60 protein-coding genes (2 of these 60 cut by a window edge) are annotated in these 57,671 nt (G+C 37.3%); 22 read left to right on the top strand and 38 right to left on the bottom strand.

What is annotated here, in order from left to right; genetic code table 11:
* The 9 genes from HA632_RS13075 to HA632_RS13035 all read right to left on the bottom strand — a co-directional run.
* A protein-coding gene (locus HA632_RS13075; RefSeq protein ID WP_176307639.1) for a hypothetical protein crosses the window boundary here: on the bottom strand, positions 1-113 show its 5' portion. The gene continues 55 nt to the left of window position 1, outside the view; the window shows 113 of its 168 coding nt (coding positions 1-113); the start codon lies at positions 111-113; its stop codon lies off the left edge, out of view.
* Positions 114-216: 103 nt separating this feature from the next.
* The gene (locus HA632_RS13070; RefSeq protein ID WP_176307638.1) at positions 217-990 is read right to left on the bottom strand and encodes a sulfite exporter TauE/SafE family protein; all 774 of its coding nucleotides are present in this window, start codon (positions 988-990) and stop codon (positions 217-219) included.
* Positions 991-996: 6 nt separating this feature from the next.
* On the bottom strand, positions 997-1,629 hold the full coding sequence (locus tag HA632_RS13065) for a hemolysin III family protein (RefSeq protein ID WP_176307637.1): 633 nt from the start codon (positions 1,627-1,629) through the stop codon (positions 997-999).
* Positions 1,630-1,754: 125 nt separating this feature from the next.
* A complete protein-coding gene (locus HA632_RS13060; RefSeq protein ID WP_176307636.1) occupies positions 1,755-2,783 on the bottom strand; it encodes an alpha/beta hydrolase in 1,029 nt (342 codons plus the stop codon).
* An 11-nt stretch (positions 2,784-2,794) separates the two neighbouring features.
* Positions 2,795-3,424 (bottom strand): Pr6Pr family membrane protein, encoded by a 630-nt coding sequence (locus HA632_RS13055; RefSeq protein WP_176307635.1) that lies wholly within the window; start codon positions 3,422-3,424, stop codon positions 2,795-2,797.
* 6 nt (positions 3,425-3,430) lie between these two features.
* Positions 3,431-3,889, bottom strand: coding sequence for a hypothetical protein (locus HA632_RS13050; protein ID WP_176307634.1), 459 nt, complete (start codon positions 3,887-3,889; stop codon positions 3,431-3,433).
* 5 nt (positions 3,890-3,894) lie between these two features.
* Positions 3,895-4,350 carry an META domain-containing protein gene (locus HA632_RS13045; RefSeq protein WP_176307633.1) on the bottom strand — a complete coding sequence of 152 codons (456 nt, stop codon included), beginning with the start codon at positions 4,348-4,350 and terminating at the stop codon, positions 3,895-3,897.
* Positions 4,351-4,390: 40 nt separating this feature from the next.
* The gene (locus HA632_RS13040; protein WP_176307632.1) at positions 4,391-5,368 is read right to left on the bottom strand and encodes a YitT family protein; all 978 of its coding nucleotides are present in this window, start codon (positions 5,366-5,368) and stop codon (positions 4,391-4,393) included.
* A 91-nt stretch (positions 5,369-5,459) separates the two neighbouring features.
* Positions 5,460-5,915 carry a hypothetical protein gene (locus HA632_RS13035; RefSeq protein WP_176307631.1) on the bottom strand — a complete coding sequence of 152 codons (456 nt, stop codon included), beginning with the start codon at positions 5,913-5,915 and terminating at the stop codon, positions 5,460-5,462.
* Between the two features lie 224 nt (positions 5,916-6,139).
* On the opposite strand from HA632_RS13035, the gene yaaA reads away from it, so the two are divergent.
* Positions 6,140-6,898 carry a peroxide stress protein YaaA gene (gene yaaA, locus HA632_RS13030; protein ID WP_176307630.1) on the top strand — a complete coding sequence of 253 codons (759 nt, stop codon included), beginning with the start codon at positions 6,140-6,142 and terminating at the stop codon, positions 6,896-6,898.
* A gap of 228 nt (positions 6,899-7,126) precedes the next feature.
* Here yaaA and HA632_RS13025 read toward each other — a convergent pair whose 3' ends face one another.
* From HA632_RS13025 to HA632_RS12985, 9 genes are all read right to left on the bottom strand, one after another.
* A complete protein-coding gene (locus HA632_RS13025) occupies positions 7,127-7,525 on the bottom strand; it encodes a hypothetical protein (RefSeq protein WP_176307629.1) in 399 nt (132 codons plus the stop codon).
* Positions 7,526-7,614: 89 nt separating this feature from the next.
* Positions 7,615-8,733 carry a leucine-rich repeat domain-containing protein gene (locus HA632_RS13020; protein ID WP_176307628.1) on the bottom strand — a complete coding sequence of 373 codons (1,119 nt, stop codon included), beginning with the start codon at positions 8,731-8,733 and terminating at the stop codon, positions 7,615-7,617.
* A gap of 174 nt (positions 8,734-8,907) precedes the next feature.
* Positions 8,908-9,294: an energy transducer TonB gene (locus tag HA632_RS13015; protein ID WP_176307627.1), complete on the bottom strand. Its 387-nt coding sequence runs from the start codon at positions 9,292-9,294 to the stop codon at positions 8,908-8,910.
* A gap of 172 nt (positions 9,295-9,466) precedes the next feature.
* Positions 9,467-9,772 carry a hypothetical protein gene (locus HA632_RS13010; protein ID WP_171222318.1) on the bottom strand — a complete coding sequence of 102 codons (306 nt, stop codon included), beginning with the start codon at positions 9,770-9,772 and terminating at the stop codon, positions 9,467-9,469.
* A gap of 354 nt (positions 9,773-10,126) precedes the next feature.
* Positions 10,127-10,474 carry a hypothetical protein gene (locus tag HA632_RS13005; RefSeq protein ID WP_176307626.1) on the bottom strand — a complete coding sequence of 116 codons (348 nt, stop codon included), beginning with the start codon at positions 10,472-10,474 and terminating at the stop codon, positions 10,127-10,129.
* A 549-nt stretch (positions 10,475-11,023) separates the two neighbouring features.
* A complete protein-coding gene (locus HA632_RS13000) occupies positions 11,024-11,593 on the bottom strand; it encodes an aminodeoxychorismate/anthranilate synthase component II (RefSeq protein WP_176307625.1) in 570 nt (189 codons plus the stop codon).
* A gap of 128 nt (positions 11,594-11,721) precedes the next feature.
* Positions 11,722-12,288 carry a YceI family protein gene (locus HA632_RS12995; RefSeq protein ID WP_176307624.1) on the bottom strand — a complete coding sequence of 189 codons (567 nt, stop codon included), beginning with the start codon at positions 12,286-12,288 and terminating at the stop codon, positions 11,722-11,724.
* Between the two features lie 23 nt (positions 12,289-12,311).
* Positions 12,312-12,944, bottom strand: coding sequence for an NAD(P)H-dependent oxidoreductase (locus HA632_RS12990; protein WP_176307623.1), 633 nt, complete (start codon positions 12,942-12,944; stop codon positions 12,312-12,314).
* A gap of 9 nt (positions 12,945-12,953) precedes the next feature.
* The gene (locus HA632_RS12985) at positions 12,954-13,412 is read right to left on the bottom strand and encodes a MarR family winged helix-turn-helix transcriptional regulator (RefSeq protein ID WP_176307622.1); all 459 of its coding nucleotides are present in this window, start codon (positions 13,410-13,412) and stop codon (positions 12,954-12,956) included.
* Positions 13,413-13,579: 167 nt separating this feature from the next.
* On the opposite strand from HA632_RS12985, the gene HA632_RS12980 reads away from it, so the two are divergent.
* From HA632_RS12980 to HA632_RS12970, 3 genes are read left to right on the top strand one after another with little or no spacing between them, the layout of a single operon-like run.
* Positions 13,580-13,900, top strand: a complete 321-nt coding sequence (locus HA632_RS12980; RefSeq protein ID WP_176307621.1) for a rhodanese-like domain-containing protein — start codon at positions 13,580-13,582, stop codon at positions 13,898-13,900.
* 10 nt (positions 13,901-13,910) lie between these two features.
* Positions 13,911-15,215 carry an NAD(P)/FAD-dependent oxidoreductase gene (locus tag HA632_RS12975; protein WP_176307620.1) on the top strand — a complete coding sequence of 435 codons (1,305 nt, stop codon included), beginning with the start codon at positions 13,911-13,913 and terminating at the stop codon, positions 15,213-15,215.
* Between the two features lie 3 nt (positions 15,216-15,218).
* Complete coding sequence (locus HA632_RS12970) at positions 15,219-15,878, top strand: M15 family metallopeptidase (protein ID WP_176307619.1); 660 nt, start codon at positions 15,219-15,221, stop codon at positions 15,876-15,878.
* On the opposite strand, the gene HA632_RS12965 is transcribed toward HA632_RS12970, so the two are convergent.
* From HA632_RS12965 to tsaD, 7 genes are all read right to left on the bottom strand, one after another.
* Entirely contained in the window at positions 15,875-16,444 is a 570-nt protein-coding gene (locus HA632_RS12965; protein ID WP_176307618.1) for a hypothetical protein, read from the bottom strand. The genes HA632_RS12970 and HA632_RS12965 overlap by 4 nt on opposite strands.
* Positions 16,445-16,448: 4 nt before the next feature.
* Positions 16,449-17,627, bottom strand: a complete 1,179-nt coding sequence (locus tag HA632_RS12960) for a class I SAM-dependent methyltransferase (RefSeq protein ID WP_176307617.1) — start codon at positions 17,625-17,627, stop codon at positions 16,449-16,451.
* A gap of 1 nt (position 17,628) precedes the next feature.
* Positions 17,629-18,720, bottom strand: a complete 1,092-nt coding sequence (locus tag HA632_RS12955) for an AI-2E family transporter (RefSeq protein WP_176307616.1) — start codon at positions 18,718-18,720, stop codon at positions 17,629-17,631.
* An 86-nt stretch (positions 18,721-18,806) separates the two neighbouring features.
* Positions 18,807-19,760: a zinc metalloprotease gene (locus HA632_RS12950; RefSeq protein ID WP_176307615.1), complete on the bottom strand. Its 954-nt coding sequence runs from the start codon at positions 19,758-19,760 to the stop codon at positions 18,807-18,809.
* 164 nt (positions 19,761-19,924) lie between these two features.
* Positions 19,925-20,563: a DUF4159 domain-containing protein gene (locus HA632_RS12945; protein WP_176307614.1), complete on the bottom strand. Its 639-nt coding sequence runs from the start codon at positions 20,561-20,563 to the stop codon at positions 19,925-19,927.
* Between the two features lie 9 nt (positions 20,564-20,572).
* Complete coding sequence (locus HA632_RS12940; RefSeq protein WP_176307613.1) at positions 20,573-21,280, bottom strand: 16S rRNA (uracil(1498)-N(3))-methyltransferase; 708 nt, start codon at positions 21,278-21,280, stop codon at positions 20,573-20,575.
* Between the two features lie 3 nt (positions 21,281-21,283).
* Positions 21,284-22,306 (bottom strand): tRNA (adenosine(37)-N6)-threonylcarbamoyltransferase complex transferase subunit TsaD, encoded by a 1,023-nt coding sequence (gene tsaD, locus HA632_RS12935; RefSeq protein WP_176307612.1) that lies wholly within the window; start codon positions 22,304-22,306, stop codon positions 21,284-21,286.
* Positions 22,307-22,405: 99 nt separating this feature from the next.
* On the opposite strand from tsaD, the gene HA632_RS12930 reads away from it, so the two are divergent.
* The 4 genes from HA632_RS12930 (at position 22,406) to HA632_RS12915 (ending at position 30,130) form a co-directional block, all read left to right on the top strand.
* A complete protein-coding gene (locus HA632_RS12930) occupies positions 22,406-26,935 on the top strand; it encodes a translocation/assembly module TamB domain-containing protein (RefSeq protein ID WP_228778788.1) in 4,530 nt (1,509 codons plus the stop codon).
* Positions 26,936-27,078: 143 nt separating this feature from the next.
* A complete protein-coding gene (gene pfkA / locus HA632_RS12925) occupies positions 27,079-28,065 on the top strand; it encodes a 6-phosphofructokinase (protein ID WP_176307611.1) in 987 nt (328 codons plus the stop codon).
* 56 nt (positions 28,066-28,121) lie between these two features.
* Positions 28,122-29,129: a type I glyceraldehyde-3-phosphate dehydrogenase gene (gene gap / locus HA632_RS12920; protein WP_176307610.1), complete on the top strand. Its 1,008-nt coding sequence runs from the start codon at positions 28,122-28,124 to the stop codon at positions 29,127-29,129.
* A 149-nt stretch (positions 29,130-29,278) separates the two neighbouring features.
* The gene (locus HA632_RS12915) at positions 29,279-30,130 is read left to right on the top strand and encodes a BadF/BadG/BcrA/BcrD ATPase family protein (RefSeq protein ID WP_176307609.1); all 852 of its coding nucleotides are present in this window, start codon (positions 29,279-29,281) and stop codon (positions 30,128-30,130) included.
* Between the two features lie 60 nt (positions 30,131-30,190).
* Here HA632_RS12915 and HA632_RS12910 read toward each other — a convergent pair whose 3' ends face one another.
* From HA632_RS12910 to HA632_RS12900, 3 genes are all read right to left on the bottom strand, one after another.
* Positions 30,191-30,613 (bottom strand): DUF1801 domain-containing protein, encoded by a 423-nt coding sequence (locus HA632_RS12910; RefSeq protein WP_176307608.1) that lies wholly within the window; start codon positions 30,611-30,613, stop codon positions 30,191-30,193.
* A 127-nt stretch (positions 30,614-30,740) separates the two neighbouring features.
* Positions 30,741-31,121 carry a RidA family protein gene (locus tag HA632_RS12905; protein ID WP_176307607.1) on the bottom strand — a complete coding sequence of 127 codons (381 nt, stop codon included), beginning with the start codon at positions 31,119-31,121 and terminating at the stop codon, positions 30,741-30,743.
* 46 nt (positions 31,122-31,167) lie between these two features.
* Entirely contained in the window at positions 31,168-33,834 is a 2,667-nt protein-coding gene (locus HA632_RS12900; RefSeq protein ID WP_228778787.1) for a putative LPS assembly protein LptD, read from the bottom strand.
* A gap of 134 nt (positions 33,835-33,968) precedes the next feature.
* Between HA632_RS12900 and HA632_RS12895 the strand changes: the two genes are divergently transcribed.
* From HA632_RS12895 to HA632_RS12850, 10 genes are all read left to right on the top strand, one after another.
* Entirely contained in the window at positions 33,969-35,105 is a 1,137-nt protein-coding gene (locus tag HA632_RS12895; protein ID WP_176307605.1) for an N-acetylmuramoyl-L-alanine amidase, read from the top strand.
* A 37-nt stretch (positions 35,106-35,142) separates the two neighbouring features.
* Entirely contained in the window at positions 35,143-36,306 is a 1,164-nt protein-coding gene (locus HA632_RS12890; RefSeq protein WP_176307604.1) for an N-acetylmuramoyl-L-alanine amidase, read from the top strand.
* A gap of 87 nt (positions 36,307-36,393) precedes the next feature.
* A complete protein-coding gene (locus HA632_RS12885; RefSeq protein ID WP_176307603.1) occupies positions 36,394-37,350 on the top strand; it encodes an MlaD family protein in 957 nt (318 codons plus the stop codon).
* Between the two features lie 11 nt (positions 37,351-37,361).
* Positions 37,362-38,669, top strand: a complete 1,308-nt coding sequence (locus HA632_RS12880; protein WP_176307602.1) for a (Fe-S)-binding protein — start codon at positions 37,362-37,364, stop codon at positions 38,667-38,669.
* An 82-nt stretch (positions 38,670-38,751) separates the two neighbouring features.
* The gene (locus tag HA632_RS12875; RefSeq protein ID WP_176307601.1) at positions 38,752-39,198 is read left to right on the top strand and encodes a phosphoheptose isomerase; all 447 of its coding nucleotides are present in this window, start codon (positions 38,752-38,754) and stop codon (positions 39,196-39,198) included.
* Between the two features lie 79 nt (positions 39,199-39,277).
* The gene (locus tag HA632_RS12870; RefSeq protein ID WP_176307600.1) at positions 39,278-40,069 is read left to right on the top strand and encodes a (Fe-S)-binding protein; all 792 of its coding nucleotides are present in this window, start codon (positions 39,278-39,280) and stop codon (positions 40,067-40,069) included.
* 19 nt (positions 40,070-40,088) lie between these two features.
* Entirely contained in the window at positions 40,089-40,571 is a 483-nt protein-coding gene (locus tag HA632_RS12865; RefSeq protein WP_176307599.1) for an ABC transporter ATPase, read from the top strand.
* 12 nt (positions 40,572-40,583) lie between these two features.
* Entirely contained in the window at positions 40,584-43,586 is a 3,003-nt protein-coding gene (locus tag HA632_RS12860) for a glycoside hydrolase family 3 N-terminal domain-containing protein (protein ID WP_176307598.1), read from the top strand.
* A 66-nt stretch (positions 43,587-43,652) separates the two neighbouring features.
* Complete coding sequence (gene bshA, locus HA632_RS12855; protein WP_176307597.1) at positions 43,653-44,786, top strand: N-acetyl-alpha-D-glucosaminyl L-malate synthase BshA; 1,134 nt, start codon at positions 43,653-43,655, stop codon at positions 44,784-44,786.
* Complete coding sequence (locus HA632_RS12850; protein ID WP_176307596.1) at positions 44,783-45,208, top strand: hypothetical protein; 426 nt, start codon at positions 44,783-44,785, stop codon at positions 45,206-45,208. The genes bshA and HA632_RS12850 overlap by 4 nt, the downstream gene beginning before the upstream one ends.
* A 48-nt stretch (positions 45,209-45,256) precedes the next feature.
* Here the strand turns inward: HA632_RS12850 and HA632_RS12845 are convergent, their stop codons facing one another.
* Positions 45,257-45,745 carry a hypothetical protein gene (locus HA632_RS12845; protein ID WP_176307595.1) on the bottom strand — a complete coding sequence of 163 codons (489 nt, stop codon included), beginning with the start codon at positions 45,743-45,745 and terminating at the stop codon, positions 45,257-45,259.
* 305 nt (positions 45,746-46,050) lie between these two features.
* On the opposite strand from HA632_RS12845, the gene aroC reads away from it, so the two are divergent.
* The 3 genes from aroC (at position 46,051) to HA632_RS12830 (ending at position 49,936) form a co-directional block, all read left to right on the top strand.
* Complete coding sequence (gene aroC, locus HA632_RS12840; RefSeq protein WP_176307594.1) at positions 46,051-47,112, top strand: chorismate synthase; 1,062 nt, start codon at positions 46,051-46,053, stop codon at positions 47,110-47,112.
* Between the two features lie 3 nt (positions 47,113-47,115).
* Positions 47,116-48,372 carry a dicarboxylate/amino acid:cation symporter gene (locus HA632_RS12835; RefSeq protein ID WP_176307593.1) on the top strand — a complete coding sequence of 419 codons (1,257 nt, stop codon included), beginning with the start codon at positions 47,116-47,118 and terminating at the stop codon, positions 48,370-48,372.
* Between the two features lie 64 nt (positions 48,373-48,436).
* Positions 48,437-49,936 (top strand): T9SS type A sorting domain-containing protein, encoded by a 1,500-nt coding sequence (locus HA632_RS12830; RefSeq protein WP_176307592.1) that lies wholly within the window; start codon positions 48,437-48,439, stop codon positions 49,934-49,936.
* 37 nt (positions 49,937-49,973) lie between these two features.
* Here the strand turns inward: HA632_RS12830 and HA632_RS12825 are convergent, their stop codons facing one another.
* From HA632_RS12825 to HA632_RS12815, 3 genes are all read right to left on the bottom strand, one after another.
* Entirely contained in the window at positions 49,974-50,111 is a 138-nt protein-coding gene (locus HA632_RS12825) for a hypothetical protein (RefSeq protein WP_176307591.1), read from the bottom strand.
* Between the two features lie 61 nt (positions 50,112-50,172).
* Positions 50,173-50,595 (bottom strand): thiol-disulfide oxidoreductase DCC family protein, encoded by a 423-nt coding sequence (locus HA632_RS12820; protein ID WP_176307590.1) that lies wholly within the window; start codon positions 50,593-50,595, stop codon positions 50,173-50,175.
* Positions 50,596-50,621: 26 nt separating this feature from the next.
* The gene (locus HA632_RS12815) at positions 50,622-52,790 is read right to left on the bottom strand and encodes a DNA mismatch repair protein MutS (RefSeq protein ID WP_176307589.1); all 2,169 of its coding nucleotides are present in this window, start codon (positions 52,788-52,790) and stop codon (positions 50,622-50,624) included.
* 84 nt (positions 52,791-52,874) lie between these two features.
* On the opposite strand from HA632_RS12815, the gene HA632_RS12810 reads away from it, so the two are divergent.
* Positions 52,875-53,540, top strand: a complete 666-nt coding sequence (locus tag HA632_RS12810; protein ID WP_176307588.1) for a uracil-DNA glycosylase — start codon at positions 52,875-52,877, stop codon at positions 53,538-53,540.
* A gap of 1 nt (position 53,541) precedes the next feature.
* On the opposite strand, the gene HA632_RS12805 is transcribed toward HA632_RS12810, so the two are convergent.
* The 6 genes from HA632_RS12805 to HA632_RS12780 form a co-directional block, all read right to left on the bottom strand.
* The gene (locus HA632_RS12805) at positions 53,542-54,132 is read right to left on the bottom strand and encodes a hypothetical protein (RefSeq protein WP_176307587.1); all 591 of its coding nucleotides are present in this window, start codon (positions 54,130-54,132) and stop codon (positions 53,542-53,544) included.
* Positions 54,133-54,142: 10 nt separating this feature from the next.
* Positions 54,143-54,712 carry a DUF3575 domain-containing protein gene (locus HA632_RS12800; protein ID WP_176307586.1) on the bottom strand — a complete coding sequence of 190 codons (570 nt, stop codon included), beginning with the start codon at positions 54,710-54,712 and terminating at the stop codon, positions 54,143-54,145.
* Positions 54,713-54,778: 66 nt separating this feature from the next.
* Entirely contained in the window at positions 54,779-55,711 is a 933-nt protein-coding gene (locus tag HA632_RS12795; RefSeq protein ID WP_176307585.1) for a transglutaminase, read from the bottom strand.
* 16 nt (positions 55,712-55,727) lie between these two features.
* Positions 55,728-56,579 carry a substrate-binding domain-containing protein gene (locus HA632_RS12790; protein ID WP_176307584.1) on the bottom strand — a complete coding sequence of 284 codons (852 nt, stop codon included), beginning with the start codon at positions 56,577-56,579 and terminating at the stop codon, positions 55,728-55,730.
* Between the two features lie 87 nt (positions 56,580-56,666).
* Positions 56,667-57,203 carry a GNAT family N-acetyltransferase gene (locus HA632_RS12785; RefSeq protein ID WP_176307583.1) on the bottom strand — a complete coding sequence of 179 codons (537 nt, stop codon included), beginning with the start codon at positions 57,201-57,203 and terminating at the stop codon, positions 56,667-56,669.
* Positions 57,204-57,322: 119 nt separating this feature from the next.
* Positions 57,323-57,671 carry the 3' portion of a nucleoside phosphorylase gene (locus tag HA632_RS12780; protein ID WP_176307582.1) on the bottom strand. Its footprint extends 518 nt past the window's final position, so the window shows 349 of its 867 coding nt (coding positions 519-867); its start codon lies off the right edge, out of view; it ends in the stop codon at positions 57,323-57,325.

The raw sequence follows: 57,671 nt of genomic DNA, 5'->3' as shown, positions 1-57,671 counted from the left end.
TTGAAATACTTCACAACCTTATCTTGGTCTTTTTGATTTTTATAAATCAAATAAGCCACCAAAGCAATGGCGATAACGGCCACTACAGCGATTATTTTCCAATTGATTTCCATGATTTTTGTCTTTTACATAAAGTTAAAAAAAAATGGCGCAAAAAACCCATTTTACGGATTATCAAATTGTTAATTATTAGGTGTTTAGAGAAGGGATATTTAATTAAATTAACCCTGAACCTAATCCCAATGAAATGAGTATTAGCAATATGGCTACGGTCACTTTTACAAAATGCAATGTCACCTTTTTCAATAATTTGTTTCCAATATAAGCACCCACTATGGCTGATAAAGTGGCACATACCACCAGGGTCAAGTTATCGGTCAATCCGGCTTTGTCAAAACGTGTTGTATAAACACTCAGGCGAGTAATATCAACAAAAGTAGAAACTACTACGGTTGTAGCAATAAAAGATTCTTTAGACAATCCGGCTTTGATTAAGAAAGCACTTCTGAGCGCACCTTGAACGCCTGCCAACCCACCAAAAAAGCCACTTAAGATTCCGCCAAGCGGTAATTTTTCTTGGCCAAATTCCAATTTGCTGAAATAAGGAATGAGATCAATACAAGCAAAAATAATGAGCAAAACAGCCACAATAAACTTCACCGGAAAGACTTCAAGGGTTTTGTCAAAAAGGGTATAGGTGAAAAGCGGTTCGATATCGGAGATGTTCAACAACAACCACGAACCCAAAGCCGCGGCAATGATAGCCGGAAATCCGAAACGAAAAACGACTTTGCGGTCAGCTTTTTTACCTACCAAAAAAAGTTTAAACAAATTATTGCAAAAATGAACCACACCTGTCAATCCGATAGCAATATTCACTGGAAAGAAAATCATAAACACCGGGGTTAAAATTGTGCCTAAGCCAAATCCGGAAAAAAAGGTCAAAATAGCGACAAGAAAAGCAACGACTGAGATGATAAAAATTTCCATGGTAAATCAAAGACTTTGGTAAATGGCCGTAAAATGAAGTATTGTTCCCAATAAAACAAAGACATGCCAAATGGTATGATAGTAATATTTATAACTTTTGACGTAAAAATAAACCCCAATAGTGTAACTCAATCCGCCGGCCAATATCCACCAAAAAACTGCCAGCGGAACAGTATCTATTAATGGTTTTATGACAAATACAATCATCCATCCCATAATCAAATAAAGAACTACAGAGAACCACTCAAACTTGTTGATAAAAAATATTTTGAAAAACATCCCCAAGAAAACCACTGTCCACATCGTGGTAAGAAAGACAAAAGCAGTTTCCGATGGCAGGTATTTAATCATCAAAGGCGTGTAAGTACCGGCGATGAGAAAATAAATACTGATGTGGTCAGCTATTTTGAGTAAGTTCTTCGATTTTTCCTTTTGCACAAAATGATAAAAAGTAGAACAACTGTACACTAAAAACATCCCAACCGCAAAAGCCGCCACCGAGTAAAAAGTGGTTAAGTCGTTGTTGTCATAAGTGATAGCCAAAACAATTGGCATTGCGATAATACAAAACAGTACACCCAAACCATGCGAAAGAGCATTGGCCAGTTCTTCATTACGCGTTTGTTCACGGTGTTTCATTAGTTTTGTAATGGATAGCGTAAAAATAGTGAAAAGCAAGCTAGAATTTTATAGCTTGTAATAATTTGTATTTATTCTCCAACTCATCCGAAAAGTAAAAAAAAAGGATTTAGATTTGAATAAAGTTAAAAATTCGGAGTTGTATTCTCCGGAATTGTAATTTTTGATTTGACAAAAATCATTGATTTATCCAGGGCTAATTTAGCAGCCTCGGTTTCAAAATTGAATTGGTATTCATGGGCTAATTTCGGAGCAAAACCTTTGGGATAAAACAGTCGGTCAACATGAACGCCCAGGCTGTCCAGTTTATCGGCTAAAGCCACGGAATGGGGTTCAAGAGGATCATCGTTACCAACAGAAATGAAGGTAGCCGGAAAATTTTTGGTTACGAAATTCAAAACAGAAGCGGTTTTAAAGTAGTCATTGTTTACAAAATTTCGATCACCGCTATACGACCATAAAACCGTTCGCATAAAAGCACCAAAGTCACCCTTGATGTTGATTTTGTCTGTTTCATACGGTCCGCAATACAAGATCATGCCTTTGATTTGACGAGGTAGAATTTTGGGTTTTACTTTAGTGGCTTTGGCATAATCAGGAGAAGTGACTATGGCTGCCAATTGTGCCGAGATATGCGAACCACCGGAATCACCGGCCAAAAAGAGTTGATACGCATCCATAGGAAATAGGTTAGCGTTTTTGGTTAAAAACTGTAAAGCTGTATTGAGTTGACGTACAGGTGTTGGATAAACCGACTCAGGTGCAACTGAATAATCAATGGCTACAACCATATAGCCATAAGAAGCTAAGATTTTGCAATAATTGGCCACATGGTCTTTGCTGCCTGAAATCAAACCGCCACCGTGTGTCCAAACAATTACAGGCAATTTAGTAGTGGCTGAATTAATAGTATCGGGATAATACAAATCTAGTTTGGCATCTTTATCCGATGCATCGTAAGTGATATTCAATTTTGATGCTATTCCTTTAGGAACATATTTTTCTAAAGCTTTATTGGACTCCATTCCTCCTTTGTTAAAAGCCGAGCGAATCAATAGGGCAGAAGGATAAGGGGAAACTTTAAAAGCAATATAGCCTATTAGGGTTATGCCCAAAAGCACAATAATAGTTCTGAGGAGCATTTTTCTTAGCATACCATTACTGTTTATCGGTTTTTAATTGATTTTCCAAATCCGACCAAGACAACAGCGCCTAAGCCAAATGCCAAAAATAAAAGCCCGCTGATGGTCAGTACTTTTTCGAAACCCAATTCGTTTACATCTACAAAGGGATAAGGATAAAATCCAGACAGATGGCCTCTAAAAAGAATAAAAATCAAGTATATCAAAGGATAAAGCAACCACGATGGAATTGTTTTCCATGAAATCTCTTTTTTCTTTTCGAATAAAATCCAAAAAACAAAAACATACACCGGAATGACGCTATGAAGCAATTCGTCAACCATTCTTTGCATACCGGTTGGTTCCCAAAGGTCACGCAACAAAAATTGATAGACAATACCAACAGTAGCAATATAAAGTGTTGTAGCGGTTAAGAAACCCGGTTTTTCAAATCGAGTGAAAAGGGAAAGAGGTTTTTTGTACCATAAAACCGAAAAATACAAGGCGACCAAGCAATTGGTTACTATGGTGAAATAACTAAAAAAGCGAATGGTCGTTTCAGTAAGCGATTCAATTCGGTTTTGCATCATTAATACAAATTGTACCACGACGGCAAACCAGCCTAACGCGCCGCCAATGAATACGAGTTTATCTTTTAAATTATTGGAGATCATCGGCGATTATTTGGGACAATTTATTTTACTCAAAGGCATGCTTGAGGAAAATTTCAGTGCCGAAATGTCTTTGAATTCTGTGCCGTCTTCGTTCATTTCGCCATAACCTTCTATGAGCTGCCCGTCTTTGAGTGCAAAAGCAACTTGGCGTGTGCTTTCTGTTCCTTCCGATAAAAAGGTATAATCGAGCAAAAGAATGTTTTTTTCCCATTTGCCTTTTAACAAACCCGCGTTTTTGTCTTTTTCGGCCAAATTATATACCATGGCGCCCAAAACATCTTCTCCTGTAGTTTCTATTTGCATTGAAATGGAGGTTCCGTCTTTTTCATACGAATAACATTCTTTGATTACTTCGTTACTTTTTTCTTTATCACTTGCCGATTTGCCGAAAACAACAACGTCAACTTTTTTACAAGCAGTTAATAATAAGACAATTGAAAATGAAACTATAATTTGTTTTTTCATGATACTTATTGTTGAGGTTTGGTCATCATTTTGAAACGCATGATTGGGATGTCATCGGTTAGCAATAACAATTTACCTTCACTGTTAAAGGCAAATCGGTTGACTTTATCCAACATTTTCAAAAAAGTTTCTTCACCACCGCCTTCACAAAAGGCCATGGTTTTAATGACGTCGCCAAATTGAAGGTGGTTTTCCTTTTTGGTATATTTTCCGCTGTAAGTATTGCAACTGGTGTTTCCGTTAAATTGGCTTCCGACTTCTTTAAACATGATATAAGGTTTCTTTTCGGGATACAATCCGTCAAAAGCAATTCGTGGTCCCGAAATGTATTCGAGTTCCCATGTATAGTCGTAAAAAGCGGTTTTGCTGTCAGTCAGCTTAACTTCACTAGTCTTAGTAGCGCAACAAGCTGAGACTAAAATGGAAAGCAGTGAGAACAATAAAAGAGTGTACTTTTTCATGGGAAACATTGTTAAAACACTCAAATTTAGTGAAAAAGAATCAATGTTTCAAGGGTCTTTTTTTAATCATGCCGCCCTTGGTGTCTTTGACGCTGTTCATCACTACAAAAGCGGTTGGCTCAATTTTTTCGATTTCTGTATTGAGTTTGTTGAGTTCCAATCTGGTGATGACGGTGTAAATAATGTCGACTTCTTTGGATTCTCCTCGTTTGCCAAAACCGCGTTTTCCACTGTAAACCGTGACACCACGTCCCATCACTTCAACAATCATTTTCCCGATTTCATGGCTTTTGGAAGAGACAATAGTTACGCCGATATATTCGTCGATGCCTTCCACCAAAAAGTCGAGCGTTCTGGAAGCTGCTAAATAAGTAATCATAGAGTATAAAGCGACTTCAATGCCTAAAAAGTAAGCTGCTGCCGAGAAGATAATCACATTAATTACCACAATAATATCTCCTATAGTCGTCCCTAGTTTTCGACTGAGAAAAATGGCCAATACTTCAGTTCCGTCAATTACAGCACCGCCTCGCACAGAAAGTCCGATTCCGGCACCAAGAAAGAAACCACCAAATACAGCCACCAGTAAATTGTCATTGGTTACATTGGGGAAAGTTACTGTTGCCAAGCAAATGGCTAATCCTGAAATGGCCAAAGCAGTTTTGATGGCGAAAGCTTTACTCATCACATGATACCCCATCACAATAAATGGTAGGTTAATCAGAATGATCAGGAAGTATAAAGGAATACCGGTTAGGAAAGAGATTAAAAGTGAAATTCCCGTAGCGCCGCCGTCAATAAAATGATTGGTCAAAAGAAATCCTTTAAAACCAAATGAAGCTGAAAAAATACCAAGTGTAATTAAAAAGAAATCTTTACTGTTGCGCTTGGCCAAAATGACAAATTCACGATAACCTTTGGCGAGTTCATATTTTGAATAAGTTCTTTCTTTTCCTGGTTTTTTTCTTGGTTTTTTAAGAATGGTATTGATGATGATTTTTTGCCAAAATGAATTCATACAATTGTTGTTTAAGGGCTTATAGCTTCTTTTTTATCGCTTGGTCAATATACAACAATTTGCTGAAACTCCAATGTTTTTAAATTGGTCTTTACATTGGCTTTGGCTCAATTTCTTTAGTGGATATGGCAGAAACTTTATTCTCAGCATTTACTGTTACAAATAATTCTCGCTTAAAATATTTCTTTTCGTAGTTGATGTTATAATGAAAAACGTGCTCATCGGTAATTTTGTTATAGGTAATATCGATTAAGTTCAATCCCATGAACCTGCCGTTTCTTTGGTTGATTTTTTTACAAACCATAGAGATTTTTTCTTTGGTGGCATTTTGGCGCACTTTTTCGGTGGCTTCGACACTGCTGAATGCTTTGAATCGGGAAGTGTTGCAGGTTTCCAAAAGTCTTTGGCCTAAATCATCGGCTCTGTTTTTTTTAACCAAAGCGACTTCTTCAGGTTTTACTACCGATATGGTTTTGTCAACGGCCGGGTTTTTACTTTTACAGGAAACTATCAGCAGCGCACTGCAAAACAAAATAATGATTCTCATAAAACAGGATTTAAGGATTATAAACAGTTACAAAATTATGATGATGAGGCAGTTGTGGTGTTATAAAATTTTGTGGAATAGTTATAAGATTTGATAATTATTGAGTCAGAATTTGAAATTTGACACATCGATTTTACCAATCGATGTATCGAAACAAATCATTTTCTCGTAGATGATTTTTCAATATCGAATTTGTATTTTTGAACCACTATAAAACCCAAAGCATGAAAATCGTAATATCACCCGCCAAGTCACTGAATTTTGAAAAAGAGTTGCCTACACTTATTTGTACAGAACCACAGTTTTTAAAACAAGCCGAAACCATTCAGAAAACATTGAAAAAGAAAAAGCCCAAACAACTTTCGGCTTTGATGGACATTTCGGAGAAATTGGCGGAACTCAATTGGCAACGCAATCAGGAATGGCAAACGCCGTTTACAATCGAAAATGCACGTCCGGCAGTTTTTACTTTTGATGGTGATGTTTATACCGGTTTGGATGTTTACAGTTTGCCCGAAGATAAATTAGCCGTTTTGCAGGACAAAGTCCGAATTTTGTCAGGATTGTACGGTTTGCTCAAACCGTTGGATTTAATGCAGGCCTATCGATTGGAAATGGGGACTTCAATGCCAATTGGTAAAAACAAAAATCTCTATGAGTTTTGGAAGAAGACCATAACAAAAGCGCTGAACAGTGAATTGCAAAAAGGGGAACTGTTTGTCAACTTGGCCAGTAATGAATACTTCAGTTCGGTTGACACTAAAGCTTTAAAAGTGCCGGTCATCACACCGGAATTCAAAGATTACAAAGACGGCAAGCTCAAGATGATTAGCTTTTTTGCTAAAAAGGCGAGAGGCATGATGGTGCGCTATATCTTAGATACCAATGCAGAAACCATTGACGATTTAAAAGGATTCAACTACGAGGGGTATGCCTTTGATGGGAATTTGAGTAAAGGTAATACGTTGGTGTTTACCAGGTGAGTTGTGGAGTTTTTGGCCACGGATAACACAGATTAGACTGATTTTCACGGATTGAAAAGTGGAGCTGTTGGGTTATGTGTCCCCTCCGTTGTCGGGATGACAAAGTTTGTGAGTAAGTTTGTCATACTGACGAAGGAAGTATCACATATTACTAATTCATTTATTACCAACTTCATAGGTACTACAAGTACGGCTTTGATTGGGCTTTGATTGCACATTGATTGGGCTTTACAACTTTCGCTCAAAATACAAATGCGCATACTCTAGTTTAAGAATCACGGAGTTTTCGGAAGTGAACTCTATAGTGGCGTCTTCGTCAACGGAGTATTCTTCTTGTACATCTCTTTGTTGGGTGATTGTTTTGCCATCCTCAGAGACTTGGTATTGTCCGGTTATGGGTTCCGTGTTATTGGCCATAGTAGAGGTGTATTTGCCGTTAGCCTCAAAGCATACGGTAATACTATCCGCCGGTGGCATGGATTCTTTGGGAATGTTAGCCGAGGCGGGAGCCACCATTTTTTTAAACACCCAACAGCCTTGTATTTTTTGGGCGTTTTCTTTTTGGGCCATTGTAGTTGTAGTGGTGAAAACAATGAATAGGAGAAGGAGGGATTTGAGTTGGTTCATGGTGGTGGTGTTTTGATGTTTTGGGTTTAAGTGTAAAATGGTTTAGAGACCTAAGTAATACTGTTGTTACAAACTGGTGTTAGCAACCGTTAATAGAAATCAACTTTTGCGTTTGGCACCAATTTTCTTATTCTTTCTTTTTCCGCTTTGTTAAATAAATTAAACGTAAGCCAAAACGTTTTTACTTGTTGCAAATTTTCAAAACCGTTAGGCATTGTTTGTTTTTCCATTCTATACATGCCGACTCTTTCTAAACTTGGTATTTGCGATAAAATTTTAAAAGTTTCTTCCCAATTAAAATTGTGTAATCCGCCCAAACCAACTTGTTCCAGATGTTTTAACTGGATGATTTCTTTTGGGATTGATTTTATAGGATTCTCACTAAAATTTAAGCGCTTTATATTTTTTAGATTTTTAAGTTTTGAAGGAATTGAGGTGAATAGATTTTTCTCTAAATCTAAATTTTCAAGATTTTGAATTTTAAATATCACTTTATTAGTTTTGGCAGAAAGGTTATTGCTGCGTAGCGACAAAATTTTGAGAGATTTTAGTTTTGAAATTTCTTCCGGAATTGTGCTTAAATTATTATTGTCAAGATTTAATTCTTCTAAATTTTTAAAATCGCTAATTCCATTTGGAATATACTCAATGTCATTATACCAGATAATAATTTTTCTTAAGTTTTGAAGATTATTAAGTGAAATAGGGAAGACTTTAAATTTATTATAACACAATCTAATATCAGCCAATTTTTTTAAATCTTCAGGTTTAAAATCTAAGGATTGGATTTTGTTTTCGAACAAATCTAAATATGTTAGATTATCCAACTTTCTAATACCATTTGGCAATGATTCTATTTCATTTCCTGGCAAAATTAACTGAGTTAAACTTTTTAATTCACCTATATTATCCGGTAGCACTTTTATTTTACAATCCTCAAGTTCAACTTTATCCAAGTATTGAAGTTGTTTAAGAATTTCAAATGTTTGGTAAAAATCCAAATTTGGATTTTTACTTAAATCTATTCCACGTAGATTTTTGAAATTTAGAATTTGCTCAGGCAATTCATGTAAATCTTTTTCTGAAAGATCTAGTTGTACAACAGTAAGAGGATTTTGCATCAATTTATCCAAAACGTCTAATTCTCTTGAGTCAATTTGACTAAAAGCGTTGAAACAAATAAAAAAGAGTATTAAAATTGATTTCATTTTCGTTTTCTAGACAATGTTCTGGATTAATAGTGCATAGGGTATTGCGGCTTGTGATAGTGGCGAAGCCAGCGAACAGATTATTTTCTGTTAAAGATAAAATATTTTCATAAAGAGAAAACATCAAGGTAACAAAGCAATCCATCCATTATTGCAAACCGATGTTAGTAGCCGTTAATCTCCTTGTTGAATTTTTAATGGAAAAGTATAAAGACATCTGACGGCTTTCCCGTTTTTTTCTGCGGGCGACCATTTCGGGGAAAGCTTAAATACTCTTATTGCTTCGTCTCCACTTCCAAATTCAAAATCACTTATAGTTTTAAAATTTGAAAGTGAACCATCTTTTTCGATAACAAATTCAGTAATAATTTTTCCTTGATATTTTCGTTTGCTTTGAACTACAAATTTACTTGCCACAAATTTGTAAAAGTTAGCTATTCCGCCAGAAAATTCAGGTAACTTATCTACTTCAGAAGTTTTATAAATAGAATCATTTTCCACTTCTTGGGCAAATCCAGAAAGTGATGTTATAAGTATAATAGCAAAAAATATTTTTCTCATCTTGTATTGTTTACGCTTCGGTTTAATGGCTACTAACGTGCCGCGGCTTGTGACAGTTGCAAAAATTATTCACAAACCTTTCCAAATATAAAACTCCTTTTTGAATTTTCGAAGAAAATTCGGGAGAAACCCAAGCCTTGCAATTGTCACAAACTGCTGTTAGCAGTAGTTGCTAAATCATCCACGTCCACACTTTTATAAACAGTAAGTTGATTCCAATAAAACTCAAAACAACCGATAAAATTGAAAAGTAAAAGTCTTCTCTTTTTCTGATTGACAATATTCCAAATATGAAACTCACAATTAAAGCTAATCCGAGATACAATTTCACGTCCAATCGGGTAAGTTCTGTAATTCCGAAAAGGGCTCTGTTTTTACCTCTTGATTCATTAAAGATTTGGGCAATTCTGTAATTCTGATAAATTATACCGATTATAGATACTAAACTAATGAATATCGAAATGTGATATTTTTTCATTGATAAGTGGTTGTTTTTACCTTAAAGTTGTGGCAATTACCGCTAACTAATCGATAAGCATGATCTAAATCAAACCTATTCTACTCATTAGTTCCTTATCTCCCAAACTTACAAAATCTTTCCTCGCCTTACCATCCCCATCAATAGGGATTTTACCTCAAGTTATCAACATAAAATACTTACAAAAGGGAGTTTAAGGTCCTTCGACAAGCTCAGGATGACAAAAGGGATTGGAGACTCGAACTGATTAGAATAGTTATGATAATTAGAGCACAGATTGAAAATCTAAGCCGTTAGGTTTCGCCTTTGACTCAAATTTAGGCAAAGGAAGTACACTTGTTTTTATCAAATAGTTTAAGCGTAAAGATATTCCTGGTATTCCCGGATGGTTTCATAGGTGGCTTTCTTTTGGTCACGCGCCAATTCACGCATGGCCTCTACTCCTTTTTTGGCACATCGCTTTACTTTGTATAAACGGGAAGAGAAGGAGTGAAGTTTCTCCAAGTCTTGCGGCGAAAGTTTGGTTTCCAATTCACTTACAAAATCATTAAACTCTTTCAAGACTACTTTGTTCTCTTCATAATCTGTTTTTAAGTCATCAAGAAGCTCATTGATCTCTTTGCTGATGTCGTTGCTGATGTCTTCACTTTTTTTGCAAAGTTCGGCAATTACCTTTTTCTCGTGATTGTTAAAAAGTCCCATGATAGTTTAATTTAAGTTAGTTGTTTTGACAGTGTTAAATCAAATTTAGGAAATTGTTTCTAAAAAAGACACAAATTGTTAATAACTAAGTGTTTAGCTTTGAAAAAACATCAAAAAACACCTTTGTATTAGCTGTTATAGGTAAAATCTATATTGAATATTCAAAAAATTGTTTTTCAGATATTTGCGTTTGTTTATTTAATGTAAAATCTAAATAAAACAAAAGCAACGATGCTTTTCCTGTTTTGTATAAATTTTCTAAAATATTATGCAAGATTACTTTCGATTTTTCCATTCGGCTTTAATTTAATAAAGCCAATAAAGGTTAAATGTGATGCTAAGGATGTTTTTCAAAAAAGTGCGATCCAAACATTTTTTTGCTGTAAACAAGGCATTGTCAATAGTGTTAATTATTAAATTAAGGTTAAGCTATATAAATCGCTATATGATAATGATTTAAATTTTTTAATAATAGTAAGATGTAACTGTGATTTTTGATTTTGCTCTATGATAAGTAGAGGCAATTACGGCCTGCATCTTCGAGAGGGTTTAATTAGTAAGCCAATTTTTTAAAATGGTTTTTCCAAATGGAGTGAGGATACTTTCGGGGTGAAATTGAACGCCTTTAACATCGTAAATTTTATGCCTTAGAGACATGATTTCTCCGTTTTCATCAATAGAAGTTGTTTCTAAAATATCCGGAAAATCTAAAGCATTGACCACCCAAGAATGGTATCGTCCAACTTCAAACTCTGATGGGATTTCATCAAAAAGCGACTCATTATCTACACTAATTTTTACTTTAGTTGAAACACCATGATATACTTTATATAAGTTAGTTAGGCTTCCACCAAAAACTTCTCCGATGGCTTGTTGGCCCAAACAAATACCTAAAATACTTTTATGGTCGGCGTATTTGATAATAACCTGTTTTAACAAACCGGCTTCGTTCGGAATGCCTGGTCCAGGTGACAAAAGGATTTTTTCAAAAGATTCGAGCTCGTCTAATTCCAATTCGTCATTGCGAAAAACAGTTACTTGTCCGCCTAGATCCTCCAAATAGTGGACCAAGTTATAGGTAAAACTGTCGTAATTGTCGATGACGGCGATTTTTTTCATGTGGTAAAGTTAACAGATTCTTGGTCTTAGTTTAAAAATCAGTTTTGAAATTTTTTATCAATCGAATATAATAAAAAAGCCTCGAAATTTATTTCGAGGCTTTCCGTTTCATAACAATAATTCCCTGATTAGAACTGTAATTTTACAGCCAATTCGAAATCGTCATAGATAGCTTTGTCTCCAATGCTTTCGAAGAAGCTTTTTGAGTTGTATTTGATACCATATTTGGTTCTGTCTACTTTGAAATTAGTAGTGGCAGTGTTTCCTTTTACAGTCAAGTCAAAAGATACCGGATTGGTAATTCCTTTGATGGTTAAATCTGCGGTAACACCATAAACACCATTTCCTTTATCGGCAATTTTAGTGAATTTTAAAGTAGCGGTTTTAAATTTGTCAGTACCGAAGAAGTCATCCGCTTTTAAGTGACCGTCTAGTTTTTCTTTCCATTCTCCTGATAAATCGGTAGCGGTTAATGAAGTCATATCAACCGTAAAGTTACCACCGGTTACTTTTTTTCCTTTGAATACTAAAGCTCCGTCTTTGAAGTTAACCGTTCCGCTGTGTTCTCCGGTTACTTTTTTACCAACCCAATTGATAGTGCTTTTTGAAGCATCAATTTTTTTGGTTTGAGCAGTAGCTACGGTTGTTCCTAAAGCTACGAATAAGGCAATTGCAATTGTTTTTAAATTTTTCATTGTAAATTAATTTTAGTTATAGATTATAAATTGATAAATAATTCTTCGTTTGATTTACGCACTTTAGCGTAGTTTTGAGTGTCATCTTCAGTATGACGATAGCCGATAGTGGCAACTAAAGAGGCATTTAATCCTAAGGCTTCCAATCCTAAAATTTCATTGAACTTGTCGGCTTCGAAACCTTCCATAGGCGTAACATCGATTCCTAATTCAGCAGCGGCATTCAGTAGATTAGTCAAAGCAATGTAGGTTTGTTTAGAAGTCCATACATTTCTGTTTTCCGCAGGAAGTGATGAAATTTTCGATTTCATAAAATCACTATAGCCTTTTAATGCATCAGTAGGCAAACCTCTGGTCACAGCAATATTGTTGATGTGTGCGTCAATTTGGGTATCACCGAAATCAGTAATGTTGGCAAAAACCAATAAGTGTGAAGCGTCTACAATCTGAGATTGTCCCCAAGCCACAGGTTGTAATTTTGCTCTTATTTCCGGGTTTTCTACAAAAATAACTTTGTAGGGTTGTAATCCATAAGAAGAGGCGCTCAAACGAACGGCTTCTTTTAAGATATTTAAATCTTCTTGAGATACTTTTTTAGTAGCATCGAATTTTTTGGTGGCATAACGCCAATTGGCATTTTTTATAAAGTTACTCATAGCAGTTGTTTAATTTATTTTTCTGTATTTTTCAAGCAATACATTCAATTGTTCCAATTCAGTCTGGCTGAGGTTGGCCGCGAAAATTTTCTCGTGTTGGTCTACTTTCGGGTCTAATTCAGTCAAAACATCAAGCCCTTTTTGGGTAATTAAGACTTCAATTTTTCTACGGTTGTCCGGGCAAACTTCTCGGGTGACAAAGTCTTTTAGTAATAGTTTGTCAATCAATCGGGTAGTGTTGCTGTTTTTGGCAATCATGCGTTCTTGTATTACGCACATGTTTGCCGGATTTCCTTTTTGTCCTCGCAAAATCCTCAAAACATTATATTGTTCTCCCGACAAATCGTAAGGCTTGAGTATTTCATTGAATTTGTCGCTGATTACGTTTTGGGTATACATGATGTTGAGGATAACTTTTTTGGAGTCATCTATCGCTACTGTCGATTTTATGATTTCTTCGATTCTCATAATTACAATTACAATATTTGTAGGTACAAATTTAAAGTATTTTATAGTTGTATATACAAATGTTCTGTTATTTTTTTGTTAAATTTATATTTGGCTCAAGCGTTAATTAAATGTTGTAATTTAGAAATTACCCTTTGGAATTTATTATTTTTGAAAAAAATAACATCATGGATTTATCACAACAAGACTGGAAAGCGCAATTAGACAGAGATCAGAACGCTGTAATTTTAGACGTGAGAACGGCTGATGAATGCAGCGAAGGTTTTATCCCTAAAGCAATTAACATTGACATATACAAAGGTCAAGGATTTATTTATGCGGTAGATGAATTAGATAAATCTAAAAACTATTATGTGTATTGCAAAGCCGGAGCCAGAAGTGCGCAAGCTTGTCAGATTATGAAGCAAATGGGTTTTGAAAATACCTATAATCTTGAAGGTGGTTTTATGAATTGGAAAGGCGATGTCGCTTTTTCTTCTGAAGGTTAATTTTTAACAAATGAACATTCCAACTTCAAACAAACCCCGTGTTGTCATCATTGGCGGCGGCTTTGCAGGTATTGCACTGGCCAAAAAATTACGCAACAAAAACGTTCAAGTCGTTTTATTAGACAAACACAATTACCACACTTTCCAGCCTTTATTATACCAAGTAGCTACAGGCGGGCTGGAGGCAGGATCGATTGCTTATCCTATTCGGAAAGTGATTCAGGAGTATGATGATTTTTACTTTCGCCTGACTTCTGTTAAGGAAATAGATACCAAAGAGCAAAAAGTTATTTCAGAAATAGGCGATTTGCACTACGATTATTTAGTCATAGCCACCGGTTCTAAAACCAATTATTTTGGCAACAAAGAAATCGAACGCAATTCGATGTCAATGAAGACCATTCCGCAATCCTTGAACATTCGCAGTTTGATTTTGGAGAATTTTGAACAAGCGGTTTTGTTAAAGGATGAAACGGAGAGAAACCTGTTAATCAATTTTGTATTAGTTGGTGCCGGACCAACAGGTGTGGAGTTGGCCGGAGCTTTGGCTGAAATGAAAAAAGCCATCCTTCAAAAAGACTATCCCGATTTGGACATTTCCAAAATGGAAATCAACTTGATTCAAAGTAACGATAGGGTTCTGAACACCATGAGTGAAAAATCTTCTGCAGAAGCCGAGAAGTTCTTAGTTGATTTGGGTGTAAAAGTCTGGAAAAACATTCGAGTAACTAATTACGACGGACGAACCATTACCACCAACACCGATTTAACTTTTGAAACGGCAACCGTAATTTGGACAGCCGGAGTTCAAGGTGCCGCCATTCGCGGTTTGGATGCCAAATCTTTGGTGGAAAGGGTAGAGCGCATTCGGGTCAACGAATTCAATCAAGTGAAGGGATATGATAATATTTTTGCCATAGGCGATATCGCTTCGATGGAAAGCCCAAAATTCCCACAAGGTCATCCTATGATGGCGCAACCTGCGATGCAACAAGGAAAACTTTTGGGAGACAATTTGGTACAATTAATCAGCGGCAGAATCATGACGCCTTTTGAATACAACGACAAGGGCTCGATGGCTACAATCGGCAGAAACTTAGCCGTAGTCGATTTGCCTAAATACCATTTCAGCGGTGTTTTTGCTTGGTTTGTATGGATGTTTGTGCACTTGTTTTCGTTAATTGGGTTCAAAAACAAAGCGGTGGTGTTTACCAATTGGGTTTACAACTACATTCGCTTTGACCGAGAAGGAAGACTGATTGTACGTCCGTATAAGAAAAGAAGTTTTACCACGTTTACCAGTGATGAGATATAAACGATGAAAAAAATCTCCTTTTTATTGCTGGTTTTCCTAACACTTTCTTGTAAGTCGACTTATCTCGATACCAAGAAATCACCGGTTTTGCTGGATATCAATAAAGAAACCGATGACAACGCTTTTGTCAACCTGAAAAACTACAGCAACGATTTTGTTTTTGATATGAAATATGCCACAACAGACAATTTTTTAAATGAGAAAGTCTATCCGTGCGACGAATGTTTTTTGCGGGTAAAAACCGTTAAGTCCTTACTGGAAGCCAACAAAGCTTTTTTAGACAAAGGCTACAAGATCAAATTATATGATTGTTATCGTCCGATTGCGATTCAAAAGCAAATGTGGAAAATTGTTCCTAATCCGACTTATGTTGCCAATCCGAAGAAAGGTTCTATTCACAACAAAGGCGGAGCGGTTGACATTACCTTGGTAGATTCGGAAGGAAATGAATTAAATATGGGAACTAAATTTGATTTTTTTGGAGAAGAAGCAAGTCATAATTACTCCAATCATTCAGAAGAAATCCTGGCCAACCGAAAGTTGTTAAAGGAAATCATGCTCCAACACAACTTCAAATCCTTTGATTCTGAGTGGTGGCATTACAATTTGAAAAACAGTGCAGCCGATAAGGTGTCGAATCAAAAATGGCGCTGTGAAGACTAATTTTCAATACACTTCAAATAGTCGATAAAGTAAGTTTCGGGTTCGTAAACTTTCTTGTCCAATTCAGAGACAAAAGCGGTCCTAAAAGGATAATCTATTACTTCTCCGGCAAATTTGATTCTCATAAAAGTCACCGGAGAAACTCTTAAGTCTTCAAAATTCTCTTTTGAAAAAACAAAAGTTGCCGATGTAAGGCGGTTGTTGCCATTGTTTTCATCACGAAGTAAATTGCCACAGTTTTCGGTTCCGGTATTATACAAGGTCACAATTTTACCATTGTTCAACTGCAAATAAATTTTTGAGTTAGCATCATAACAAAGGGCTTTGATGAAATCCTGGCTGCGCTGTAAAATTTGGGTTTCCAATCCTAAAACCCCATTACTACTTGATAAAGTAAAGAAAATATCAGTAGAGTTGCCGGCAAAACTTCTTTCAAAAACGATGTATTGTTTGGTCGATTTATAAGTTCCCAAACTGTCTTTAATATCGTTGTCAATTTCACAAGGTTTTTGGGCAAAAGCAGTCAAATTAAGGAACAGAAATAAAACAAATAACAGATTTTTCATAGGTTTATGGTAATTTGCTGCAAAGTAAAACTATTTTATTATTATTTGCATCAGTTGTAAAAAAACAATACAAATTTCCACCGTCTTTGATTTTCCACTTTTTGCGAATGCTATCTACCGAATCGGGAAAGTTTCTAGTAGTAAGATTGGCCTTTTGGTTTTCGAGCAAAGGTTTCATCTCGTTTTTGTTGTAACCAATGTAGTGCTGAATTTCGAAACGACGTCCGGGAAAGTCAATCAACGTGTCCGAAGTATACAAATGGGAATGTTGGTGTAATTTGTTTAATTCAAACCGACACGAAACCACGTCAAACCCGCCCGATTTCATGATGGCAGCATTGGGTTCGTATAAATATTTTTGGGGCAAACCAAAGCTTGCCTGATGATCAGCATTGAGTTCAAAACGGAATTCCTCTGTTTTGGTTTTTAATAAATTGGCTGTAACGATTTGGGTTGAACCTTCATAATTTTTCTCCAAAATCCAGAGCAGTTCTTTGACTTCATTTTCCAAAGCAACAATGTGAATGGCTTTCACATTTTTCAGTTCCGACAAACCGGCGGTAATGTCTAATAATGGCGCGGTTTTTATCATGATATTGGGCGCGAAGTCAAAATAAAAATCGAGATTTTCCGGCACATTCGGAAGACAATCTTTGAGCATGAATACTTTGCCTTTGGCTTCATTTCTTCTAGACGGGTCGATGTAAATCCAATCGAGTTTTGGATTTTGGATTTTTAGAATATCATAACTATCGCCCGAAAAACATTGGATATTAGATGCTTTGAGTTGCTCAAAATTATGGTGTACAATTGTTGAAAGTTCTTGATTGATTTCACAATGAATGACTTGATTTAACTTTTTGGCAAAATAATAATCATCTACCCCAAAACCACCGCTCAAGTCCATCAAACTTTTCCCTGAAACCCATTGTGATTTGTATTCTGCAGTTCTTTCGGAAGAGGTTTGCTCTACTGAAATTTTAGAAGGATAAATGATGTTTTCGGCAGAAAACCAAGTCGGTAACTTGGTCTTTGCTTTTTGTTTGGCCGCAATTTGATTGAGAATAGCTGTGTAATCGCTATTGGGGAATTTGTTTTTTTGCAAGGCCAATTGATTGACATCAGTTTCAATATGGCTGCTAATAAAATCTTGAATTGCTTCGGCCAATATGGATTGATCCATACTAAATGTTTTTGGTTAACAGCTTGATGACTTTATTCTCAGGGAAGAACTCTTTGCCAAAAACCTTAAGAATCGTGTAAAAAGGAATAGCGATAATCATCCCAACTATGCCAAAAAGGAATCCGGTAATCAACACCACCAGAAAAATTTCCAGAGGATGCGAGCTCACGCTTTTGGAGAAAATCAATGGCGAAGATACATTGTTGTCGATTAACTGTACAATCCAAAAACCAATCATGACATAAATGGTTACGGGTAAAATTTGGGTTTGAAAATCACCGCCTAAGTTGCCCAACATGGTTAAAATGGCCGCAACCACAGAAGCAATCAGCGGTCCGATATAGGGAACAATGTTGAGCACCGCACACAAAAAAGCGATGAGTATGGCATTTTCTACACCAAAAATAAGCAGTACAATCAAGTACAAAATGAATACAATTAACAATTGGAGTAATAACCCGATAAAATAGCGTGACAACAAATGGTTGATTTTGTGCAATGAGTGTAAGATTTTGTCTTCCTGAGCATCGGGGATCAAGTTTTTGGCACTGACGATAAATACCAATCGGTCTTTGAGAAAGAAGAAGGTAATGAATAGGACAGAAGCCAACCCAATTCCAAAGCTGCTTATGGTAAGGATGACACTATTGAACAATTCCGGGATAAAACTAAAGTTTATTTTGGAACTGATATTGGCTTCTTTAAAAAGCCGAGAGGAATCTATGCCGTGACCGTCTAAAAATGCGGCTATTTTGTTAATCAATTCTAACGTACTCTTCTCAATTTCTGTGGTGTTTAAAAGCGATAAGTTTTCCCCTTGCGCCATGATTAAAGGAATAAACATCGATAGTAAACCAAAAATCAGCAACAAGAAAATAGTCAATGTCGCCGTGGTAGCAGCGATATGATTGAATTTGAGTTTTCTTTTAAAAAAATCGAGAATCGGATTTCCAATCAAGGTCAAAATGAAAGCAACCACTATGTAAATTATGACAGCTTGTATTTGATACAAAAAGTATAAAGCTAAGGCTGCTAATACAATAATTCCAACTCCTTTGACTATTCCAAGAGCAATTGTTTTTGAAGTCACCATGGTTTTAATTTTGACTAAAAGTAAAAAAAAACTCGTCTAGTTAATCATTACCAGACGAGTTTTTCCAAATTTATATTCAATAATTATTATGGCTGTGCGAAAGAGAATCTTGGACCTCCCGAAAGGAAGATGGCATCCATTCTTGATTTTTGCCCCAAAGTAAACATGTACATTCCTCTGTCATCTGTATAATCCATATAGTTCATGGTCATTTCTACAGGTGTACCTGAACAAGTACTGTAATGAGGATAAGTTGGAACACCATAGTTTGCAGTATTGTGTGTTGGAGTGTCAGCCACTTGGTCAGTACCACAAGTAGTATCTCCCCAAATGTGACGTAGGTTCATCCAGTGACCTACTTCGTGAGTAGCCGTTCTTCCTAAATTATAAGGATAGGCCGGACCTGAATTACTGGTTACACCAAAATATCTTGAGTCAACCACAACTCCATCAGTAGCAGAAGAACCACCCGGGAATTGGGCATAACCTAAAATACCGCCACCAATGGTACAAACCCATAGGTTTAATTTAGTGGTTGGAGAGGTTGGGTCTAATCCACCTTGTTTCGTTTTTTTCATAGCATCTCTGGTTCCCCAAGATGATTTGGTAGTTGATTTTCTGATTACTTGGTCTAAAACGAAAGTAATACCAACGTTAGCTTTAACACCTGAAAACAAAGCAGGAACTTGGTTATAGTCAGCGTTTTGGGCATTGAAATCAGCATTCAATACATCAATTTGGGATTGGATTTGCGTTAGAGAAATATTTTCTGCAGCAGTTCTGTAAAGTACATTGACTACTACCGGAATTTCGATACGACCATTTACCAATCGATTTTGAAGCATCGCATTTTCCGTAAATGCTTCAATTTGATTCATTCTGTCGGCTAATCCCGGGTTTTCTTTTAATTGTCTTTCCAAAACTTCATGCGATACACATGATCTTTTTGATATTCTAGCTTCGGAATTGGTTGTTTTATCATCCTCTTGACAAGAAAACAACATAAGCATTGCTGCTAACGATAAACAGATTTTTTTCATTATTATTTAAAATTTTGGTTAATTAGTTACTGCAATTTTAAAGAATAAGAATTTAATATGAAAAAAAAGCAATATAAGTTTTCAACAAATCGATGAACGGTATGTAATTTTAGGTTTTTCGGGTAAATGGTATTGTTTTGGAAAGAAATAAACTACATTTATTTTTAGTTGTTGAAGATGTAGTTTAAGATGTTAGCGCCCATTTTAAAGGCTTTTTCTCGAACTTCTTTAGGGTTATTGTGTACTTCAGGATCTTCCCATCCATCGCCTAAATCACACTCATAGGTGTACAATAAAACCAATCGATTGTCAATAAAAATGCCAAAGGCTTGTGGTCTTTTGTTATCATGTTCATGAATTTTAGGCAATCCGGAGGCAAAAACATTCGGCTTTTGAAAAATTGGGTGGTTGGCCGGAATTTCAACCAAGTCATTATTGGGAAATATTCTTTTAATTTCTCTTCGAATGTATTGGTCCATTCCATAGTTGTCATCGGCATGCAAAAATCCGCCCGAAAGCAGATAATTTCTCAAATTCACAATTTCAGCATCGCTAAAAACCACGTTGCCGTGTCCGGTCATATGCACAAACGGATAGCCGAAAATATCAGGACTTCCGGGTTCAACCGTAGCCGGTTTGGCTTTGATGTTTGTATTGATGTTTTGATTGGCGTATTTTATCAAGTTCGGCAATGAAGTCGGATTCGCATACCAATCGCCACCGCCATTGTATTTGAGCAAGGCTATTTCTTGAGAGTAGCCAATAGACGATATCAATAAAAACAGAAAAAACACTTTTTTCATAAACAGCTGTTAGGATTCATTTTTAAACACTACCGAATGACAAGCCACTATTGCAGCAGTTTCCGTTCGCAAACGCGTTTGTCCCAAAGATACAGGAATATAGCTCTGCTCGAGCGCCAATTGGATTTCTTTAACAGAAAAATCGCCTTCCGGACCGATTAAAATGGTTACATCTTCGTTGTTTTTCAATTCGTTTTTCAAGGATTTTTTATCGGTTTCCTCGCAATGGGCAATGAATTTTTGACCGCGACTTTCTTTTTTGACAAAGTCTTTGAAAGCAATGGGTTCATTTAATTTGGGCAAATAAAAATGCAAAGATTGCTTCATAGCGCTTTCCAAAATCTTTTGAAATCTATCGATTTTGATTACTTTTCGTTCCGAATGTTCGCAAATAATTGGCGTGATTTCTTGTATGCCGATTTCGGCGGCTTTTTCTAAAAACCATTCGTAGCGTTCGTTCATTTTGGTTGGCGCAACGGCCAAATGCAAATGAAATTTCGGCTTTTCTTGTTGTTCAAACGAATTGATTTTTACTGTACATTTATTGTCCGAAGCTACAGTGATTTCGGTTTTGAACAGAACCCCCAATCCATTAGTAACAAACAATACATCGCCTTCTTTTTTGCGCAACACTTTGATGATATGCTTGCTTTCTTCTTTGTCAAAAACAAAAGAATTAGCCGTTTCAGTAATCGATGGATTGTAGAATAATTGCATAGTTTAGAATTCAATTCGCGCTTTAGAAACGACAGAGGAATCGGTGAATTTGTCGTGTAAATATTTTTGGTAACCAACGATGCCAATCATCGCGGCATTATCGGTTGTGTATTCAAATTTAGGGATATAAGTTTTCCAACCGTATTTTCCTTCGGCTGCTTTCAAAGTCGTTCGGATTCCGGAGTTTGCCGAAACACCACCGCCAATCGCTATTTGCTTGATTCCGGTTTCGGCTACCGCCAATTTTAATTTTTCCATTAAAATTTCGATAATCACATTTTGAACCGAAGCACAAATGTCTTGTTTGTTTTCCTCAATAAAATTGGGATTGGCCAAGACATTTTTCTGAACAAAATACAGAATTTGCGTTTTCAAACCGGAGAAACTAAAATCTAAGCCATCCACTTTAGGTTTGGTAAACGGGAATTTTTTCGGATTGCCTTCTTTGGCAAATTGGTCTATCAATGGACCGCCAGGATAAGGCAAGCCTAAAATCTTAGCCGTTTTATCAAAAGCTTCACCAACAGCATCATCAGTAGTTTCGCCTATAATTTCCAAGTCGAAATAGTCTTTTACCTTTACAATCTGAGTATGTCCGCCCGAAATGGTCAAAGCCAAAAACGGAAATGTAGGTTTGTCAAAACCTTCTTCGTCAATAAAATGCGCCAAAATATGGGCATGCATGTGATTTACGGCGATTAACGGAATGTTTAAAGCCATCGATAAGGATTTGGCAAAAGACGAACCCACTAAAAGAGAACCCATTAATCCAGGACCTTGCGTAAAGGCTATGGCTGAGAGTTGTTCTTTACTGATTCCGGCTTTTTTAAGCGCAACATCAATTACAGGTACAATATTTTGCTGGTGCGCACGCGAAGCCAATTCCGGAACAACGCCTCCATACTCTTCATGAATGCTTTGTCGGGCAACGACATTGGATAATACTTTGTCATTGCGCAAAACAGCTGCTGCTGTATCGTCGCATGAACTTTCAATAGCCAGAATAAAAACTTCTTCGGTATGCATAAAAGGCACAAATTTTGATTTATATTTGACAAGCCTACAAAAAAATCAAAAGTAAAGATTTTTTGCAAAGGTAATTTTCTTTCCTAAGTCAAACACCATTTGGAAAAAAATAAAAAAAATAGCAAGTTAAAGAAAGTCAGAAAGATTGTAATACGTACCATTGTTACGCTGTTATTGCTATTTCTTTTAACTGCTATTGCCCTTTCCTTACCGGTAGTTCAGACCAAGATTGCCCATTATGCCACGGACAAACTCAATGAAGATTTCGGAACCAATATCAACATTGACGAAGTGGCGATTACTTTTTTTGGTGGCGTCAAGTTAAAAACCGTTTTGGTTCTAGACCATCACAACGATACTTTGATTTTTTCCAAAAGAATCAAAACCAGCATACTCGATTTCAAGAATCTTGTTGACGGCAAACTGAAGTTTGGCGATTTGCGCTTTGATGATTTGACCTTAAATATTGTCAATTACAAAAAGGAAAAAGACACGAATTTAGATTTATTCGTCGCCGCTTTTGATGACGGAAAACCCGGTACAGGCAAGTTTTTGATGACTTCAGCTAATGTTTACGTGAAGAATTCACACTTCACCATGATGGATTATAATCGAGCCAATCCCAAAGATGTTGATTTTAGTCAATTGAATGCCCATCTAAAAAAGTTTCAAATTAAAGGACCAAATGTAACCGCCCAAATAGCCGAAATGTCTTTTAAAGACCACAGAGGTTTATGGGTCAGAAACCTGAGTTCTGATTTTGGATACACCAAGAAAAACATCAGCTTGGAAAATCTGACGCTTAAAACCGATGAATCCTATTTGGAAGGTAAAGTAATCCTCAATTACAGTAGAGAAAATAAGGATTTCAGTGATTTTAATAATAAAGTAGTGTTTGATGTAACGTTGGATAAAGCAACGCTTTCCACTAATGATATTCGATATTTTTACGCTGAATTGGGCAAGAATAAAAAGTTCTATTTGCAAACCAAGGTCAAAGGAACGCTCAACGATTTTTATGCTACCAATTTATACCTCAAAGACGATAAGAATTCCATCATCAAAGGCGATGTAAATTTTAAAAACCTCTTTCCCAGAAGTCCGGGCGCTTTTTACATGAAAGGTGACTTTGATAAAATTACTTCCAATTATACTGATTTGACTAATCTTTTGCCCAACATACTTGGGAAAAAGTTGCCAACGTCGTTGCAAAAATTAGGACAGTTTTTCTTTGTGGGTGAAGCTGAAGTAACACAAAAGTACATCAATGCCGATTTTGTGATGAATACCGCTTTGGGCATAGTTGAATCTAATTTGCACATGACTGATATCGACAATATTGACAATGCCAAATACAATGGTTACGTCATTTTGGACAATTTTGATGTGGGTAGTATTATCAATGATAAATCCATCGGCAAAGTAAGTCTTGATTTGGATGTTGACGGAAAAGGATTCACACAAAAATACCTGAATACTTCTTTTGTTGGTGATGTTTTTCAAGTGCATTACAATGGGTATAACTACAGCAAGATTATTGTAGACGGTTCTTTTAAACAGCCTATTTTTAAAGGAAAAGTAATTGCCAATGACCCCAGTTTATTTATGGATTTCAATGGAACTGTAGATTTGTCTAAAGCGGAGAATGTGTATGATTTTCATGCCAAAATTGACTATGCAAACTTGGTCAAGCTAAATTTTATCACAGATTCTATCTCAGTTTTCAAAGGCGATATTTTGGTCAAAGCTACCGGGAATTCAATGGACAATCTTAAAGGAAATTTGTTGTTGACCAATTCGTCTTATCAGAACAAAAAAGATATTTATTTTGTAGATTATCTTGAAATGAATTCGACCTTTGACAGCGATGGAGAGCGAACCATAACCATCAATTCTCCTGATGCGATTGAAGGTTCGGTTGTGGGGAAATACCAATTCAATCAAGTACAAAAAATGGCCGAAAATGCCTTGGGCACTTTCTATTCTAATTACAGGTCAAACAAAGTGTTGCCTAATCAATACTTGAAATTCAATTTCGCCATCAACAGTAAGATTATTGAGATTTTCAATCCTGATATTACCATTGCACCCAACACGCAACTCAAAGGAAATATCTCTTCCGATTCAAGGAAATTTGTATTGAATTTAAATTCACCTAAAATTTCGGCTTACAACAATACCTTTGACAATATCTTGGTCCAAGTGGACAACCAAAACCCTTTGTACAACGCCTATGTGCAGATGGATTCCATCAAAACAAAGCACTACAAAATCAGAGACTTTAGTATGATAAATACTTTTTCTAAAGACACCTTGCGTTTCAGAACTGAGTTTAGAGGAGGCAAAAAAGGGCTTGATTTTTATAATTTGAACCTTTACCATACCATTAATAAAGACAACAATAATGTGGTTGGTTTTGACAAATCAGAACTGCAATTCAAAGATTATTTGTGGTATTTGAATGAAAAAGAAAATCCGGAAAGCAATAAAATTGTTTTTGATAAAAAATTGAAAAACTTCTCCTTTGAAGATTTGGTGTTGTCTCATGAAAATCAGAATATCAACTTTATCGGACTCATCAAAGAAAGTCAAACCAAAGATTTGCAGCTCACTTTTGACAATGTCAATTTGAACAAAGTCACACCCGATGTAGAGAAATTCAGGTTTGACGGAAACCTTAACGGGAAAATCAACTTCAAACAAAGCAGTACCGTTTTTCAACCTACATCAACATTAAAAATCGACAGTTTGTCGGTCAACGCCATTCCTTTAGGAAACTTAAATCTCGATATTGAAGGCGATGAAACCTTGAGAAAATTCCACATTGCCTCTAATTTGGAAAATGAAAACGTTGATTCCTTCACGGCCGATGGTGATATTGAAATTGTAGACAACCAAACTTTTTTGGATGTAGACTTGAGTTTCGACAAATTTAATTTGGGCATTTTGAGTAAAATCGGTGGAGATGTTATTACTAATATTCGCGGTTTTGCTTCCGGGAATGCCCGAATTGACGGAAACATCAATAGCTTGGATTACAATGGTCGATTGTACATCAATGAAGCCGGATTGAGGATTCCGTATCTCAATACCGATTATCAATTTGTAAAAAATTCAATCGTTGATGTCACAGAAAATAAATTCATCATCAGGGAAACAACCATAACTGATACCGCTTTTGATACTAAAGGAACTTTGAGTGGTTTTATAAAACACAAACAATTTGGAGACTGGCAATTGGATTTAGCCATCAGCTCCAATAGGCTTTTGGCATTGAATACTAAAGATTCTGAAGATGCAGCTTATTACGGCAAAGCATTTATGGATGGTTCGGCTTCCATTAAAGGACCTACAGACGGTTTGATGATCAGTGTAAATGCTGAATCAGCCAAAGGAACCGATATAAAAATTCCAATCAACGAAGCCGAATCGGTAGAAGAAAACAGTTTTATCCATTTCATTACCCCGGCCGAGAAAAATATAAACGGTAAAGATAAAATAGCTCAGAACAAAAAGTACAACGGCCTCGAATTGGATTTTAATTTTGAGATCAATAAGAATGCTGATATCGAGGTTATCCTCGACAGAGATTCAGGTCACGGGATGAAAGGAAAAGGATACGGAACATTACTTTTCAGAATCAATACACTAGGAAAGTTTGAAATGTTTGGAGATTTTATCGCCTTGGAAGGTACTTACAATTTTAAGTATGGCGGATTGATTGACAAAAAATTTGATGTAAAAAAAGGCGGTTCAATCAATTGGCAAGGCGATCCAATGGCTGCCACACTCAATTTAGAAGCGGTTTACGAAACTACTGCTAATCCGGCAGTTTTAATTGACAATCCTTCGTTTAATAAAAAAGTAGATGTAGAAGTTATTATAGGAGTAAAAGGTAGTTTGGCCAATCCTGACCCGGATTTTAATATCAATTTCCCAACAGTTGGGAGTTCCCTAAAATCAGAGATTCAATACCAATTAGATGATAAAGACAAACGTCAAACCCAAGCTTTGTATCTTTTGTCAACCGGTAGTTTTTTGAGCCAGGATGGCGTGAATCAGAACCAATTGTCAAACAATCTTTTTGAAAAGGCCAGTAGTTTGTTTAATGATATTTTTAAAGGAGAAAACGATAAATTACAGCTTGGGATTGATTACGTCACAGCCGATAAGACACCCGAATTACAAACAGATGGTAGGATTGGAGTTACCGTTTCATCTAAAATTAATGAGCGTATCACTGTGAACGGAAAAGTAGGAGTGCCGGTAGGAGGAATTTCGGAAACCGCTATTGTAGGAGACGTTGAAGTTCAATATAGGGTAAATGAAGACGGAACGCTCAACTTAAGAGTGTTCAACAAAGAAAATGATATCACTTATATCGGACAAGGAATCGGATATACCCAAGGAATCGGAATGTCTTACGAGGTCGATTTTGATACCATGAAAGAATTAATCAATAAGATTTTCAAAAATGCTAAAATTGACCGAATCAAAACAGTCAATCATGCTGATCAAGATTCAGATTTTCCGGATGGTATTCGTATGAAATCAAAATCAGATCCAAAACAGGAGCAGAAAACGCAACAGCCCAAACCAAATCAGGAAGGCGTTCCTACCGAGGATTAGCCACTTCATTGCCTTTTCTTTTTAACACACACCAAAAACTTATCAACGAAAACGATTGAATTTCACTTATTTTATTAATATATTAATAATATGAGCAAAAAACTACTTCGTCTTTGCTAATTTTACATTTTAATACGATAAAAATGTCTAAAAGTATAAAAAAGATTGGAGTATTGACCTCAGGTGGTGATTCACCCGGAATGAATGCTGCCATTCGTTCTGTTGTCAGAACATGTGCCTATCACAATATAGAGTGTATAGGGATTTACAGAGGTTATCAAGGAATGATTGAAGGCGATTTTAAAGAAATGGGACCGCGTAGTGTGAACAACATTGTAAATAAAGGCGGAACTATATTAAAATCAGCGCGTTCTAAAGAATTCATGACCGTGGAAGGCCGACAAAAAGCCCATCAAAATTTGGTAAACGCAGGCGTTGATGCTCTAGTAGTTATTGGCGGTGACGGTTCTTTTACCGGTGCGGAAGTATTTAACAACGAGTTCGACTTTCCGGTGATGGGAATTCCGGGGACGATTGATAACGATATTTTTGGTACCAGTCATACTTTGGGCTATGATACCGCTTTGAACACCGTTGTAGAATGTATCGATAAAATCAGAGATACCGCAAGTTCACACAATCGTTTGTTCTTTGTGGAGGTAATGGGAAGAGATGCCGGACACATTGCTTTGAATGCCGGAATTGGTGCCGGAGCTGAAGAAATTCTGATTCCTGAAGAAGATTTAGGTTTAGACAGACTACTGGAATCGCTGCAAAAAAGTAAAGCTTCCGGAAAATCATCCAGCATAGTCGTAGTGGCAGAAGGCGAAAAAATGGGAAAAAATGTTTTCCAACTCAAAGATTATATCGAAGAACATTTACCGGAATACGACATCAGAGTGTCTGTTTTAGGTCATATGCAACGTGGCGGTTCACCTTCTTGTTTTGACCGTGTATTGGCATCGAGATTGGGCGTAAAAGCGGTAGAATCTTTAATAGAAGGCAAAACCAATTTTATGGTAGGTGTATTGGCCGATAAAATAGAACTAACGCCTTTGGAACAAGCCATCAAAGGGCATTCTGAAATCGATGTAGAGCTTTTAAGAGTGTCTGATATTATGTCGACTTAAAGGTGAAAGCACAAATATAAAATCACAATTAAATAATAAATAGAAAATAAAATAAAATGTCAAAAGTAAAATTAGGAATTAACGGTTTCGGGAGAATTGGAAGAATTGTTTTTAGAGAAACCTTTAACAGAGATAATGTAGAAGTAGTAGCCATAAACGATTTATTAGATGTTGACCATTTGGCTTATTTATTAAAATATGATTCAGTTCACGGTCGTTTTAACGGAAAAGTGGAAGTAAAAGACGGCAAATTATACGTAAACGACAAATTCATCAGAGTAACTGCCGAGAGAGATCCAAAATTGGTTAAATGGGATGACAAAGATGTTGACGTTGATGTAGTAGCCGAATGTACCGGTTTCTTTACGACAATCGATACAGCCAAAGCACACATCGATGGTGGTGCCAAAAAAGTAATCATTTCAGCGCCTTCTGCTGATGCACCAATGTTTGTAATGGGAGTTAACCATACCGAAGCTAAAGCTACGGATACTGTAGTTTCTAATGCTTCTTGTACCACCAACTGTTTGGCGCCATTGGCCAAAGTAATCAATGACAACTTCGGCATTGTTGAAGGTTTGATGACTACTGTTCATGCCACTACTTCAACGCAAATGACAGCTGACGGGCCTTCAAGAAAAGACTGGAGAGGCGGACGTGCAGCCAGTGTTAACATTATTCCTTCTTCTACCGGTGCTGCCAAAGCCGTAGGAAAAGTAATCCCGAGTTTGAACGGCAAATTAACCGGAATGTCTTTCCGTGTGCCAACCGTTGACGTTTCTGTAGTGGATTTAACCGTAAAAGTAGCCAAAGAAACTTCTTATGAAGAAATTATGGCAGTTTTGAAAAAAGCTTCTGAAAACGAACTAAAAGGAATTCTCGGATTTACCGAAGATGACGTAGTGTCTCAAGATTTCGTAGGCGATTCAAGAACTTCTGTTATTGATGCTAAAGCCGGAATTGGTTTGAACTCAACCTTCTTCAAATTGGTTTCTTGGTACGATAACGAATACGGTTATTCAAGTAAATTGATTGATTTATCAGTGCATATTGCCGGCTTATAATAATAAATAACAAATTCCCGTTATCTTTGCGATGACGGGATTTTTTATACCCAACAAACAACCAAACCGAAATAATAAAGAGGATTAAGTTTTATCATTTGAACTGCTGTTCAAATTCGTAATTCCTAATTCGTAATTCCTAATTGATTATGAAATTATTAGTTGACAGTGGTTCTACCAAAGCCGATTGGATTGCAATTGATGACAACGGAAAAGTGCTTTTTACCACTCAAACCTTGGGCCTCAACCCCGAAGTGTTAGACAAAGAAGAAGTGATTGCGCGTCTGGATGACAAATTTGACATAGAACACAATAAAGATAAAGCAACACACTTGTACTTCTATGGTGCCGGTTGCGGTACTGACCGTATGAAAAACTTCTTGACCAAAGTGTTTGAAGAATATTTTACCAATGCTGTGGTTTCGGTACATGAAGATACTTATGCGGCGGTTTATGCCACGACTCCCAAAGACGAGCAAGCTATTGTTTGTATCCTTGGCACAGGTTCTAATTGTAGTTTCTTTGATGGTAAAGTATTGCATCAAAAAGTACAATCTTTAGGTTATATTGCCATGGATGACGGTTCAGGGAATCGCTTTGGAAGGCATTTGATTCGCGGATATTATTTTAACAGTATGCCCAAAGAATTGGCCAAAGAGTTTGAAGAAGAATACAATGTAGATGCCGATTATATCAAAGCCAATTTGTATAAAGAAGCCAACCCAAATGCTTACTTGGCGACTTTTGCCAAGTTTATCATCAAACACAAAGACAATCCTTTTTGTAAAAAGATTATCAAAAAAGAATTGAAAGCTTTTGCCAAAAATTACATCATGCAATACGATAATTGCAGAGAAGTGCCGGTGCATTTTGTGGGTTCTATTGCGTTTTATTTGAAAGACGAATTAGAGCAGATTTTAGCCAAATACGATATTAAAATAGGCAACGTACTCCGAAGACCAATCGACGGACTGATTGCGTACCACATTTTAAATAAATAATAAAAAAAACCTAACAGCAATGTTAGGTTTTTTTGACTGTATTAAAAGTTTTAATAGCCTTTAAGTCGTCGTAAAACCGAATCTTAATGCAGCTTCCAGAACCTCAAGGTTTATGTCTTGTATTGTTTTAAACTTAATGCAATAGCCGGTCACGCTGGCCTTGCCTATTTTTTCACCATAGGTTTGGACCAAATAAGTTTTGTCATTAATACCTATGAGATATAATGAAATTCCGGTTTTGTTGGCACTTAGACCAATTTGATAAAATTCTCTCGTTTTACCGTCAGCATATTTTATGGTGTAAAGACCATAACCTATGTTGGGGTTGGCAATCACTTTTTGGCTACTGTTTTTACCATCCAAAAACCATAATTTACAAGTTGGATTGATACCCAAAATGATTTGGTGCAACCTTTCCATATCCTTTTTTTTGGGTTCAGGTTGACTGTTTATGTAGGCTTCAATTTGAGTTGGTATGTTCATCTGAAACTATAACAGGGTTAGTCATTATTAACGAGTAAATGTAAATAAAAAATCCCTCATCGTTTTCACAACAAAGGATTGGTTTTTTAGAACACTATATTGATCATTCAAAACGGAAGAATGAACACTATTTTACTGCCGTCATTGAAATCTCGACATTCACATTCTTAGGCAAACAAGCTACTTGAACGGTTTCTCTGGCCGGAGCTGTAGCTTCGTCAAAATAACTGCCGTAAACGGTATTGATTCGGGAAAAGTCACCCATGTTCATGATGAAAATGGTTGTTTTAACTACGTTATCAAAAGTCATATCAGCGGCTTCAAGAACTGCTTTCATATTTTCCATGACTTGTTTGGTTTCGGTTTCGATATCGTCTAAAACCAATTCCATGGTAACGGGATTCAAAGCAATTTGTCCCGAAGTGTAAAGAGTATTGTCCACCAATACCGCTTGGTTGTATGGACCAATCGGCGCCGGCGCTTTGTCTGTAAAAATTATTTTTTTCATCAGTGTTTTTATTTTCTTTTTTCTTTGCTCTTTCTTCTCTTTTCTATTATCTCAAAGTTCTGTCCGGAAGCGAACGTTTATCCCACTTGATATCGCTTAACACACCCGATTTGATTCCGATAAAGAAACCCCAATAGGCATTGTCGCCAAACGGCACCCAGTTGAAATCCATACGCCAGCTCAACAAATCGCGTTCAAAACGGAATTGCGTAAACGTAACGCCTTTTTGTACAAAGTCATAACCGGTCGAAACACCTATTTTCCATTTGGGTGTCAAATCAGTGTTCATTGAAATCATAACCGAATTGCCGGTGATTTCCTGCTCTCGTCGATTGTTGGAATAGGTGAGTGAATAAGCCAAAGTCATGTCCCAGGGCAATTCGTATTTAAAGAATTCTGATACCGGTTTTGCTTCCTCATCGTTTTGGTCAAACTGACTCTGTCGGCGGTCACTCAAATCGGTATTGGTTCCAAATAAATCATCTTCACGACCACCATTTCGCTTGCCTTGTTCGTTTTTCTTATCGGCACCACTGCCGTCTTTACTCGAAAATGAATAATTGAGCGTCATGTTGGCACTGGTCATTCTGAACAAGCTTCCGCCATTGTCAATGTTCCAAGTATTGATTCTTTGCCCCGAGTTATTAATGGCATAAGGGTCAAGTGTCGCTGCAAAATTGATGTTCATTTTTTGCTTTAACAGTTGTGTTCCGCCGCTCACACGCATCGGTGCCCATCTCAAGGAATCGGCGGTAATATCGTAGCTGGTGGAAAAATTCAAATTGTTCAAGAGCATCACTTTTTTAGGCTCTGTTTTGGTTGAATCCTTTTCGGTTACTTTGGCTTCAAAAGTGTTACTCAAACTGAAACCAACGTTATTGGACATCGTTTTGCCGGGTGCGCCGAAAATTCCGCCTTCGAAACGCGTGTAATCTTTGAGCATAGTACCACTGCCATCGGGGTCATAAGTGTCGTAGTATTTTTCAAAACTCGGCGTATAGCTATAGGTAATGTTTGGTCTCACCACGTGTCGAATGGCCTGAATTTTTTTCTTTTCGCCAAAATTAAAAGTACCATAAATGGTAGTTCCCAAACCGGCAGAAAACGAATAGGTTCTGAAAGCATCAAATCCGGCTACTTCATTGTTAACCACTTGATTGGTTGTAGCTTGGTATTCTTTTGTGATGGTTTTAAAATACCAAACTTCATTATAATTCACCGAAGTAGAAGCACTAAAGTATTTGAAAACTTTAAAGTTAGTACTCAACGGAATGCTATGCTGGAAACCCAATTTGGCATCGCGGAACATTTCCGATTTGAAGAAAAGAGAATCGGTGGTTGCAATTCGGTTTTCACCTCTTAAGTTGTATTGTAAATTGATGTTTTTAAAGAAACCTTTCTTAATCCCGTCTTTGGGCGCAAAAGGAAAAATTCTGTCCACGCTCATTTGCAAAGTAGGCAAGGTCATGTTGATTTGTTCGGTATTGGTGTTTTGCGAGTGAGTTGCAGCCAATGACAAATTCACCTGAGGAACCGAATTGAACGTCTTTGAGTAAGATATGGAAGAACTTAAGGTGTTGTTCAAAGTCGAACCCACATTCACCTGATTCAACGATTGACGGAAGAATTTACTACTTCCTAAGTTGACCGAAGCAGAGAACCTTGAATTCGGGTTGGATTTTCCGTCTTTAGAATGTGTCCATTGGATATTGTAATTGTTGGCTCTGCTGTAATCGGGATAACCTCTTTCACTTTGAATAAGATTTTCAAAACGGACGTTTACATTCCCTAAGAACTTATAGCGCTTGGCATAGGAAGATTCAAATCGGATTCCGTAACTACCATTAGTATAATAATCGCCCAAGACTGCTAAATCATAGTTATCGCTCAAAGCAAAATAATAACCACCGTTTTGCAACGAAAAACCACGGGTATTACTGTCGTTGTATGTTGGGATAATCAAACCCGAACGCGCTTTGTCCGTCATCGGGAAAAAGGCAAAAGGCAAAGCGATAGGCGTAGGTACATCGGCTATGACCATATTCGTTAAACCTACCACAACTTTTTTTCCGGGAACCAGTTTGACGCGGTTGGTTTGAAAATAGTACTCCGGATTTTCAATGTCTTTGGAAGTGGTGAAACGCGCGCCTTTCATAAAATAAACGGAGTCATTTTCCTTCTTGGTGATGGCTGCCTTGATGTTCATTTCTCCTTGTTGGCTTCTCGAATTCCAAACCAAAGCTTTTTTGGTTTTAAAATTAAAGCGAATCGAATCCGGTTCGACTACATTTGAGCCTTGTTTGAAAACCGGTCTTTGGGAGTATTTTCCGGTGGAATCCTTAATTCTTCCGGCGTAAACTTCGTCTTTTTGGTAGTCAATAACAATGATACCCGACTTCAATTCGATATCCTGATAGTACACTTCTGCCTGATTGTAGAGCGTAATGAGTTTTTTCTTTTGGTCTAATTTTTCGTAGTCAACCGCTTTTCTTTTGATTTTTCCGTCTAAAAATGATTTCTTGGGCTTTAGACTGTCTTTTTGGCTAGAGTCAATGACTTTTGTAAGATCAGTTAACTCAACTTTAGTGCTATCTGCTTGGTTTTTAGCAGGGATAGGATTGCTTTTTGGAGGTAAGTCTTGTGAATATGTTTTTGTGATTCCTAATGTTAGGAAAATTGTTAAAAAAACGATATTAAATAAGTTTCTTTGCAAAGGTTTAATGCTATTTTTGTAGAAATATGGCTTGGTTTTTGACGTGGCAAACTTAAACAATATTTTCGGTCAAAAATAGGTAAATATTACATTTATGATTGCTGTGTTTTAATTAAAATTAACTTTTGAAGTCGATGGGTTTTCAAAAAAATATAAAATCGTATTTATCGTTACTGTTACTCCTGAGTGTTTTGACTGTTTTTGGGCAGGGCAAAACCAATAAGTTTGTAGTGGTATTAGATGCAGGTCATGGCGGAAAAGATCCCGGTAATTCTTATCACGGCTTTGTTGAGAAAGAAATCGCTTTGAAGACAACCTTAATAGTAGGTGAAATACTCGAAAAGGAGAAAGATTTTGAAGTGGTTTATACCCGCAAAAACGATACTTTTATTGAATTGGTCAACCGTCCGAAAGTAGCCAATAAAATCAATGCCCATTTGTTTGTCTCTATTCACTGTAATTCGGTCTCCAATCAAACGCCTTCGGGAACAGAAACTTTTGTGATGGGATTGTCGCGAAGTGATATGAACTTGGAAGTAGCCAAAAGTGAGAACTCCGTAATTTTATTGGAAGACAATTACAATAAGACATACAAAGGCTTCGACCCTACTAAACCCGAAAGTTTAATTGGTCGAGTAATGATTCAAGAAGAGAATTTAAATAGTAGTATTAGTTTGGCTTCAGCCATACAGGATAATTTTACCCACAATTTAAACCGAAAAACAAGAGGTGTAAAGCAACAACCGTTATGGGTTTTAGACGCCGCAGTAATGCCCGGAGTATTAATTGAACTGGGCTTTTTATCCAACAAAGAAGAAGGAGAATTTTTAAATTCAGAAGAAGGGCAGAACAAAATGGCCAAGCAAATAGCCAAGGCGATTTTAAAATACAAAAGAGAATATTTTGACGGCGCCATGGTTAAGGAAGAAACTGAGTCTCCCGAAGATACTATTAAACGAGCGGAAAAATCATTGGTACAAACCCCGGTAATTTCAAAACCGGAAGAAACCCAAATGACTCCTGTCGTTGAAGGTTCTTACAAAGTACAATTGTTTGCCAGTTCAAAGAAAAGAGAGCTGACTTCACCCGATTTTAAAGGCTTAAAAATGATAACTTATACTTTTGAAAATAATTTATACAAGTATTTCTATGGTAATACCACAGATTTAGAAGGTGCCAAAAGAATGAATGAAGAGGCCAAAAGACATGGGTTTAAAGACGCCTTTATTGTCACAACTATGGGAGGAAAAACCTCTGCCGTAAAAATTTAAAAAAATTATAATACATATTTTGAAATTGATAAAACAAATGAAAGGAATTGCGTTCGTAGGTACGATTTTATTATTTATTTCTAATTTGACTTTTGCCCAATCGGGTCAAAAGTTTAAAGTAGCACTCGATGCCGGTCACGGAGACCATGATTATGGTGCGGTTTACAATGGTCACATCGAAAAGAAAATAGCTTTAGCCGTAGTGCTCAAAGTGGGTAAAATTTTAGAAAGCAAATCGGGTATAGAAGTAATCTACACCAGAAAAAATGACACTTTTGTTGATTTAATTGAACGAGCCAATATTGCCAACAGAGCCGATGCCAATATATTTGTTTCTATTCACTGTAATGCCAATAAAAATTCGGCAGCTTGTGGTTCAGAGACTTATGTGATGGGTATGTCTAAAAATGCTTCCAATTTAGAAGCTGCTAAAAAAGAGAATGAAGTAATCACGATGGAGAAAGATTACCAACAGAAATACAAAGGTTACGACCCAAAATCGCCCGAGAGTATTATTGGTTTAACCATGATGCAAGAAGAGTATTTGGAAAGCAGCATTGCCTTGGCCGGTAAAATTCAGAACCATTTTATTGATGATTTAAAAGTAAAAAGTCGTGGCGTGAAACAAGCACCATTTATGGTTTTGCACAAAGCGTACATGCCGAGAGTTTTAATAGAAATGGGGTTTATATCCAATCCGGAAGAAGGCGCAAGACTTGATTCTGAAGAAGGACAACAAGGAGTTGCAGAAGCTATTGCAGAAGCTATTCTCAGTTATAAGAAAGAATTTTACGGTTCAGGAGATACAGATGATGTCAAGCCTTCTCAAAGAGTTGAATCCATAAAAGTAGTTGATTCGCAAGCTACAAAACCGGTGGTGAAAAGTCCGGAGGTAAAAAAACCGGATTCTAAAACAGAACCAAAATCGGAAACGGTTGTGAGTTCAGGAGTGGCTACATTCAAAGTACAGCTTTCTGCCAGTGGCAAGAAATTAGAGCTTACACCAAGTAATTTTAAAGGATTAAACAATATTTCCATGTCGAGCGAAGGTACACTCTATAAATATATGTACGGGGAAACCTCCAGCTATGACGAAGCTAAAAGATTATTAGCAGAAGCCAAAGCCAAAGGATTTTCATCCGCGTTTGTCATTGCCTTTAAAAACGGTAAAAAAGTTTCGGTTCAAGAAGCATTAAAGTAATAATTACAAGGAGTTTTAGTATTTTATTTTAACTTTGCCACTCGAGACCGAAGGTCGAACAGTTTGTAAAAAAAAAAACAATCAGCTTTGAAAATTACCAGAGAAATTAAGACTGCAATTTTAGTGATTGCTTCTATTTTATTGTTCATTTGGGGTTATAGTTTCCTAAAGGGAAGAGACTTATTGTCGAGCTACAATAAATACTATGTCAAATACAGCAATGTAGACGGACTGGCTTCGTCTTCGCCGGTAACCATTAACGGGTTAGTGGTGGGAAAAGTAAATTCTATAGAGTTGCAAAAAGACTGGACTTCATTGGTCGAATTGCAAATCAATGGCGATTATAAAATCCCCAAAAACAGTGTGGCCGAATTGTATTCTCCCGGACCCATCGGTGGAAAGCAGATTGCTATTCTGCCTAATAATGAAACCCAGGAAATAGCCGCTTCAGGAGATTTTTTCACTTCTGCTAACAAATTAGGACTAACCGAAGAAGTATCCAACCAAATCAAACCTATCAAAGAAAAATTGGATAAAGTTTTGGAGAACGCCAACACCATGTTGGTCAATGTCAACCAAGTGTTAGACGAAAAAACCAAACAAAACCTCAGAGGCAGTTTAGAAAATTTAAATGCCACTTTAGCCGAATTTAAAGAAGCTTCAGTAAGCGTTAACCAATTACTTGCTGACAACAAAAACAAGATTTCTTCGACGATGACGAATTTCGATAAGGCATCAGGTAATTTAAAGACCATGTCTGATTCTTTGGCCAAAGCCAATATCGGACAAACCGTTAAAAATTTGGAAAAAACTTTAGCCAGTGTAGACAAGCTTATGGCCGATATGCAAGCCGGAAAAGGGACTTTAGGTAAATTGGCCAAGGACGATGCTTTATACAACAACTTCGCCAAGTCTTCTAAAGAATTGGAATTGTTGTTGCAAGATTTGCGCCTAAATCCAACACGTTATGTAAATGTTTCGCTTTTCGGAAAGAAAAGCAAACCCTATAAAGCACCTGTAAACGATACCATTAATAAAAAGTAAACTTCTAAACCATGATGTATATTGACAACATACTTTTTGCGATTATTCTCCTTGCAGGTATTGGTTTTTTTGCCAAAAACGTAAAGAAACTCTCGCGCAACATCAAATTGGGGCAAGAGGTTAATCGAACCGACAATCCTTCTGCTCGCTGGAAAAACATGGCAATGATTGCTTTGGGACAATCTAAAATGGTGAAACGTCCAATTGCCGGATTTTTACACATTATTGTTTATGTTGGATTCGTAATCATCAACTTAGAAGTTTTAGAAATCATCATTGACGGATTATTCGGAACACACCGAATCTTCTCGTTTTTAGGCGGATTCTATGGCGTTTTAATCGGTTCGTTTGAAGTTTTAGCGGTATTGGTTTTAGTAGCGGTTATCGCGTTTTGGATACGAAGAAACATAATCAAACTAAAAAGATTCGCGAGTTCCGATTTAAAAGGTGCACCAAAGAAAGATGCCGATACCATTTTGTATTTCGAAATCGTATTGATGTCGTTGTTCTTAATCATGAATGCTTTTGATTTGAAGTTTCAGGATATGAATTCGGGAAATATTATTTCGCAATTTTTAGTGCCATCACCGGATAGTTTTTCGTTGGAAGCGGTTATCATTATTGAAAGAGCCGCTTGGTGGTTCCACATTATCGGAATCTTGATTTTCTTGAACTATCTATATTATTCTAAACATTTACACATTCTTTTAGCATTCCCGAATACATATTTCGCCGATTTAAATGCCAAAGGCAAATTCGATAATTTAGAAAGTGTTACCAAAGAAGTAAAACTGATGATGGATCCAAACGCCGATCCGTTTGCGGCCCAACCGGTGGATGAAAATGCGGTTCCAAGTAAGTTTGGTGCTTCGGATGTGCAGGATTTGAATTGGGTGCAATTGCTCAATGCTTATACTTGTACGGAATGCGGTCGTTGTACATCATCATGTCCGGCGAACCAAACCGGCAAAAAATTATCTCCAAGAAAAATCATGATGGATACGCGTGATCGATTGGAAGAAGTAGGCAAAAATATCGATGCTAACAAAGGTGTTTTTGTTCCTGATAATAAGTCGTTGTTAAACGATTACATCACTCCCGAAGAACTTTGGGCTTGTACTTCTTGTAATGCTTGCGTGGAAGAATGTCCGGTCAACATCAGTCCGTTATCAATCATCATGGACATGAGAAGATACTTGGTAATGGAGCAAAGTGCGGCACCGCAATCCTTAAATGCCATGATGACCAATATCGAAAACAATGGCGCGCCATGGCAATACAACCAAATGGACCGATTGAACTGGAAAGACGAAAATTAACTATATATAATTGATAAATTCTCATAATTGTGAGGCTTGGGAATTTGTTGAATGAATTTGAAACACTATAAAAAGTAACAAAATGAAAGCGGAAGACATCGAAAAAAACCTGCAAAGCATCACCGAAAACGGACAACATTTAAGTCCGATTTTACCCGAAGGAATTAAGAATTACCTAATCGACATTGACGGAACAATTTGTGATGATATTCCCAATGAAGAGCCTGAAAGAATGTTAACAGCAGAAGTTTATCCGGATGCATTAATTACCTTAAATAAATGGTATGATGAAGGGCATATTATATTCTTTTTCACTTCAAGAACCGAAGCGCACAGAGAATATACCGAACGTTGGTTAAAGCAACACGGATTCAAATACCACGGAATGGTCATGGGAAAACCCCGTGGCGGCAACTACCACTGGATTGACAATCACTTGGTAAAGGCGACCCGTTACAGAGGAAAGTTCACCGATTTGGTAGACAAAGAAGTAACTATTCAAGTGTTTGACGACGAGCACCATGAATAGGTGATTCGTGGTTTTGGTTATTCGTTTATTCGGATGGACAAATAACCGTATTACCAAATAAACAAATAAACATAAAAAAATGTCAGAAGTATTAAACGTGCCAACCATGGCAGAAATGATGGCCCAAGGCAAACAACCCGAAGTATTATTTTGGGTAGGTTGTGCCGGCAGTTTTGATGACAGAGCCAAAAAAATCACCAAAGCATTTGTGCGTATTTTAAATCGTGCCAATGTGGAATTTGCCGTTTTAGGAACAGAAGAAAGCTGCACCGGCGATCCGGCGAAACGTGCAGGGAATGAGTTTTTGTTCCAAATGCAAGCCATGATGAACATCGAGGTTTTGAACGCTTATGAAGCCAAAAAAATCGTAACCGCTTGTCCGCATTGTTTTAATACTTTAAAAAATGAATATCCTGAATTGGGCGGAACTTATGAAGTAGTTCACCATACGGAGTTTTTAAAATCGCTGTTAGATTCAGGACGTTTAACCATTGAAGGCGGACAGTTTAAAGGCAAAAGAATAACTTTCCATGATCCTTGTTATTTAGGTCGTGCCAATAATATTTATGAAGCGCCAAGAGATTTAATCCAAAAACTGGATGCCGAATTGGTAGAAATGAAACGTTCTCGTGCCAATGGTTTGTGTTGTGGTGCCGGCGGTGCTCAAATGTTCAAGGATGCCGAACCCGGAAACAAAGAAGTAAACATCGAAAGAACTGAAGACGCTTTGGAAACCAAACCCGAAATCATTGCAGCCGGTTGTCCGTTCTGTAATACCATGATGACTGATGGTGTGAAAGCCAAAGAACAAGAAGCTAATGTTAAAGTAATGGACGTAGCGGAATTAATCGCCAATGCCCAAGATTTATAATTTATAATCCGTAATTTCTATGTACGTTCCCTTTGAAAATTTACCCGAAGAATCCCGAATTTGGATTTACCAATCCAATCGCAAATTTTCAGACGATGAAATGACTGAAATCGAGAATGACTTAAAAACATTTATCGAAAACTGGTCAGCTCACGGAACCGGTTTGGAGGCCTCGTATTTGCTAAAATACAATCGATTTATTATACTCGCCGTCAATCAGGAAGTGCAACAGGCAACGGGTTGTTCTATTGATTCCTCAGTATCTTTTATCCAAAGTTTGGAACAAAAATACCAAGTGGATTTATTAGACAAAATGAATGTCACTTTCAAAAACGGTGAACATATTGCGCACAAAACCTTAATCGATTTTAAGCGTATGGCCAAAGAAAAAGCAGTCACTGCCAATACCATCGTGTTTAATAATTTGGTCAATACTATCGAAGAATTCAACGACAATTGGGAAGTTCCCGCAGGCGAAAGCTGGCACAGTCGTTTCTTTTAATCTCCATTTTTGATGAAGCAGTTTTTGTTCAGAATAGGTTTATTCACAGCGCTGTTGTTTTTGGTAACGAATTGTTCGAGTACTAAAGACAAAAAGAGCGTGGTAAACTTGAGCAAAGTCGGCATTGAAGATGAAGAAATCTATATTCCGCACATCAAATCCGAACGAAAAAACTTTTTCCCCGAAACGGAAGCCGAAACCCGCTGGGTTGATAGCATTTACAACCAAATGACTTTTAATGAAAAAGTAGGACAACTGTTTATGGTGGCTGCTTATTCTAACAAAAATGCAGCCCATGTAGCTGAAATTGAAAAGTTGGTTAGTGAATACAAAATCGGTGGGTTGATTTTCTTTCAAGGCGGACCTAAAAGACAATCGCGTTTGACCAATAAATACCAAGCTTTGTCCAAAGTACCATTGTTCATCGGGATTGATGCCGAATGGGGAATGAGCATGCGTTTGGATTCTACGTTTCGCTACCCGTTTAACATGACGCTTGGCGCTATTCGCGATTTGAAATTGGTCGAAAAAGTGGGTGTGGCCATGGCCAATGAAAGCAAAAGAATGGGTGTGCACTTCAACTTTGCTCCGGTTTTAGACATCAATACCAATCCGAAAAACCCCATTATCGGGTATCGTTCTTTTGGAGAAAATAAAGTCAATGTAACCGAACACGCCATAGCTTTGATGAAAGGCGCACAAGGGCAAGGCATTTTCTCTACCGGAAAACACTTTCCGGGTCACGGTGATACTTCTACCGATTCACACCATGCTTTGCCGGTGGTCAATGCATCATTGGAACACATTGAAAAAGTAGAATTGTATCCCTACAAAAGAATGTTTGACGAAGGTTTGGTTTCTGTAATGGTGGCGCATTTGAATGTACCGAGTTTGGAACCGAGAGAAGGTTATCCTACGTCTATTTCGCAACCGGTTGTAACCAATTTGTTAAAAAATGACCTCGGTTTTGACGGGTTGATATTTACCGATGCTTTGAATATGAAAGGTGCCAGTAATTTCAAAAAGCCCGGAGATATTGATTTAGAAGCATTTTTAGCCGGAAATGACATTTTGCTTTTTGCTGAGAATGTACCTTTAGCCGTAGAGAAAATCTGTGTGGCTTATCAGGAAGGACAAATTTCAGAAAGCCGTTTGGCCGAATCAGTTAAGAAGATTTTGCGTTACAAATTCAAAGCCGGTTTGAATAGATATAAACCGGTGGAAGAGATTAATTTGTTCCATGATTTGAACCCGAAATCCAATCTGAGTTTGCAATATGAATTGTATGAAAATGCGATTACGGTAGTTAAAAATCAGGACAATATTTTACCGATTAAAAACTTGAACCAAAAAATTGCTTACGTAAAATTAGGAGATGACAGCTACAATTCTTTTGTAAATACGCTTAAAAAATACACTGAAGTCACCGAAGTTTCTGAAACCAATTTAGATACTTTAATGACCAAATTAGCCGACTACGAAACTGTGATTATCGGTTACCACAAATCAGATAAATCTTGGTGGAAATCACCCGAATTGACAGCTTCAGAACTCCAATTGATTGACTCGATTGCGGTTAAAAAGAAAGTCATCATCGATTGTTTTGCCAAGCCTTATTCTTTGTCTAAGATTGCCAATTTTGAAGCGATTGAGGGCGTGATAGTCTCTTATCAAAACGGCGATGTGGCTCAGGAAGTTTCAGCCGAATTGATTTTCGGCGCAGTGGCTTCCAAAGGAAAACTTCCGGTTTCTATCAATGGTTCTTATACTGCAGGTGATGGTTTGTTTACCGAAAAACTGAATCGTTTGGGTTTTACCACTCCGGAAAATGTTGGAATGAGTTCGGAAAAATTAAACCACATCGAAAAGCTGGCCTATAAAGCTATTGATGGCAAAATGGCACCGGGCATGCAGATTCTGGTCGCCCGAAAAGGGAAAGTCATTTATCAAAAGTCATTTGGAAAACAAACCTATGATGGTGAAGTAAGAATCAAGAATTCCGATTTGTATGATGTGGCCTCTTTGACTAAAATGGTTGCCACCTTACCCAATGTAATGCAGTTGTATGACACCCAAAAGGTCGCTTTGGATACTAATTTGGGCGAAATGTTGCCAGTGTTTAAAGGTTCTAATAAACAACCCATTACTTTCAAAGAATTGTTATCTCACTACGGTAGAATGCAAGCTTGGATTCCGTTTTATAAAGCCACCGTTGATTCGGCCAAAAAGCCCAAGGAGAAATATTATAGAAAAGTATATACCGAAGGTTTTACCAAAAGAGTATCTGACAGTTTGTACCTGCGCGATGATTACCATGACACCATCATGAAGCAAATCATCAACAGTCCGCTCATTGACAAAAAAGAATACAAGTACAGTGATTTTACCTTTATTATCCTCAAACAATATTTGGAAAAAGCTACGGGAAAATCATTGGACCAACTCACTTATGACAATTTCTACAAGACGCTTGGCATGAACAATACCTTGTACAATCCTCTGACGAAGTTTGACAAAAGCGTTATTGTACCGACTGAGATAGATACTTATTTCCGACATGACACGATTCAAGGATACGTACACGATATGGAAGCTGCTATGGAAGGTGGAATTGCCGGTCATGCAGGTATTTTTTCCAATGCTTTGGATGTGGCCAAAATGATGCAATTGTACCTTCAAAAAGGAAATTATGGTGGCGTGCAGTATTTTTCACCAGAGACCTTTAATATTTTCAATACTTGCTGGTTTTGTCCACAAGGAAACCGTCGTGGTTTAGGTTTTGACAAACCGCAAATTACTGGTGCTGGCCCAACTTGCGGTTGTGTATCAATGTCAAGTTTTGGGCATACCGGATTTACGGGAACCATTGCTTGGGCTGATCCGGAGACCGAGATTGTTTATGTGTTTTTATCCAACAGAACTTTCCCTGATTCTAATTTGCCCAATACCTTATCGAAAGAAAACATCCGCGAAGACATTCAGAAAGCGATTCAGGAAGCGATTATAGAGAAATAATCTTTAACTCTTTTTTACCATTTTCACCAGCTATTTTACTTAATTTCGTAGTACGAAAAACTAAACATGAAAATAGCAATAGTTTGTTATCCTACGTTCGGCGGAAGTGGTGTAGTGGCCACAGAACTGGGACTCGAATTGGCCCATCGTGGTCACGAAATCCATTTTATTACCTATCGGCAACCGGTGCGTTTGGCACTTTTAAATCCCAATGTACATTACCACGAAGTAAATGTTCCCGAATATCCATTGTTTCATTACCAACCCTATGAATTGGCTTTGTCCAGTAAGTTGGTTGATATGGTCAAACTTTATAAAATTGAATTGCTGCATGTGCATTATGCTATTCCGCATGCTTATGCCGGTTATATGGCCAAGCAAATGTTGAAAGACGAAGGAATTGTTATTCCGATGGTCACGACACTTCACGGAACAGACATTACTTTGGTGGGAAATCATCCTTTTTACAAACCGGCGGTGAGTTTTAGTATCAACAAATCTGATGTGGTGACTTCGGTTTCCCAAAGTTTAAAAGACGATACATATAATTTATTTAATATCAAGAAAGACATCCATGTGATTCCCAATTTTATTGAATTGGACAAACACAGAAACGAAAATTTAATTTCCTGTCAGCGATCGGTGATGGCCAAAAAAGAAGAACGAATTGTCACACACATCAGTAATTTTCGTCGGGTAAAACGCATACCGGATATCATCAAAATTTTCTATAAAATTCAACAGAAAATCCCTGCCAAGTTAATGATGGTAGGTGATGGACCCGAAAAGGAGAGGGCGGAACAATTGTGTAACGAATTGGGTATCCAAGACAAAGTGATTTTCTTTGGCAACAGTAATGAAATTGACCAGATTTTGTCTTTTTCAGACTTGTTTTTATTGCCTTCGGAAACCGAAAGCTTCGGATTGGCAGCTTTAGAAGCTATGGCCTGGAGTGTTCCTGTAATCTCAAGTAATTCCGGAGGTTTACCTGAGGTGAATTTTGACGGTATTTCAGGTTACTTAAGTGATGTAGGTGATGTCGACAGTATGGCAGACAATGCCTTGAAGATATTAGCCAATGATGAAACATTGCAAAAGTTCAGGGAAAATGCTTTGAATGTAGCCAAACAGTTTGATATCAAAAATATCCTTCCGCTTTATGAAAATTTGTATCTTCAAGCCATAAATAACATCAAATGAGAAAAGCTATTCCGGTACTTTTAGTTTTATTTTTAGTTTCCTGTTCATCTAAAAAGGAGGTTGCTGTCAAACCCTTGTATGAAGTACTGACCACTAATGATGATGGTGGTGCCAACATTAAGTTTTACGAAATACTAACCGAGCCAAAAGAAATCATGATGTTGCTTGGTGATGAAACGTTGCGCAAAAAAATCAAGAAAGAAGACACTACCAATAGCAGCTTTATCATTTTAAATTCGGGGCCAACCAAAGAAAGCTACAATCGAATTAAAGTAGAAAGAGTAGTGGAAACCGATACGAATATTGAAGTTTATATCAAAGACACTCAAAAAAGTACCGAACCCAATTTGGCTGATGACAGTATTTCTTTTCCCTACACGATTATCAAAATCAATTCCAAGAAACCCATTATTATTAAATAAAAAAATCCCGCTGATTAAGGCGGGATTTTTTATTATAGTAAGTTCAGATTACCATCTGTAACGAATACTCAAAGCAATATCCGGTCCAAAATTGTCTTCTCTGTAATCATCAGAATTGAAATATATTTCAGGTCTAACGTCTAATGACAACTGTAACGGAATGTCAAAATTGTACTCAACACCGATATCACCCGCAGCTAAAAGGATTGTTCCGCTGTCGCTAAAACCATTGTGGTCATAACTCCAACTTCCAACACCACCACCTACACCGGCATACCAATTAAACCCTTGGTCGATATTCCAAACCCATTGGTACAAACCAACCAATTTGAAGGCATCAACGTTTTTGCTGTTTCTCCAGCCTAAGTCCAACTCTAAACGATTGTTTTTAGACAATCCTCTTTGGTAAGATACTTCACCACCAAAACCGTCATTGTCACCTAAACGCAGTCCTAATGCGTTCTTCGAAATGTCCTGAGCTTGTGTGCTGAATGCTAATCCCATTAACATAAAGGCACTTAGAAATAATTTTTTCATAATTCTTGAATTTGTTTTAAAATGTAAAATTAGCTATAATAAATAAGAGAAAATGCAGCTACAAAAAGATGATAATTGTAGTAACAATTCTACTAAAACAAAGATAGAACATTAATATGTTAAGGGTTTATATAATATTTGTTAAAAGTTATAAAATTTCTATTTGGGCCAAAATCAAATAATCTTATTTCAAATTTCAATAAATAGTTGCAAAAAACTATATTTGTTAACCCGAGGCCAATTTGGCCGACACGAAGCTTTACCTGAATTGGCGAAGCAATTGTAAGAAGTAATAACATTATACCATGGCCGGAAACAGTTACGGAACACTTTTCAGACTGACTACTTTTGGAGAATCTCACGGAGAAGCATTGGGCGGAATCATTGATGGATGTCCTGCCGGATTGTCCATTGATTTGCAGGCAATTCAAAAGGAGATGCAACGTAGAAAACCGGGTCAGTCCGCCATAGTGACCCAAAGAAAAGAGGAAGATGAAGTGCAATTTCTTTCAGGGATTTTTGAAGGAAAAACTACCGGAACTCCTATCGGATTTATCATTCCCAATACCAATCAGAAGTCAGATGACTATTCTCATATCAAAGACAGTTACCGACCCAGCCATGCTGATTATGTCTATGAAAAAAAATACGGTATACGCGATTATCGCGGAGGCGGAAGAAGTTCGGCCCGGGAGACAGCTTGCAGAGTTGTAGCCGGCGCTATTGCCAAACAGGTTTTAAGCACTATTAAAATTAATGCTTTTGTGTCTTCTGTAGGTGATATTTTTATAGACAAACCTTATCAGGATCTGGATTTTTCATTAACAGAAACCAATGCGGTTCGATGTCCCGATTTGGCCACAGCCGATAAAATGGAAAACCATATCAAAGAGATTCGCAAAGAAGGGGATACTGTTGGCGGAACGGTTACTTGTGTCATTCAAAATGTACCTATAGGTTTTGGGGAACCTGTTTTTGATAAGCTCCACGCCGAATTAGGCAAAGCCATGTTGTCAATCAATGCCGTAAAAGGATTTGAATACGGTAGTGGTTTTTGCGGGGCACGAATGAAAGGCAGTGAGCACAACGATTTATACAACGAAGACGGCACCACCAAAACGAATCTCTCAGGCGGAATACAGGGAGGAATTTCCAACGGAATGGATATTTATTTCAGAGTGGCTTTCAAGCCGGTTGCTACTTTAATTCAGAAGCAAGAGGTGTTGACCAACGAAAATACGATAGTCGAACAACAAGGTAAAGGTCGACACGATCCTTGTGTGGTGCCGAGAGCGGTTCCGATTGTAGAAGCTATGGCTGCCTTGGTCTTGGCCGACTTTTATTTACTAAACAAAACATATCAATAATAAATGGATACAACTCAAACTACCAAAAAATCATTATTTGCCAATCTTACTTTTCAGATTCTAATTGCCGTAGTGCTTGGAGCTGTTTTAGGCGTCTTTGTTTTCAAAAATTTTGATGAGAGCACGAGAGAAACTTTCAGCAAAAACATCAAATTGTTGGCCACTATTTTTATCCGTTTGGTTCAAATGATTATTGCGCCTTTGGTTTTCACTACTTTGGTTGTAGGGATTGCCAAATTGGGCGATATTAAATCTGTCGGTCGAATAGGAGGAAGAGCGCTGGGATGGTTTTTTACAGCGTCTTTTATTTCCTTACTGATAGGAATGTTTTGGGTCAATGTTTTAGAACCGGGAAAAAATATAAAATTGCCTAATTTAGATACCGATAAAGCTTCGGAAATTGTACAAAAAACAGAAGGCTTTTCAGCCCAAAACTTTGTGGAACACATCATTCCTAAAAGTGTCGTTGAAGCTATGGCTACCAATGAAATTTTGCAAATTGTAATTTTTTCTATCTTTTTCGGTTTGGCTGCCGCTTCTATTGGCTCTCATGCCAAGCCGGTCATCAATGCCTTGGATAAAACATCACACATCATTTTAAAGATGGTGAATTATGTGATGAAGTTTGCACCGTTTGGTGTATTCGGAGCGATAGCCAGTGTTTTAGCGATGATTGATTTTTGGGAATTGATTACTACTTATCTCTACTTTTTTGGTTCTTTTTTAATCGGAATCGGATCGCTTTGGGCTGTTTTGTTGCTGGTGGGCTATTTGTTTTTAAAAGGACACATGACAACTTTGTTAAAACGAATTATGAGCCCGTTAGTCATTGCTTTTGGTACGACAAGTAGTGAAGCTGTTTTTCCTAAATTAACAGAAGAATTAGAGCGATTTGGTGTAAAAGATAAGATAGTTTCTTTCATGTTGCCGTTAGGTTATTCCTTTAATTTAGACGGCAGTATGATGTACATGACTTTTGCCAGTATTTTTATTGCACAAGCTTACGGCGTTCCTCTGGATACCGGAACCCAAATGACCATGTTGTTGGTTTTAATGCTTACCAGCAAAGGGATTGCGGGTGTTCCCAGGGCGAGTTTGGTTGTAGTGGCTGCCACCTGTGGCATGTTTAAAATCCCGGAAGTTGGAATCGCTTTGATTTTACCTATCGACCACTTTTGTGACATGTTTAGAAGCGCAACTAATGTGTTAGGAAATGCCATTGCAACATCTGTTGTAGGGAAATGGGAAAAAGATAGTTAAAAAAGTATGATATTTGAAATACTTTACTAAATTTGTTTTCTTCAAACTTAATAAAATCATATTTATGAAAAAACTATTACTTTCTTTAGCTGTCTTGTTCAGTTTTGCTCTGTCAAATGCGCAGGGAACATGTGCCACAGCAGTTACACTAACAACGAATGGTACATACACTACAGGTGCAATCAACGGTACCTATAAAGTTGCGTGTTTTGGTACTTTCACTAACTCCAAAGGATATTGGTACAAGTTTACTGCTCCTAGTAATGGAGAAATTACAATAAGTTCTAATTTACCTTCTAACGATGGGGTTACAAAGAGTGATGATACACGTGTAAGTGTTGCAACTGGTTTATGTACTGGTACTTTAACTTGTGTTGCAGGAAATGATGACGTGGATGGAGAAAACTATTTGTCTGAGTTGTTGAATGTTCCTGTTACCGCCGGTACGGTATATTTAATTCAATGGGATAGCAGATGGTCTGCTTTAGCTCTTGATTTTACATTTAATTTTACACCGGTAGCTTGTGCAAGACCAACAGTTTTCTATCTTCCGGAATACCCTTCTGCAACATCAACAGATTTGTATTGGAATCAAACAACAGTTGTTCCAGCGAACTACGAGGTAGATTGGAGTACAACTTTCGCTACTCCTGCTGGTTCAGGAACTTCTGTAACAGTGGCTCCGGGAGCTTTAACGTATTCAACGGTTAATATCCCAGGTATGCCTGCTTCTTCTAACTTTAGATATTATGTAAGATCTAATTGTGGTGCAAGTACAAGTACTTGGTCAGGTCCATACTATGGTTATTTACCAGCAACTTTGCCATATTCAAACGATTTTGAAGACGTAGCAGAAAACAATACAGACGGTTTTATAAACTTTGCATTATTCAATTCAGGGGCAACTTCAGTACCACCTAATTATGCTGATGGAGGTGCAGGATATTCTATGTATACTTTTAATAGTACAACAGCAGTTTCTGACACTAGAGCTTATTTCAGAGGTGTTAGTTTACAAGCCGGAGAGATTGTGTCTATTAGTTTTAAAACAAGATTGTATACTGCTACACCACCGGCTTCATCAATGGGCTTCAATTTAACTGTTGGAAGTTCTCAAAGCGCAGCTGGTCAAGCTACTGTTGTTCAGAGTTTTGTAAATAGTTCAGATGCAGCTTACACTACGCATACAGCAACTTACACTGCTCCGGCAGCCGGAGTATATTACTTTGGAATTCACAATAATTCAGCACCTGGTACAACTCAAACTTTTTTATTCTTAGATACGATTGTTTTAGGAACCAATTTAGCTAACAATGATTATTTGGCGAATTCTTTTAATGTATTCCCTAACCCAACTAGTGATGTTATTAATGTAACATCTAATGAAGGTAATGTAATTACTAGTCTTTCAATAGTAGATATTAATGGTAGAATTGTTAAGTCTTTAGAAGCTACAAATAACACTCTTAACCAAATCAATGTTTCTGATTTGAACTCAGGTGTTTATTTTATCAACATTAACTCTGTTGATGGCAAAGTATCTAAGAAGTTTATCAAACAATAAGCTATACTTTATATAAACAAAAAACGACTAAGGAAACTTAGTCGTTTTTTTTATGCTTACTGTTCATCATCAGTAAAACCGTGGCCACGAGTGCTACAATTACCAGGGCAAAAATCCCTATCATAATGAAAGCACCATTGTCCCAAGAATACAAGGGAATGTTTAGAGAAATCATGTTTTATCAATTAGAGTTTATCAAAACTACAATGATAAATTTTATTGCGAAATGATAATTATCATGCCAAGAATTTGGCAGCAAGTTCAGGGGTAGGAATCATGCAACTCTCTTGTTTGCCATACCAACGGTAACGATTTTTGGCTACAAGGTCGTAAACAAAATTGGAGAGGAATTTGGGGAAAAGAGTCAAGATTCTAAGCATCGTATAAATACCGCCAAACTCTTTTATAATTAGCAAAGCCGCCTCCGATTTATAGTAGTAGGCTTTCCCGGGTTCATATAAAACAATGCTGTCTGTGTTTGTAATATCAATGCCAATATGTTTGATGATTTTTAATCCCAATTCAGATTGAAGCGCTGCAAATCGAAAAACATCTTTTTTATCATGTTTGATGACAAACTGCACCGAATCATTGCAAAGATTGCAAACCCCGTCAAAGAGGATGATTTTTTTGTCTTTTGGCAAGTCGGCTATTTCCATGATTTATGCTGAATTCTGTTCGGGGTTTATTTCGCTTGTACAAATTCTAATTCTTCCAAACTCACTTTTGAAGTAAAAATACCGTAATTGACCACCGCTTTGTTTTTCTCAATCTTATCAATGGTTCCAATGGATTTTCCGTCTACCATTCGAACGCGGTCACCGACTTTTAAAGTCACTTTCGGTTTTTCAGCTTCTTGTTTTTGGGCTTTGATTTTCTTTTCTTTCTTTTCCTTTCGAATTTCCTCAACGATGACTTTGACTTCTTCTACTACTTTTTTCTGGATGATTTCTTTTTCCTTTTTCTCTTTGACGGTCGCTTTTTTGCGTTTGGAGTTTTCTATTTCAACCAGCTTTAAAAACTCGCCAATCAAAACTTTTTTGTCTTTGTTGTTAAAGTATTTCTCCGAAAGATCATCTATTTTTTGTCCCATGTAAATCAACCTTTGGTTGGCATCATACAATTCCTGATAGCGTTCCAATTTCTCCTGAATCTTAGCGTTGATGTTTTCCATCTTCTTGCTTTCTTCACGGGCTTTGGTTTCTTCTTCTTTGAGGTTTAAGGATGTTTTTTCGAGTTTAGAGCGCTCTTTTTGCAAAGTAGCTATAGTTTTGTCAAAACGCACTTTTCCGCCTTCAATCTTCTTCTTAGCGCGATTGATTAAACCATAAGGAATACCGTTTTTCTGCGCGACTTCAAAAGTGAATGAACTTCCGGCTTGACCGAGAATCAATTTATACATTGGCTCCAATGATTTTTCGTCAAAAAGCATGTTGGCATTGGAAGCAAAAGGCAATTCATTGGCCAAAATCTTCAAGTTCGAATAATGCGTCGTAATGATTCCGAAAGCTTCTCTATGGTAAAATTCCTCCAAGAAAGTCTCCGCCAAAGCGCCACCCAATTCGGGGTCAGAACCGGTTCCGAATTCGTCAATCAAAAACAAGGTTTTGGCATTGCACTTTTTCAAAAAATAATTCATGTTCTTCAATCGGTAGCTATAAGTGCTCAAGTGATTTTCTATCGATTGGTTGTCGCCAATATCTGTTAGGATTCGGTCAAACAAAAACGTTTCGCTGCGTTCGTGTACGGGAATCAAAATACCACATTGCAACATCAACTGAAGCAATCCGACGGTTTTCAACGAAATGGTTTTTCCTCCGGCATTCGGACCCGAAATGACAATAATGCGATTCTCATTTTTGAGTTCAATGGTCTGCGGAAAGGTCTTTTCTTTTTTCTCTAAATTGTTCAAAAACAAAATAGGATGGAAGGCCTCGCGAAAGAACATTCTTTTTTCTTCGATGATATTGGGCAAAATAGCATTGATTTTGCGAGCGTATTTGGCTTTGGCCGAAATCACGTCAATGTCACTTAAAAAGTCTTGATATTGCTTTAACAAATCAACGTAAGGGCGTATCTCATAGGAGAGTTTTTTTAAAATCCGGGTGATTTCCTCTCGCTCTTCATATTCTAAATTGTTCAATTCTCGCGAATACCGCAAGGTGGCTTCGGGTTCGATATAAGCAATGCTTCCGGTTTTGGAACTGCCCAAAATAGAACCTTTTACTTTTCGGCGGTACATGGCTAAAACCGCCAAAACGCGTCTATTCTCAACGATACTTTCTTTGATTTCATCCAAATAACCCAAGCCGTTGTATTGGCTCAAAGCCTGACCAAAACTTTGGTTGACTTTGCCGCGAACCACACTCATATCCCGACGGATATTGATTAAATCCGGCGACGCATTGTCTTTGATTTCGCCATATTTGTCGACCACTTCATCAATTTTTTGGATGATGAATTTGGTGTATTCTATCTGTGAAGCTTTTTCGTTGAGCTTAGGATAATAATCATGGAATTTTTTCAGAAACAGTAACAATACATTCACCGTATCCGAAAGCGTGGCTATTTTTCGAAAACTGCCGACTTCCAGAAAACTGTCTTCTATGGCTAAGAATTTAATATCATTGGCGATATTCTCAAATCCATGATTCGGAATGGCGTTGTTATTGGTAAAAGAAGATAAGTATTCCGAGGTTTGCAACAGCGCATCCATCAAGGTTTCCTTGCTTTTAAAAGGAACAATCTCCAAGGCTTTCTGTTTCCCTATTTCAGTATTGCATCGATCTGAAATGGTTTGCAATACGGTATTAAATTCTAAATCTTTTAGGGTTTTATCTGTAATCGATATCATTCTATCAGTGTCTTTGGTTCAAAGTTACAAAGGATAAAATCCATATTGCAACAGAAAATACTATTTTTGGTAAAATTTTATGAGATGTTAATCAAAATACATTCTACTTGGCATGACCAACTTTCCGATGAGTTTGAAAAACCTTATTTTGAGCAGCTGATAGGCTTTGTAAAAAGCGAGTATGCTTCCAAAACTTGTTTTCCAAATGGTAATCAAATCTTTGCGGCTTTCGACCATTGTCCGTTTGACAATGTCAAAGTAGTCATCATCGGTCAAGATCCGTATCACGGTTTTGGGCAAGCCAACGGGCTGTGTTTTTCGGTGAATGACGGGATTGCTTTTCCACCATCGCTGATTAATATCTTTAAAGAAATTGAAGCCGATTTGAAACAGCCTTTTCCCCGAAGCGGTAATTTAGAACGCTGGGCTGACCAAGGTGTTTTGTTACTCAATGCTACGTTAACCGTTCGCGAAAGCGAAGCCGGAAGCCATCAAAATCAGGGTTGGGAAACCTTTACCGATGCTGTGATTCAAAAAGTTTCTGAGACCAAAGATAATGTAGTGTTTCTGCTTTGGGGTGGATTTGCCAAAAAGAAAGGCGCCAAAATCAATCGTGACAAGCACTATGTTTTAGAAACCGGACATCCTTCGCCGTTGAGTGCCAATCGCGGGTTGTGGTTTGGGAACAAGCATTTCAGCAAAACCAATGCTTATTTGCAAAGTATTGGCAGAGGCGAAATCCAATGGTAGTTTAGTTTACATTGAAATAGAAAAAGCCGTTACCGTCAAGGTTCGAAACTGCCGCATTGATGTTCACAATGAGATTTTTGGTTGTACTTTGAGAAATCAATTCTACACTGTCGGTAGACGAACTGTTATAACCAAAAGTCAAACGATAATTTCCGGGTGTTAATAAAGGAAAACCAACATCATAACGGTAATTTTCACCAACAGTATCATATTCACAAATGCCGTAAACATAGGCTCCGTTTTGAGCATCACCGGTATTGATGTCCAATTGACTATCGTTTACGGTTACAACTTCCCAATCAGTAGCGTTAATTTTTCGTTCGATAACATACGAAAAGAAAAACCCTGTTGCATTTCCGGTGGTTTTGTAAATATCTAATAAATTGGTTTGTCCCACTTCCGGGATATATCTTGGAATATCAGCCTGAACGTAAAGAAAATCACCTACATTGTAAGTAGTTGTGGCAGGAAAAGTAACAATGTTATTCCCGGCTTCTACATAGATGGTTTTGTAAAATGTATCGTCATTAGTGTCACAGTTTGTGAATAAGACAGAGACCAATAATAAAGCGAGGTATGATAGTTTTTTCATGTTTTCTTAATTAAAATCGATAACCTAAATTAAATCCTACTCTTGAAATCACATCCGGACTTTTATCACGGTTAGTTAAGTTTGAACCGAATCCGGCCAAAAATTCTATAACAAATGCGTCTTTGATATACATTTTATAGCCTAAACCTCCTCCCAAACCAAAATCGTTGTATTTTGATTTTTCGGTGGTGTAATAACCATTGCCACTACCATCTGTCATTCGAACAATTTCTTTGAAATCACCACTGTTGTAGGATGCAAAGGCTTCGGCAAAGTAAAAACTCTTTTTCCCTTTTGATAGTTGGTATCTTACGTAAGGATTGAATTCAAACTTAGGAACATTGTTTCGGTAGCCGTTGTCAAAATCCTCATTCAATTGATTGCTGTCTGAAAAATTAACATTGAAACCGGTCGAAAAATTACCGCCAAAAAAACGTTCATAACTCAAGCTGGCTTTTTGCCAAACCAAAGCCGACAATAAATCAACTCTGAACTCATTTTTCTTATTGTCGAGTGGGGAACTTTCCTGGGCTTGAGCAGCCAAAGACAGCAGCAGTAACAGACTAAGCAATTTTTTCATGAGGGTCATTTTAGTTGAAACGAATATAGTAAATAAAATTTTTAGTAATTGTTAATTGAAAAAGAATTATTCTAAAGTCAAAGCCCCTAAAATTTCTTCATTCATAAATGGTCCGCCGGGGTATTTAGCCGTGTAGTCAAGGTTTAACCAAATGTTTCCACGTTCGTCAATATGGTAATTGATGGGTTTGTTTTTACTCTCTAAAGGAAACAGTATTTTTTTTATGGCATAATTGATTTTTTCCAAATCCTTTTTTGTACCAATGTAAATTTCGGGATAGATATGACCTTTAGTGTGAATCAATCGGGTAGTGCCACCAATTGATTTGATGCAAGCCGCCATAAAGATGGAGTGGTCGTCACAATCGCCCGAAAGATATTGCAGCGATTCGGTGGCATTGGCAATATAGTCATGTCCTTTGGGATCACTAACATAGTACCAACGGGTATTGATTTCTTTAAAAATAGCAAAAGACTGGATAAGGGTAAAATAGTCATGATAGCCTTTTACATTTTTAAAATGCTTGGAAGTCGCCATAATAGCAAAGTTTCTTATTTTGGGATTTTGGTATTCTATGGCATCCAAAATTTTTGATTTGTTGGGAAAAGGCAATAGCCTTGAAACGATAATGTCCTGAGGATACGGATCTTCATTCATGGTGTAAATCATAGAGCGGTAATCTTCGTAGACGCGTTCGAATCCGTATTTACCGGAAAGCGTTCCATACAATAACAGTATACAGTAAAGAATGACAGATATCAAAGTCACTCTTCTCATAGCTCTCAAAATCAACTGAATTATGAGCAGAATGAAAATAAAGAGCACAACCCTGTCAATGTGAAAAAGCCAATCGAGTGTGGCTAAATTGTGGTGTAGAATGATAAAAATGGGTATGGTTATCAGGATGTTCAGGGCAAAAATGATAATCATGTCCCATGGACTTTTTATCCTGAATTTTTCTTTAAGTTGCTGATAAGTAAGATTTCCTAATTTTATCATATTGCCATTGTAAAAGCTAAACGGCTTTTACGATTTCAGCAAAAGTACCTTTTTTATTGATAATGTTAAGGTCAAACAATTGATTTTGAATTTTGTTTAACACTTTTTCTTCTAATGGTTTTTGCGACCATTTGGTAAGTGACAGCCACTGTTGGATATCTTCCGGTTTTTGATGGTATTTGGAAGCCAATGTCTTGTCGATACTGGGAATGTTTTTGAACTCAATGGTAGTATTATTGATGATTTCTAACAGCAGGGCAATGGTTTGTTTGTTGTTTGCCAAGAATTCGTTTCTCACGGCAATTACAAAACAAGGCCAAGGCGTTGGACAATCGGCTACGCGGCGAAAAATGCCTTGGTCTACCAAGGGTTGCGTCATAAAACGTTCCCACATAAAGTAATCGGCTGAACCCTCGGACAATGCTTCCACTGCGCCATCAATGGTGTTGACGATTTCAAATTGAAGTTGCTCAGTGTTCCAACCTTGATTTTGAGCATTCACAAACGACATCAAATGCGAACCCGAACCATAACGAGAAATCGCCGCTTTGGTATTTTCTAAATCGGCTAAAGCTTTATAGTTGGAATGGGCAGCAACGTGGATTCCCCAAATCAACGGACTTTCAACATAAACTTGCACTATTGAACTGGGATTGCCGGCTACTATGTCTTTAACGATTCCTTCCGTTAGAATTACAGCGACATCAGTATCACCATCACGCAGCATTTGACACATTTTGCCGGTGCCTTCAGGGACATCGGTCCATTGTAAATCGAGACCAACTTCCTCGAACTCGCCATTTTCCAGACACAAATGCCATGGTAAGTTGAAATGCTCGGGTACGCCTGCTATTTTTATGGTTTTCATATTTTTTAGATAATAGATGCAAGAAGAAAGAGAAAAGACTTATCCTGTAATTTACTCTATAATTCTTGCTTCTTGTTTCTTGCTTTTCTAACTTCTTAAAGGATTTTCCATTTGCCACCATTTCCAAATCACGTTGTCTTTATCGGGATAGTCTTGCATGAATTTCATGCCTACTTTTTGCAACACATGATTGGAGGCGCCGTTTTGGGCATGAGTATAGGCGTTTACATTATCAATATTCATTTGATTGAACCCATAATCGAGCCAAGCGACTGAAGCTTCGGTAGCATAGCCTTTGTTCCAAAATCTTTCATTTAGTCGATAGCCGTAATCAAAGAAATTGGTATTGCCGTTTTCTACATGGTCATCAACAAACTTAATCCCTGTCCAACCGATAAATTCTCCGGTTTCTTTTATGATTGTTGCAAAACGTCCGATGTTGTTTCTTTCGTATTGACTGCGAACATAGTCAATCACTTTAATGACTTCTTCTATTTGTTTGGCCGGAGTTTGCCAAAGGTATTTGTGCACTTCGGGATTTTTATCCATGTCAAACATGTCCTCGGCATCGGTTAGTTCGAGCGGACGGAGTAAAAGACGGTCTGTTTCTAAGATTAAGTTCATGGTTTTTTAATTAGCCCCGATTGCAGCAAGTATCCTTTTTTTTAAAAAATTTACGCCTCGATTTCTCCAGGTGTGATAAAAAAAAGATACTGCGGAAAGCGGGAAATGGCTCCTAAAATTTACTCTGCCAATTTATCCAAAGCATACGCAATCAAAGCATCAACGGCTTTGTACGGATCTTCGCTGAAGGTTCCGGTAGCTCTGTTGGCGATGATGGCATTCAATGACAAACAGTTGTGACCTAACAGTTTTCCTAAGCCGTAAATGGCAGCGGTTTCCATTTCGAGATTGGTCATTTTGGTGCCTTCAAATTCGAAACTGTCCATTTTGCGGTTCAAGTCGGCGTCCTGAATTTCGAGACGCAACACGCGACCTTGCGGTCCGTAGAATCCGCCGGCGGTTCCGGTAAAGCCTTTGAATATTTTATCGCTTTCGATCCGTTTTTCTAAAGTTTCCGAACAGGTAATT

The organism is Flavobacterium sp. J49 (assembly GCF_011742145.1).
Classification (GTDB): domain Bacteria; phylum Bacteroidota; class Bacteroidia; order Flavobacteriales; family Flavobacteriaceae; genus Flavobacterium.
The sequence above is the reverse complement of the archived record's forward strand: the minus strand, read 5'-3'. Positions and strand labels throughout refer to the sequence as shown.

Bases quoted from the DNA above. Each gene is read 5' to 3' on its own strand.
- HA632_RS13070 (WP_176307638.1), bottom strand. From the start codon at position 990: ATGGAAATTTTTATCATCTCAGTCGTTGCTTTTCTTGTCGCTATTTTG.
- HA632_RS13065 (WP_176307637.1), bottom strand. From the start codon at position 1,629: ATGAAACACCGTGAACAAACGCGTAATGAAGAACTGGCCAATGCTCTT.
- HA632_RS13060 (WP_176307636.1), bottom strand. From the start codon at position 2,783: ATGCTAAGAAAAATGCTCCTCAGAACTATTATTGTGCTTTTGGGCATA.
- HA632_RS13055 (WP_176307635.1), bottom strand. From the start codon at position 3,424: ATGATCTCCAATAATTTAAAAGATAAACTCGTATTCATTGGCGGCGCG.
- HA632_RS13050 (WP_176307634.1), bottom strand. From the start codon at position 3,889: ATGAAAAAACAAATTATAGTTTCATTTTCAATTGTCTTATTATTAACT.
- HA632_RS13045 (WP_176307633.1), bottom strand. From the start codon at position 4,350: ATGAAAAAGTACACTCTTTTATTGTTCTCACTGCTTTCCATTTTAGTC.
- HA632_RS13040 (WP_176307632.1), bottom strand. From the start codon at position 5,368: ATGAATTCATTTTGGCAAAAAATCATCATCAATACCATTCTTAAAAAA.
- HA632_RS13035 (WP_176307631.1), bottom strand. From the start codon at position 5,915: ATGAGAATCATTATTTTGTTTTGCAGTGCGCTGCTGATAGTTTCCTGT.
- yaaA (WP_176307630.1), top strand. From the start codon at position 6,140: ATGAAAATCGTAATATCACCCGCCAAGTCACTGAATTTTGAAAAAGAG.
- HA632_RS13025 (WP_176307629.1), bottom strand. From the start codon at position 7,525: ATGAACCAACTCAAATCCCTCCTTCTCCTATTCATTGTTTTCACCACT.
- HA632_RS13020 (WP_176307628.1), bottom strand. From the start codon at position 8,733: ATGAAATCAATTTTAATACTCTTTTTTATTTGTTTCAACGCTTTTAGT.
- HA632_RS13015 (WP_176307627.1), bottom strand. From the start codon at position 9,294: ATGAGAAAAATATTTTTTGCTATTATACTTATAACATCACTTTCTGGA.
- HA632_RS13010 (WP_171222318.1), bottom strand. From the start codon at position 9,772: ATGAAAAAATATCACATTTCGATATTCATTAGTTTAGTATCTATAATC.
- HA632_RS13005 (WP_176307626.1), bottom strand. From the start codon at position 10,474: ATGGGACTTTTTAACAATCACGAGAAAAAGGTAATTGCCGAACTTTGC.
- HA632_RS13000 (WP_176307625.1), bottom strand. From the start codon at position 11,593: ATGAAAAAAATCGCCGTCATCGACAATTACGACAGTTTTACCTATAAC.
- HA632_RS12995 (WP_176307624.1), bottom strand. From the start codon at position 12,288: ATGAAAAATTTAAAAACAATTGCAATTGCCTTATTCGTAGCTTTAGGA.
- HA632_RS12990 (WP_176307623.1), bottom strand. From the start codon at position 12,944: ATGAGTAACTTTATAAAAAATGCCAATTGGCGTTATGCCACCAAAAAA.
- HA632_RS12985 (WP_176307622.1), bottom strand. From the start codon at position 13,412: ATGAGAATCGAAGAAATCATAAAATCGACAGTAGCGATAGATGACTCC.
- HA632_RS12980 (WP_176307621.1), top strand. From the start codon at position 13,580: ATGGATTTATCACAACAAGACTGGAAAGCGCAATTAGACAGAGATCAG.
- HA632_RS12975 (WP_176307620.1), top strand. From the start codon at position 13,911: ATGAACATTCCAACTTCAAACAAACCCCGTGTTGTCATCATTGGCGGC.
- HA632_RS12970 (WP_176307619.1), top strand. From the start codon at position 15,219: ATGAAAAAAATCTCCTTTTTATTGCTGGTTTTCCTAACACTTTCTTGT.
- HA632_RS12965 (WP_176307618.1), bottom strand. From the start codon at position 16,444: ATGAAAAATCTGTTATTTGTTTTATTTCTGTTCCTTAATTTGACTGCT.
- HA632_RS12960 (WP_176307617.1), bottom strand. From the start codon at position 17,627: ATGGATCAATCCATATTGGCCGAAGCAATTCAAGATTTTATTAGCAGC.
- HA632_RS12955 (WP_176307616.1), bottom strand. From the start codon at position 18,720: ATGGTGACTTCAAAAACAATTGCTCTTGGAATAGTCAAAGGAGTTGGA.
- HA632_RS12950 (WP_176307615.1), bottom strand. From the start codon at position 19,760: ATGAAAAAAATCTGTTTATCGTTAGCAGCAATGCTTATGTTGTTTTCT.
- HA632_RS12945 (WP_176307614.1), bottom strand. From the start codon at position 20,563: ATGAAAAAAGTGTTTTTTCTGTTTTTATTGATATCGTCTATTGGCTAC.
- HA632_RS12940 (WP_176307613.1), bottom strand. From the start codon at position 21,280: ATGCAATTATTCTACAATCCATCGATTACTGAAACGGCTAATTCTTTT.
- tsaD (WP_176307612.1), bottom strand. From the start codon at position 22,306: ATGCATACCGAAGAAGTTTTTATTCTGGCTATTGAAAGTTCATGCGAC.
- pfkA (WP_176307611.1), top strand. From the start codon at position 27,079: ATGTCTAAAAGTATAAAAAAGATTGGAGTATTGACCTCAGGTGGTGAT.
- gap (WP_176307610.1), top strand. From the start codon at position 28,122: ATGTCAAAAGTAAAATTAGGAATTAACGGTTTCGGGAGAATTGGAAGA.
- HA632_RS12915 (WP_176307609.1), top strand. From the start codon at position 29,279: ATGAAATTATTAGTTGACAGTGGTTCTACCAAAGCCGATTGGATTGCA.
- HA632_RS12910 (WP_176307608.1), bottom strand. From the start codon at position 30,613: ATGAACATACCAACTCAAATTGAAGCCTACATAAACAGTCAACCTGAA.
- HA632_RS12905 (WP_176307607.1), bottom strand. From the start codon at position 31,121: ATGAAAAAAATAATTTTTACAGACAAAGCGCCGGCGCCGATTGGTCCA.
- HA632_RS12895 (WP_176307605.1), top strand. From the start codon at position 33,969: ATGGGTTTTCAAAAAAATATAAAATCGTATTTATCGTTACTGTTACTC.
- HA632_RS12890 (WP_176307604.1), top strand. From the start codon at position 35,143: ATGAAAGGAATTGCGTTCGTAGGTACGATTTTATTATTTATTTCTAAT.
- HA632_RS12880 (WP_176307602.1), top strand. From the start codon at position 37,362: ATGATGTATATTGACAACATACTTTTTGCGATTATTCTCCTTGCAGGT.
- HA632_RS12875 (WP_176307601.1), top strand. From the start codon at position 38,752: ATGAAAGCGGAAGACATCGAAAAAAACCTGCAAAGCATCACCGAAAAC.
- HA632_RS12870 (WP_176307600.1), top strand. From the start codon at position 39,278: ATGTCAGAAGTATTAAACGTGCCAACCATGGCAGAAATGATGGCCCAA.
- HA632_RS12865 (WP_176307599.1), top strand. From the start codon at position 40,089: ATGTACGTTCCCTTTGAAAATTTACCCGAAGAATCCCGAATTTGGATT.
- HA632_RS12860 (WP_176307598.1), top strand. From the start codon at position 40,584: ATGAAGCAGTTTTTGTTCAGAATAGGTTTATTCACAGCGCTGTTGTTT.
- bshA (WP_176307597.1), top strand. From the start codon at position 43,653: ATGAAAATAGCAATAGTTTGTTATCCTACGTTCGGCGGAAGTGGTGTA.
- HA632_RS12850 (WP_176307596.1), top strand. From the start codon at position 44,783: ATGAGAAAAGCTATTCCGGTACTTTTAGTTTTATTTTTAGTTTCCTGT.
- HA632_RS12845 (WP_176307595.1), bottom strand. From the start codon at position 45,745: ATGAAAAAATTATTTCTAAGTGCCTTTATGTTAATGGGATTAGCATTC.
- aroC (WP_176307594.1), top strand. From the start codon at position 46,051: ATGGCCGGAAACAGTTACGGAACACTTTTCAGACTGACTACTTTTGGA.
- HA632_RS12835 (WP_176307593.1), top strand. From the start codon at position 47,116: ATGGATACAACTCAAACTACCAAAAAATCATTATTTGCCAATCTTACT.
- HA632_RS12830 (WP_176307592.1), top strand. From the start codon at position 48,437: ATGAAAAAACTATTACTTTCTTTAGCTGTCTTGTTCAGTTTTGCTCTG.
- HA632_RS12825 (WP_176307591.1), bottom strand. From the start codon at position 50,111: ATGATTTCTCTAAACATTCCCTTGTATTCTTGGGACAATGGTGCTTTC.
- HA632_RS12820 (WP_176307590.1), bottom strand. From the start codon at position 50,595: ATGGAAATAGCCGACTTGCCAAAAGACAAAAAAATCATCCTCTTTGAC.
- HA632_RS12815 (WP_176307589.1), bottom strand. From the start codon at position 52,790: ATGATATCGATTACAGATAAAACCCTAAAAGATTTAGAATTTAATACC.
- HA632_RS12810 (WP_176307588.1), top strand. From the start codon at position 52,875: ATGTTAATCAAAATACATTCTACTTGGCATGACCAACTTTCCGATGAG.
- HA632_RS12805 (WP_176307587.1), bottom strand. From the start codon at position 54,132: ATGAAAAAACTATCATACCTCGCTTTATTATTGGTCTCTGTCTTATTC.
- HA632_RS12800 (WP_176307586.1), bottom strand. From the start codon at position 54,712: ATGAAAAAATTGCTTAGTCTGTTACTGCTGCTGTCTTTGGCTGCTCAA.
- HA632_RS12795 (WP_176307585.1), bottom strand. From the start codon at position 55,711: ATGATAAAATTAGGAAATCTTACTTATCAGCAACTTAAAGAAAAATTC.
- HA632_RS12790 (WP_176307584.1), bottom strand. From the start codon at position 56,579: ATGAAAACCATAAAAATAGCAGGCGTACCCGAGCATTTCAACTTACCA.
- HA632_RS12785 (WP_176307583.1), bottom strand. From the start codon at position 57,203: ATGAACTTAATCTTAGAAACAGACCGTCTTTTACTCCGTCCGCTCGAA.